We start from the raw sequence: 54,249 nt of genomic DNA, 5'->3' as shown, positions 1-54,249 counted from the left end.
GCGTCCAGGTCCAGTTCATCGGGCCGGATGTCCAGGTCCGGTGCCTTGGGCTCGCGGTAGAAGTAGATCGGGAAGTCGTCCGGCGGGAAGATCTCGCAGAACGTGACCGGAGTCGGAAGCCCGCGGACCTCGGACACGAAGCGGTCGTCCACCCGATAGTCCTGCAGGGCTAGGTGAATGAAACGGCCGAACGGGTCCATCCCGGTACGGGTGATGACCGCGCTGGAGCGCCCATAGCGGGCCGCCGCGACCGCGACATTGGTGGGGCTGCCGCCCAGGTACTTCCCGAACGACGTCACCTCGTCCAGGCCCACGCCGACCTGGTTCGGGTAGATGTCCACGCCGACCCGGCCCATGGTGAGAACCTCGAACGGATCTGATGCCTTTGGCGACACCGGTTGGCTCCTTCTTGGCTAGTGGATCGAGTGGTGCTCCTCCGTGCACGGAACGACGCGGAGGAGCACCGGTCTCGGTTATCGGGTGCCGCGTTCGGCGTACTCGGCGACCGCGTCGACGTTGGTGGTATCCACGAAGGTCGGCCCGGTCAGGACCGCTTCACCGCCACCCAGGACATTGCCGTTGGTGGCGTATAGGACCAGTCCGTTGACCGAGTGGAAGCCCTGTAGGTAGGGCTGCTGGTCGATGGCCCAGAGGAGGCTGCCGTCCTGGATCGCGCCGACCGCTTCGCCGTTGAGGTCGAAGGTGGCGACCTTCGCCTCGGATCCGGCGGCCTCGGCCGACTGGATGGCGGTCATCGCGATCGGCGCGCCGAGCGTCATGACGTGCGTGATCGCGGGGTCCTCACGCAGCTTCGCCTCGATGGTGGACTGGACCGAGGTCATGTCCTCGCCGTCCACGTAGAGCTTCTCCGTCTCGCCCCCGAAGCCTTCGATGACACCGTCGCAGCGGGCTTCAAGCTGGACCTGGCCCTGGGACTGGAGAACGCACAGGACCTTGCCCGCGTCTTCGGCGGCGAGCCGCTCCCCCGCGGCCACGCCCGAGACGGTCTCGTTCTGGCCGAAGAACATGAGCGCGCCCGAGTCCTGCCAGTTGTCGACGCCCGCGTTGAACTCGACGACCGGGATGCCGGCGTCGACCGCCTCCTGGATCGCCGGGTTGAGCGCGTCCGGGTTCGGATTGGAGATAGCGATGCCGTCCACACCGCGGTCGACGGCGTTCTGGACGAGCGTCGCCTGCTCGCTGAGCTCAATGCTGTTGGAGTACTCGAAGTCGACGCCGTAGTTGTCGGCGGCGTCCTCGGCGCCCTTGCGGATGATGTCCCAGAACGTGTCCCCCGAGGGGGCGTGGGTGATCATCGCGATCGTCAAGTCGACGTCGTCGGTGGCCGACTGCTCGTCGGCTTCGCGCCCGCCCTCGCTGGAGCAGGCCGCTGCACCTAGGGCGATCGCCGCGGCCAAGGCCGCGAGTCTCCACTTGAAGGCCATATTTTTGAAGGGAAGCAACTTCATCGGTGATCCTTCTTCCTTGCTTCGTCAGCTTGCTGAATGGGCAGTGATTCCGTTGCGGAATCTAGATTCCGGCCGCGGTGTAGGCGGCCTTCAGGTTTTCGGCGGCGAGGCGCAGGCCCTCGACGCGGTCGAAGTGCTGGTCCTCGTGCTCGATGTTCACGGCCATGTCCGGGTCGACCCGGTGGAGCGCCTGCAGGAAGCGCGTCCAGTAGGCGTTGTCGTGCCCCTGGCCAAGCGCGACGAACTCCCAGGTGGGGTTCGCGGGCCAACGCGTGACGGTGTATCGGCCGCCGACCGGGAGGGGGTCATCCTCCAGCGGGATGCGGGTGAACCGCTCGTCGAGGACGCCGTTGATCTTGACGCTGTCCTCGTAGATCTTGATGTCCTTGGCGGCGGCGTGGAAGATCCACTCGCCGAGGTGGTCCACCACGGCGACCGGGTCCATGCCCTGCCAGAACAGGTGGCTCGGGTCCATCTCCACGCCGACGTGGGTGGAGTCGATGGCCTCGGCGAGCCGCAGGAAGGTGGCCGGGTTGAAGACCGTGTTGTGTGGGTGCAGCTCGATGGCGATCTTCACGTCGGCGTCCGCGGCGCGCGCCTGGATGTCCTTCCAGAACGGGACGAGGACCTCCCACTGGTACTCGATTGATTCGAGCAGGGTGGTGTTCCAGGGGTTGACCACCCAGTTCACGCGCTCACCGCTCGCTTCGCCCGCCGGAAGGCCCGACATGGTGACGATCCGCTTGACGCCCAGGCGACTTGCGACCTCGATGGAGCGGCGCAGGTCTTCGGCTTGCACGGTCCCGACCGCGGGGTCGGGGTGCAGCGGGTTGCCGTTGCAGTTGAGCCCGGTAAGGGCGATACCGGCCTTGTCGTACAGGCCGAGGTAGTCGTCGCGGGCCGAATCCGAGGCGAGGATGCTCTCGATCGGAACGTGAGGGGCGGGCAGGAACCCTCCAGTGTTCACCTCCGCGCTGGTGAGACCCAGCTCGGCGAGCAGATCGAGGGCCTGCTCCAGGGGGCGGTCGTGCAGGCAGGCGGTGTAGGCGCCGAGTTTCATACGAGTACTGCCTTTCCGTTGGCGTTGGCGGCCTCGACGACGGCATCGAGGACCTTGAGGTTGTGGAGCCCGTGTGCGAAGGACGGGCAGGGCGGGAGCCGGTCGAAGCCGGCGATCTGGTCGAGGAAGGCGCGGGCCTGGAAGACGAAGCCCTCGTTCTGGCCGTAACCGACGCTGGGGAAGTCCATGGCCATGCCGCCCTTGAGGTACGGGTGGGAGGGCCCGGCGAGGACCTGCCGGTAGCCGATCGAGTTGGCCGGGGAGGACTGGTCGGCGACGTCGAACTGGGCGGGGCGATCGAGTTCGAACGCGGCCGAACCGTTCTGGCTGAAGACGCGGAGGCCCAGGGCGTTCGCCGAGCCGAAAGCGATGCGGGAGACCTGGATCGTGCCGGTGGCGCCGCCCGCGAAGGTGAGGTTGAAGGTGGCGATGTCCTCGTTCTCGACCGTCTCGCGCTCGTCGGAGAGCTCGACGCCGCCCGCGTGGCCGACGGCCATCCCGAGCGGGACCGGACGGGTGGTGTTCACGGTGGAGAACACGGTGCCGCGCACGTTTTCGACGGGGCCGCAAAGGAACTCGCCGAGGTCGATGACGTGGCTGCCGGTGTCGGCGAGGATGCCCGAACCGGGCCCGCCCTTGTAGCGCCAGCTCATCGGCGCGTTCGGATTGAAGCCGTAATCGCACCAGTAGTGGCCCTCGAAGTGGCGCACGGGCCCGAGTTCGCCGTTCTCGATGCGGTCGCGGATGGCGTTGATCGCGGGGTTGCGGCGGAAGGTGAATCCGAGGGCCGCCACGAGGCCGGTGCCTTCGGCGGCGCGGACCATGGCCTCGGCGTCGGGGACGCTGGGGGCCATCGGCTTCTCGCAGAGGACGTGCTTACCCGCCGCGAGCGCGGCCTCGGCGATCTCGCGGTGGAGCGAGTTGGCGACGACGATACTGACGGCGTCCACGTCGGGGGCGTCGACGACGGCCCGCCAGTCGGTCTCAGATCGCTCGTACCCGTAGCGCTTGGCGGCGTCGACCGCGAAGGGCTCGTGCTTGTCGGCGACGGCGACCATTCGGACCTCGGGCAGATCGGTCTCGTACAGCGTCGAGGCCGTCCGGTAACCGGCGGCGTGCGCCCGGCCCGCCATGCCGGCGCCGATGACCGCGACGCCGATCGAAGGCTTCCCCATCGAAACTCCTCGTTTTGTAAGGCGACTTTTGCCGCTGTGACCTGCAATTCCAGTCTGTCTGTGACAACCGACACTAGACCGGTCTAGAGATAAACCTAGACCGGTCTAGTCATTTGCGTCAAGGCTTGACCCTAGACCGGTCTATACTTTTAAGCAACAGTTCGGTAACGGCATCGAAAACCAGGGCCGCTTCGGACGCACCGCGGACGATCGGCACTACAAGGGATGCGGCAAGCTGTGAAGCGGTCGGTCGGCCCGACTGGGCCGCCAAAAAGTGGAGGGACGATGTGAACGAGAAGCACCACGAGCAGGACCCGCAGCGTCCAGGCGGACGCCCCACGATGCGCGACGTCGCGGAGCGGGCCGGCGTGTCCAAGGCCCTGGTCTCCCTCGTGTTTCGGGGCGCTCCGGGCGCGAGCCCGGAGAACCGGGCCAAGGTTCTGGAGGCCGCCACCGCGATCGGCTACCGGCACAACCGCACGGCGAGCCTGCTCGCCCGGCGGCGCAACCACCTGTTGGGCGTCTCGATGATCCTGCGCAGCAGCTTCCACGCCGAGCTGGTCGACGAGATCCAGGCCGCCGCCGACGAGCGCGGCTACGAGCTGGCGCTCAGCCCACGTTCGCGCACCCACGACGAGGAACGGTCCATCGAGACCCTGTTGGAACTGCGCTGCGAGGGACTCATCCTCCTCGGTCCCGAGGTCATCGACGCCAGGCTGGACGAGTTGGGCAGCCAACTACCGCTGGTCGCCATCGGGCGCCGTCTCAAGTCCGACCGCATCGACCTCGTGCGCACCGCCGACGACAAGGGCATCGAGCAGATCGTCGACCACCTGGTCGAGCTCGGGCACCGGCGCATCGTCCACGTCGACGGGGGCCGAAACAACATCTCCGCCGACCGCCGGCGTGGCTACCGCAACGGCATGCGCCGCAACGGACTAAGCGAGTACGCGCACGTGATCTCGGGCGACTTCACCGAGGAGTCCGGCAGGCTTGCCGTCGCGGCGCTGGTCGAGTTCGAGGAGCTGCCGACGGCCGTCATCGCGGCCAATGACCGGTCGGCCACCGGGCTTCTCGACGGCCTCAACCGGGCCGGGATCGACGTACCCGGCCAGGTCTCCGTCACCGGATATGACAACAGCCTCCTGTCGCAAATGGCCTACATCAACCTGACCACGGTCAGCCAGACCATCCCCCAGCAGGCCGAGCACGCGGTGGCCGCCATCATCGAACGCCTCGAGGGCACTTGCACGGTTCCCCGCGACGTCGTCCTGACTCCCAAGCTGGTCGTCCGAGGCACAACCGGCCGAGCTCCCTCGACTTCGACATCGGCCCGCAGATAAGCGACAAGCCGAGTTGGCGCAGGCGATCAGCGCGAGTTTTAGACCGTGAGTCGCTCGGCCTCCACAGAGAGGTCGGCCCAGGTCCCCAGGTCTTGAGCAGCTCGGCGTAGACGTGGGGAACGAGTTTCTGAGGGAATGTCCGAAGAAGACCCGCAGCGGCGGGTGCTCGGCGTCGACGATCTTGAGCAAGGCCGGGCCGGGTCGCCGAACAAGTCCGCGGCGAGCGCCTGACGGTGGCCGTCATAAGCGGCGATGGATGGGCTCAAGCGCTACTGCAAACAGCTTCACACGGGGAGCTTTGAAGACACGAAAGAGGGCCGCGACTCACGTCACGGCCCCTCTCTTGGTGCCCCATGTTCAAAGGTGGCACCTACTGTCGTCAGTATAGGTAAATATAGGAATATATCTTAGTTTTGGCCCGTCGATTCATCGACGGGCCAAAACTCTTTCGGCGGAGGCGGCATTGAAGGTGCCCCGCGCCCTGCCCTACGCGGGGTGGCTGGCTCTGGTCGAGACAGCAGTTGATCTGGCCCCCGTACGCCGCTTCAAGGGGGGAGGACGGCTGACTACCGCTTCGGGCAAGCTTCGCCTCGAACGCTCCAGGGTGGTGGAGGGGCGTCGCAGGCAGCCTGACGCAAACCGCCCGGACCGCATAGAACGGTGTCAAACGGCTTCGCGACACGGCCGCGTCGATCACTCATGCGACTATCGTAGATAGGTCGAAGAGGAGGGGCGGGCGATGGAGAACTTCAATGCCTCCGTACTCCTATTCGGCTGCGGGAAGGTCGGTATCCGACTCGGCGAAGCGCTCATCGAGGCGGGGCATCGGGTCTTCGCGGTGCGACGCGACATCGAGGTCCTCCCTCGGTCCTTCACGGGCATCGCGCTCGACTACCGCCGGCCCTTCACCGCCGAGCTCCCATCGGTCGACTCGATGGTCGTCACCCTGACACCGGGCGCGTCCGAGCGCGAATCGCCAGACCTCGTGGACCCGCTGCGCCGACTCGCGGCGGCCCTGCCCGCTCGGCCGCGGCGCGTGATCTTGGTGTCCTCGACCCGCGTGTTCGACGGTGACCTGGGACTCCGGACGCTCACGGAGGACGACACTCCCAGCCCGGCGAGTCCGCGCACACAAGCCCTCCTCGACAGCGAGTCCGAGGCCCGCCGCCTGTTCGACGCGGTCGTCATTCGCCCGGCGGGGATCTACGGGCCAGGCCGAGAACATCTGATCCGCCAGGTTGTGCGCGGTATCCCGATAGACCGGCAACGGCGTACCAACCGCATCCACGAGACCGACCTGGTGCGCGCGCTGCGCGAACTGCTGCGCGCACCGAACCCGCCGCCGACATTGCATGCGGTCGACAACCACCCGGCCACACGCGGCGAGGTCGCCGATCACATCGCGCGGCGACTGCAGATCCCGGCACCGCCGGCGCTGCCCACCGGATCGAGCGGACACATCATCTCGGGCGAGCGGCTCGCATCGCTCCTTGGAACGCTGCGATACCCCGACTACCGCTCAGGCTACGACGACATCATTGCGGCTCGAGGCCCCAGGAGCTGGTGAGCGAGCGTTAGCGGTCAGAGCGTGCGGGCCGCCGGGTCCCATTGGTGCGGAAGTGCATCGGGCTGGGTCGCAGTGCTCTGTGGTGTGACGGCGCTCCCGGATGCCGCGGCCTCCGTGATCGCGACCATGACGTCGAGCACGTGGAAGGCGACGACGGCGGAGGCCCGCTCGTCCGCTCCCGATCGGATGGCGCGGGCCAGGTCGAGCACGCCGGCGCCTCTGCCGTATTCAGCTCCGACCGCATCGATCACGTCCGGCTCGCCGCCGTCCCGCCACAGCTGTGAGGGGCCGCCGAAGCCGTTCGGGTCGGGGAGCGCGAGCGTGCCCGAGGCTCCGGTGACCTCGACGAGGCCGGCCCGCGTCAGGTGCGACTCGAAACTGAACACGGCCACCGCGCTCGCGCCGCTGGTGAACTCCAGCAGCGCGCTGTGCGCGGTCGGCACGTTCACCGGGAACTCCGTTCCGGCGCGCGGGCCCGAACCGATGACGCGCGTGGCGCGCGACCGCGACGAGGTCGCGCTGACGCGGCGCACCGGACCGAAGATGTGGACGAGGGCGGTCAGGTAGTACGGTCCGATGTCGAACAGCGGGCCGCCGCCGGTGTCGAAGAGGAACTCCGGGCTCGGGTGCCATGACTCGGGGCCGGGGGACTGCATGATCGCCAGGGCGGTGAGGGGTTCCCCGATCCGGCCGTCCTTGATGGCTCGCAGGCCGGTCTGGATGCCGGAGCCGAGAACGGTGTCCGGCGCGCATGCGACTCTGAGGCCGCGTCGCTTCGCCTCGTCCAGCAGCAGCCGGCTGCTCTCGCGGTCCATCGCGACGGGCTTCTCGCTCCACACGTGCTTGCCGGCGCGCAGGATCTCGAGGCCGACCTCCACGTGCACGGCGGGGATCGTCAGGTTCACCACGATCTCGATGTCCTCGCGTGCGAGGAGTTCGGCCACCGTTCCCGATGCTGGGACGGCGAACGCGTCCGCCTGCGCCTTGGCCCGGTCCGTGTCGAGGTCGGCCACGAATCGCACGGAGAGGTCCGGGAACGTCGTGAGGTTGCGCAGGTACTCGCCGCTGATGACTCCCGCGCCGATGACGCCGACGCCTACCGGCCCGGTGCTCACGACGCCTGCCCGGAGACGAACCGCAGGCTCTGCGCGAGCCCGTCGAAGATGTCGCCGGCGTAGTCGTCGAATTCGATGACCCGCACGGCCCGGGGTGCGGCGGCCAGGATCTCCTTGATCGGCATGGCGCCCGATCCCGCGGGCTGCTGCGCGGACGCATCGGTGCTGCGGGGTCCGTCCTTGACGTGGAGCAGCCGCACGCGGTCGCCGAGGCGGGCCAGGACCGCGGGCGCGCTCGCGCCGCCGACCTCGGCCCAGTACGTGTCGATTTCGAGCACCACCGCGGGGTCGAGCCGTTCCGCGAACACGTCGTAGGCGTTGCGTCCGTTGATTTCGGACTCGAACTCCCAGGTGTGGTTGTGGTATCCGACCTCGATGCCGAGCGGCCCGGCCTGGGCGGCGATCTGCCCCAGTCGTTCCGCGATGGCGGACACGCCGTCCGCGGTCTCCCATCCGTGGCGGATCATCGGTTCGATGAGCGTCCGCATGCCGAGGGCGGCCGCGGCGTCGAGTGCGCGCTCGGCATCGCCCTCGGCGAGCGCGGCGTGGCCCGAGAGCGCGGTGAGGCCCGCGTTCGCGAGCGCGGTGCGGTACTCGTCCACTCGGTCGACGAAGTCGAAGAGTTCGACGTTCGCGAAGCCGAGTCCCGCCAAGCGGTCGAGTGTTCTCGGCAGGTCGGCGGCGAGCGCGTCTCGCACGCTATAGAGCTGCACCGAAAGTGCGGCGGTCATGTCGGTCTCCTTCTGGTCGGGCGGATCGATCACGGTCGGAGTCGGATCGTAATAGGACGATCCGCTGGAGCCTCGCTACGAGCTCGCGGTTTCGGTGCGGCTCGGCCCAGGCGGGGACCGCGTACGGTCCCCAGTGGATGACGAAGTCGAGGCTCGCCTCCCTCACCCGGTCGCGAAGGCTCTCGTGTGCGTTCCGGTGATGATCGTGATTCCTTTCGCGGTGTCACTTCGGTGATGGCCGCCCCGCGTCGCGCGGAAAGGCTTCCTTCGGTCAGTCGGCGATGTCGCCGTAGATGATGCCGCGGCCGTTGGTGGTGAGGTAGACGCGGCCGTAGATGAGCGGGTCGCCGGTGATGGCGGACCCCGCATAGGCCCACTGGTGGTCGTCGTCGTTGATGCGGGTCCAACGGGTGCCGCCGTCGATCGAACGGTAGATGCCGGCCTTGCCCCCGGCCAGCGCCGACGTGTAGATCGCCGGGTATCCGGAGCTCTTGGAGGCCTTGCCGAAGCCGACCGATTCCGCCGTTTCGAACTTGGTGATCTGCTTCCAGGTGGTGCCGCCGTCTTTGGAGCGCCACATACCGCCCTCGACGCCCTCCTTCTCGTCCCCGCGCCCGGCGAGCCAGACGTGGTTCTTTCGCCCGGGGACGGCGCGGAAGTCGTCGACCCCCGCGGAGGGCAGGCCGGTCGCGCCCGTGTCGGTGAACGTCGCGCCCCCGTCGGTGCTCCGGTAGAACGTGCCGCCCGAGAACGAGTACAGGACCGACGCCTTGACGCGGTCGGACCGGATCTTCGCTCCCGCCGGGAGCCCTTCGACCGGGTTCCACGTCTCGCCCAGGTCGTCGCTGTACACCGGAGTGACCTCGGTTTCGCTCGGCGACCAGAAGATCCTGGACCCGTCGGCGCTGACCGCGACGGTGCCGCCGTGGCCGTCGCCGGGGACGCCTTCGACGCGAGCGGCGTTGCGCCAGGTCTTGCCCCGGTCGGTGGAGACGCCGACGTGGCCTTTCTCGTTGCCGTGCACCCTGCCGGTACCGACGACGACGTCCGGGTCGGACTGGGCGAAGTCCACACTGGTGCCCGTGGACCAGCCGGTGTCGATCATCGGCTCGGCCCGGTCGAGGTCGGTGTGGACGAAGCCGCCGACATCGCCGACGGCCGAGACGAGCGTCCCGCCGAGCGCCGCGAGGTCGAGCACCGCGCACTCCTCCAAGCCTTCGACGCGGACCCCCACGGTGAATTTCTCGACCGGCAGGGCGATCCGCCGGCCGGCCTCGTCCTCGCCGATCAGGTCGCCCTGCGAGTCCCACCGCGTCACTTCCTCGGTGCCCCAGATGGTCGCGCCGGTGCCCCACATGATCCGGTCGGAGTCGTGCGGGTCGATCGTGAGGGCGTCGATCATCCACCCGTGCTTGACCGCGTATGCCTGGCCCTGGTCCTCGCCGTTCCACGACAGCCACGGGGAGCCCGAGCTGTCCATGTCGAACCGGTCGGTGCGGTCCTCGCCTTCGGCGTAGTCCCAGCTGAGCTGCCAGGTCTGGCCGGAGTCGGTGGAGCGGTAGATGATTTCGTCGGGCCACCAGTTATTGCGCGTGGCCGTCATGAGCGTGCCGGGGTTCTGGCGGTCGACGGTGATGCCGCCGAAGCCGGGGATCACGCCGCGAGGGTTGTAGGACGGGGTGACGTCGGTCCATTCGCCGGTCTGGGTGGCGAGTCGCATGATCTTGCCGCCGTTGCCCGAAGCGGCCGGACCATTGCCGGGACCCGGGTCGTGGCTGGTGGCGACGTACAGGTGTCCGTTGGTGTCGTTCACTGCGGACTGTTGGGGGATGGTGCGGTTCCCGTCGACTTCGCCGAGTGCTTCGGCGGCGCCGGGGACGGCCTGCCAGGTCGCCCCGCCGTCTTCCGAGACGTAGAGCGGGTCGGCCGGGTCGGCGACGCCCACATAGATCTTGCCGCCGATCTGGTCGAAGTCGATCCAGATCACGCCCTGGTTGTCGGCGAGGATGATGTCGTCGGGGTCGATGACGAAGTTCCCAGGGTTGGGGAAGTTCTCCACCGCGGCCCAGGTGCGACCGTAGTCCTTCGAGCGCCATAGACCGTTCCCGTTGGGGGTGCCGAGGTACAGCTCGGCGTTGTCGGCGGGGTTGACGACCAGCCGCTCGCCCATGCCGCGGCCGGGCATGTTGCCGCCCTGCTTGAACGGGAGTTCGGCGACGCCCCAGGTCTCGCCCCTGTCGTCGGAGTAGAGGACCGCGCCGTTGTTGGGGTCCCAGTCGAGGGTGTAGGTGCCGACGGCGGCGTAGACGCGGTCGGTCTCGACCGGGTCGGTGGCCATGGAGACCACGCCCGCATAGCCCCACTTGTCGCGGCCGACCCAGTCCAGGAGCGGCTTCCAGGTCCGGGAGTCCTCCTGCCACCGGTAGCAGCCGCCGATGTCGGTGCGGGCGTAGATCAGGTTCGGCGCGGTCTCGTTGAACACGATGCCGGAAACGAAGCCGCCGCCGTTGATGACGGCGTTCTTCCAGGTGTAGACGTCGATCTGCTTCGAATCGGAGTTCTCTCCGGCCCAGGCGGAGAGGGTCCCGGCCGCTATCGCGGCGGTCGCCGCGGCGGCGCCCACGGAGGCGGTTGCGGTGAACGTGCGTCGTCGGATGATGTTCTCCTTTGCGTTGGTTACTCGAGGTTGTGGAACTTCGCACAGGTGCGGTCTGGCGCGGGTTCCCCAGACCGGCACGCTCAACTCGTACGCACCGCTGCCCGACGGCAGGTCGGTGATGGCCGGGGCCGGAGTCGGATAGGACGTGAACGCGGACGGGTGTTCGGGGGCTCGCCGACCAGGTCGGGCTCCACCGGCAGCGGCCAGTCCTCGTGGGTGGGCAGGAAGTCGAACCCCTCGGTCGCCTGTGTGGAGCCCGAGCCGGACTGGATGTTGCCGCAGGCCGCGATAACCGGCAGTCCTGCGGCTCCGGCGGAGCCGAGACCGGCGATCTTGAACAGTGAACGGCGTTTGAAGGGCGGGCTCGAGGAGGGAACGGGCATGGGAGGGGTCCTTTCCAGGATGCCGCCGGAAGGGTTGAAGTAGCGGAGGATCACTAAATTTGGATATGCCTACAAACGAACAGTATGTCGAGAGCCCTTCCTCGCACAAGGCTTATCCGTGAAAAAGATCAGATGAAAAACCGCAAACCTTCCCGACTCTCAGCGTCCACCACTGGAATTATCGTAGGCTTTTGGCGTCTTCCGCGCCCTTAGTGTCCTGCTGGAATCGGCTCGTTGGGGTGGATAGAGATCCGATGAATATCCCAAGCAGCGGATATCACTAATATCCTGGTGACGATCCCGGTCGACCGTCTGGTCACGCCCGAGTCGGTGGACCGGACCGCCGCAGCGACCCTGCCGCTGGCCGAAATGACCGCGCAGCAGGCTCCCGGCGGCCCGGCATTGGACCCTGGATCACCGCTGCACCATGAAGATCCTGGCGGCGGGCCCCGCCGGCAGCTCGACGACCGGCGTCTCGCCGTCAGTGCGGATCGTCCACTCCGGCAAGGCGACCGGGTAGGCCTGTTTCAAGTCCCGCCCGCGCAGTCCTGGCAGCGCGACCTCCGCAGCCTCACCGCGCGACCACAGCGCCAGCAGCGACTCGGATCCGGTGTCGAGCTGCAGGGCGATCACGTCGTCCTCCCAGCCGGGGAGGCCCAACGGCCACACCGGATGCGACTCGGCGATACGGTGACGCCAGTCCTTATGCAGCGCAATGGCCTCGCGCACCAGCGCGGACTGCTCCGCGCTCAACTCGTTGAGGAATCCGGAGAGGTACAACCGACCCATGACGCCCGCCGTCATCGCGAACGCCGTCTCCTCCAAACTCATCGCGGCGGCCGGATACGCCCAGTTCCCCGCCTGCTCAGGCAGCACGCTCGCGGGCGCGGCCGCCGCGATCGGCGCGTAGTTCCGGAAGTCCTGCTGGTCTGAGGTCGACTGCAGATGCGCCACCGAAAGGATGTTGTAGTCCATGCGCAGCGCACCCGAACCGCAGTTCTCGAACAGCACTCCCGGATGCCGGGCCTGCACGCCGAGCAGCCAGTCGCGGAAGGCTCGGGTGTGATCGAGCAGTCCGGCCCCTGGCGCATCGGCGTCCACTTCAGTCCCGGCGCCGATGTTCCTGTTGTAGTCGAGCTTGACGAACTCGAGCCCGAACCCGTCCACCAGCCGGTCCACCGTCTCGTCCAAGTGCGCGCGCGCCGCAGGGTGCCGCAGATCGAGCTGGAAGTTCCCCGCCACGATCACCCGCTCGCCGAACCGCCGGAAGAATGCCTCCTCCGGCAGTCGATCCGCCATCGCCGACGCGACCCCGACCGCCTCCGGCTCCAACCACAACCCGGGCCGCATGCCGTTGGCGCGGATGGCGTCGATGACCGACGACAAGCCGCCGGTGAACCGCTCGGGAGCCTCGAGCCACTCGCCCGCGCTGACCCACCAGGCGCTGCCGGGCACGGCGTACCACCCGGCGTCGATGCAGAAGTACTCCGCGCCCGCCTCGGCCGCCGACTCGATGAGCGGCAGTAGCTTCTCCGTCGACGGCTCGCCCATGAGGGTGTTCATGTAGTCGTTGTAGACCACCGGAAGCCGAGCGTCGACCGGGCGCGTCTCACGGATCGCGCGCCGGTAACCGGTGAGCGCCGCGAAGGCCGCGTCCCGGCCGCCATCGGCGACGCAGAGTCCTGCCGGCACCGAGGTGAACTCCTCGCCCGGCGCCAGCCGCGCGGCGAACTGGTGGTGCTTGTCGGTCGCGCCGTGCACGCCCACCGTCACGGTGCTCCCGGTCTGTGCCACCTCCCAGTGCCAGCTCGCGCTGGTCTCGACCTGCCACGCGATCGAAGGGACGGTCTCGGCCGCGAGAACCCCGGTCGGCAGGAACGAACCGGTCGACCAGCTCCCGTGGCTCGTCAGCGAGAAGAGCCCGCGCGGGTGTTGGCCGCCGTGCATCGCCGGGGCGATGTCGGGCAGCAGCTCGCTCAATGGGCGCTGCCGCCAGCGCCCCTCTGCCCGCCATTCGCTCTCGCCCCAGAGGAGGTCGTGCGCGCCGTCGGCGGGCACGGCCACGAGCGCCGAGCTCACCGAGAGCAGCACGAGACTCCGGTCGGCCACGTTGCGCACGGTGTGACGGATCTGGAGGCCCGGTCCTGCGACGCGGAAGATGCTGAGCACCTCGATGCCGAACTCCGGTGCGCGCTGGCGGATCCGCAGCTCGGTCTCGTCCGATTCGTGGCCCGCGTAGCGGAGCCGCTGCCCGGCACTGGAGTAGAGGAGGCCCTGGTCGTTGCCGGCGCAGTGCGCGCCGCCGGCGGTGATGACGTCGACGATCGCCAAGGGCGCGGCCGCTGACGGCGCCTCCGGTCCGGTCGCGAGGCGCACGAGCCGCACGGGCCGGTCGTCGCGGTGGTCGAACTTCAGGTGGAGCCCGGGGCGGGACCACTCGAAGGCCGGATCCTCGTCACGATGCAACGGGGCTTGCGATGTCATTTATTACTCCGCTCTCGATTGGAATACGTCTATGCATCAACGGTGCCGGCGCTCGCGAACGCCCTGCGGCCGTTGATTGGTGAGGAATGCATTGGGGGGGTTCCTTGCCCTGGTCACTCATCATTTCTCGGCGAGGATGCGAATGGCCATGTGTTCGCGGCCGGGGAGGGGGACGCGGATGGTGCCCTCGGCGTGGTCGGCGACGCGTTCGACGGTCATGTTCCAGGTGTCGATCACGTCGACCGTCCAGTGCTTGCCTTCGGGAAGTGCGAGTTCGCGGAAGCGGGGGCGGCTGAACCCGAAGTAGGTGACCTCGTATTCGCCGGCGACCCCGCCGACTCGTGCGTCCCAGTTGGAGGGGAGCGGGTCGAGGGCCCCGGTCGGGGATGCGGCGATGACCTCGCGCAGGAAGCCCATGCGGGCCGGGCTGGTGCCGACGAGTTCGCCGCCTTTCGACCACCAGAGTTCCTCGGCGTCGTTGAGGTAGGTCTCGCCGTGCGCGACGTAGCCGCCCCGTACCGCGCCCTCCCAGCAGCGCCGGGTCAACTCCTCTCCGGAGATGTTCCCCCAGCCCTGGTCGATGTCGCCTTCGTAGGCGCACTCGTCGATCACGACTGGCTTGCCCCAGCGCTCGCGCCATTCGTCGGTGAACTCGGCGGTCCGGTAGATGTCCTGGCGCTGGACGCTGGCGTGGGTGATCCAGGGCTTGGCGTAGTCGTAGAACGGGCCGCAGTTGTGGATCGAGTTGAGGTGCCCGTGCGGGTCCTCTTCGGACACTATGGCGGCCAGTCGCTCCCAGTCGTCCTCGGTCTTGGCCTTGAACAGGTCGTACTCGTTGGCCATGGACCACCACACGTTCGCGTAGGCCGCGAGGCGCCGGACCGTGTAGCGGATCAGCCGGTCGTCGGCTTCGGCGCCGAGGTCGGCGAATCCCCACCGGTCGTAGGAGTGGAGGAGGATGACGTCCGCTTCGATCCCCATGTCCTGCAATGCGGCCACTTCCTGCTCGAAGCGGCGGAAGAACGCCGGGTCGAACCGGGTCGTGTCCCAGCCTTCCTCGGTGGAGCCGGGGAAGGGGTAGAGCTCGGGCTCGTCGTGGTTGTACTGGTACCACTTGGGCAGCAGGCACATCCGCACCTTGTTGAACGGCCCCGCGGCCAAGGTCCGGCGGGTCTGGTCCCGCAGGCGCTCCACCTGGTGAGTCCACGCGTAGGCGGTGGTGCCGACCGGGAGGTAGCGGGTGCCGTCGCTGTGCGCGAAGTGGAAGCCTTCGGCCCGGACCGGACCATGAGCGCCCGGTGCCGGTGCGGTGCAGGTGAACTCGCCAGACACGCCGTCGAGCGCGGGGGCGTTCGAGGCCGTCGTGAAGGTCCACTGTCCCTCGGCGTCGGGCATGAAGCGGACCCGGTACGCCCCGTCCCCGTCGTAGAAACCCCCGACGCGCAACTCCCGCTCACCGTCGTCGAAGACCGCTGCCAGGTCGACGTCAGTGAACGGGTTGCCGTCGGCAGGGCCGTGGAGTTCGACTTCGTACACGCCCCAGCGGGCGCAGCTCTCAGGTGTAGCAGGCTGGTTCATCGGGTCCTCGCACGCTGTAGAGCTGTACCGAAAGTGCGGCGGTCATATGGGTCTCCCTCTGGTCGGGCGGGATCGTTCACGGTCGGAGTCGGGCGGGTTCGGCGGTCGTCGGTTCGGTGGTCAGTGCCCGAGTGCCGCGTCGGAAGCGTTGAAGCGGCGTGGGCACCTGGGTGCCCACGCCGCCTTGCAGTTGCCGCCTAGGCGGAGGTTCCGGTCACGGTCGTGCCGGACTTGGTGATCGTGTAGTCGATCGTGCCGCCGCCCCAGAAGTGGAAGGTGAGGGTGACGGGCTCGTCGTCCCTGACCTCGTTGAAGAAGTCAGGGGTGAGGCTGATCGTGCCCGCATCGTAGTCGGGCCGGTAGGTCCACCAGAACTCCTTGAAGGCGGTCCACGCGTGGGGCCCGGCGTTGGTGCCGTCGGCGTACTTGGCCTCCATCGTGGCGACCTGGTCGCCGTTGAACTCGGTCGGGATCGCGAAGCACGAGGAGTTGCAGGCCCACCACTGGGACCAAGGTGCGCCGTCCATGGTCCCGGACGCGTCCGAGAGCTGCGCCTTGTCGTAGGTGATGATGTGGATCGCCCAAGGCAGGCCGTCCGAGAAGCGGGCTTCGATGGTCGCGTTGGTGCCATAGGCGCGGTCGCCCGCGAGACGGGTGAGCGCGGCGGCGGTCAGGGTGAGCGTGTCACCGGAGACGGTGTAGTCAGCGCCCTCGGTAAGTGCGGTGTCCCCCTGCCACAGGCCCTCGAAGTCAAGGCCGTTGCGGTTGAGGGTGAGCGACTCGTCCGCGATGGTCCCGGCCTTCTCGAGGTAGATCGAGTCGAACGAGGCGGTGCCCGAAAGCGTCGTAAAACCTGAGTCCATGTACGCCTTCAGGAGCGGGTCGCGCCATTCCAGGGTGTGGCGGTTGAGGTACGAGCCGGCGTCCCACAGCATCAAGGTCAGCTGCTCTTCGACGGCCTGGTGCGCGGTGGCCTGGAAGAACTTCAGCAATTCGCCGTACTGCGGCGAGTTGGGCACGGTGCCGCGGGTGTAGTCGTAGCCGAGAACACCCCACTCCCCGACGATGACCGGCACGCCGTTGTCGACGAAGGTGTCATTGGTGCGCTGGAAGGTGTTCTCGAGGTCCTGCTGGGTCGCCTCGTCGTAGGTGGTGACCCCGGCGACGTTGACGCCGAAGGGATAGAACCCGTAGAAGTGGACGGTCGCGGCGATCATGTCGTCGTCGAGCTCGTCGATGGTGGCCTTGAGCGCGTCCAGGTGCGGCTGCTCGGAGTTGGTGACCCACGTCGGCAGCACCAGGAGCCGGTCCGAGTTCTTCCCGCCGGTGGCGCGGACAGCCTCGTAGAAGGCGACGTTGAGCTCGGCGGTGTGGGCGTCCTTGTTGGCCTCGTCAGTGGGGAACTGCGGTTCGTTGATGCTCTCGAACGACAGCTCGGACGGGTGGTCCTTGAACCGCTCGGCGATCTGGGTCCACATCGAGGTGAACTTCGCCAACACGTTCTCGCGGTCGTCCGGCAGCGCCTTGGTCCACATCTGGTCGTGCTGGTTGACCATCACTTGGAGGTCGTTCGCGATCGCCCAGTCGACGACCTGCTCGACGCGGTCGAGCCAGGCCGGGTCAATCGTGTAGTCCGGTGCCGGGCCGGTGTGCTCGTCCCAGGACACCGGGAGGCGGATCGAGTTGTAGCCGTTGGCCTTGATGGTCTGGAGGAGTTCCTCGGTGATCAGCGGGTTGCCCCAGGCGGTCTCACCGCCCAGCGCGTCCAGGGTGTTGCCGACGTTCCAGCCCGGCTGCATGGCCGCGACCTGCTCCATCGCGGTGACCGCATGGTCCGGCGGGGCGGTCGGCTTTTCCGCATGGGCGCTGACGACTCCGAGCAGGCCCGCGGTCAAGGCGGTGACTGCGGCGACGGCGATCGCGCCGAGGCGCATTCGTCTCCTATTGGCAGTGGTTGAGCTCTTCACGACTCTCCTTGAGAGAAGGCGTCTTCCGTGAGGGAGCGGCGCTCGCCGCTGGAGGCCTTGTCCGTCAACAGGCTAAGTTTAACGACCCAACTTTGTCAAGGCCTCGATCCGAGCGCTCGGGACGCGACCGCCTTCGCGACGTGCCTGTCGGCGGTGGCCGGATGCGGGGGCTCATCGCCATCCTCTAACGCCAGGTGTACCAACAAACTTCAGCCGAACCATTGACTAGATATCGAGCCATCCCTATGGTTCTAATCATCCAATGTTTCCGAAGATCTCTCGGGCGTTTCGGCACAAGCCTTGACTTGTGAACGATAACAGAGGGTCCTGCAAGCTCACGGAAAGGGAATTCATGCAACGAATGCTTCGAAACCGAATGCTGGGAGGGCTGGCCGTGCTCGCGGTGGCCACGACCCTGGCCTCGAGTGCGCTCATCGCCAACGCCCAGACCACGGATGGGGGGACCACCGACGGCAGCGCAGACGAGGTCGGGGCGCAGGGCCTGCCGACCTCCTACCAGTGGGAGTCGACCGGTCCGCTGATCGGCCCCAAGCCGGACGCGACGCACAACGTCGTCTCGGCCAAGGACCCCACCGTGGTCCGCCACAACAACGAGTGGCTCGCCTACTACACGGTGGCGAACACGCCCGAGGGGCACTGGAGCCTGGCCTTCTCCAAATTCTCCGACTGGTCCCAGGCCGCTGACGCGCCCGTGACCTACCTGGACACCAACCCGAACATCGGCTCCCGGTACGCCGCCGCTCCGCAGCTGTTCCACTTCGCGCCGGACGACGAGTGGTACCTGGTCTACCAGACCGGGCCGCCCTCGTACTCCACCAGCAAGAATCCCGCCGATCCGATGAGCTGGTCGGCGCCGAAGAACTTCATCGACGAAACGCCTCCCATCGTCGAAGAGAACAGCGGCGGCTGGCTGGACTTCTGGAACATCTGCGACGACAGCATGTGCTACCTGTTCGGCGCCGACGACGACGGGCGCGTGTATCGCGCCGAGACCACGATCGGCGAGTTCCCCAACGGCTTCCGCAACACCCAGATCGTCCTCCAGGACACCCGCGACCTCCTCTTCGAGGGCGGCGCGGTCTACAAGGTCGACAACACCAACCAGTACCTGCTCATCTGGGAGGCGATGGGCTCGAACGGCCGCTACTACCGCTCGTACCTCGCCGACGGCCTCACCGGGCAGTGGCAGCTCCAGGCCGGCGACCAGAGCGCCCCCTTCGCCGGGATCGCGAACGTGACGTTCCCCGACGGCCAATGGACGGCCGACATCAGCCACGGCGAACTCATCCGGCAAGGCAACGACCAGAAGATGAACATCGACACGGGCAACCTCCAGATGCTCTACCAAGGGCGCGATCCGAGCACCGACGGCATGGAGTACTCCCAGCTGCCGTACCGCCTCGCGCTCCTGACCCTCACGGGCGGCGGCTCGTGCTGACCCCTCGGAACCTCTCCTCCTCGACCACTCAATCCACTAGGGAGTCATCGATGCAAGCGGCACCCGACCTCGCGGTCCTCCACCGCTGGTCCCGCGTCGTCACCGCCTTGGCGGTCGCGGCCGTGCTCGCCACGGCGGGCCTGCTCAGCTTCGGCGCGCAGCGCGCCGAAGCCCAGCCGACCGCCAGCGACTGGTACACCGTCCAGTCGCGCCACTCGGGCCTCGCGCTCGACATCCAGGGCGTCTCGACCGAGCCCGGGGCGATCCTCACCCAGTACACCAATTGGGCGAACCCGAATCAGCAGTTCCGCTTCATCGACGTCGGCAACGGCTACCACAAGATCCAGGTCCGCCACTCCGGGCTCGTGCTCGACGTATGGAACCACAGCACCGCCGACGGCGGCACCGTCGCCCAGTACACCGACACCGGCGACACCAACCAGCAGTGGAAGGTCACCGCGAACGGCGAGGGCTACTACTCGATCGTCAGCCGCTTCTCCGGCAAGGCCCTCGACGTCCGGGACTGGTCGACCACCGCGGGCTCGCCGATCGTGCAGCACACCGTGAGCGGCTACGCGAACCAGCAGTGGCAGCTCACCCCGGTCGGCTCCACGTGCGGCGCCGACACCGTCCTCGCCGACATCCGCCAGGGTTCCAACGCCTGATTCCCCATGGGGCGGCCGATGCTTCCGAGCGATACCGAACCGGCCGCCCCACCCTCTTCCCGGCGACCGAACGCGACCGGGCCCTCCCCGGCGGCATGCCCGCCGCCCGGCAGTCGCATCACCGCCGAGATCCCTTCGCCCGCATCGACATAGGCACCCGGCCGTCGCGCCCGAGGCCCTGTCCGTGCACGGCGCCGACCTCGATTGAGGAGCACACCGTGGAACGTATCCACCACGCCCTTGACCTCACCACCAGCCGCCGCGGCCTGTTCATCGCCGGCGCGGGACTGGCCGCCGGAGCGACGGCGGCCGTCTACGCCCCCTACGCTCTCGGCCAGGCCGAGGCCCAGCAGTCGACCTACGCGAACCCCGTCATCTGGCAGGACTTCGCTGACATCGAGATCATCCGCGTCGGCTCGGACTTCTACATGACCGCGTCCACGATGCACTACTCGCCAGGCGCGCCCGTCCTGCACTCCAGGGACCTCGTCAACTGGGAGTTCATCGGCCACTCCGTTCCCAGGCTCGACTTCTCCGACTGGTACGACCTGAACGGCGGCCACCGCTACATCATCGGCATCTGGGCCTCCACGCTCACCCACCGCCCCAGCGAGAACCGCTTCTACTGGCTCGGCCAGATCGACTTCCACCGCTCGTTCATGTACACCGCCACCGACCCCGCCGGACCCTGGACCCGCCACGCCGAGTTCCCCCGCTCCTACTACGACGCAGGGCTGCTCGTCGACACCGACAACACCATGTACGTCGCCTACGGCAACACCGAGCTCTACGTCGCGCAGCTCTCGGCCGACGGCAAGACCGAGGTCCGCAACGAACACGTCTTTTCCAGCCCGCCGGAAATCGGCGGCATGGAAGGCGCCCGGTTCGACAAGATCAACGGCAGCTACTACATGTTCCTCACCAAGCCCCCGAACGGCCAGTACATCCTCAAGTCCTCGTCGCCCTGGGGCCCTTACGAAGTCCGAGAGGTCCTGCTCGACATGCCCGGACCGATCCCCGGCGGCGGCATCCCCCACCAGGGCGGCCTCGTCTCGACGCCGAACGGCGCCTGGTACTACATGGGCTTCGTGGACGCCTACCCCGGCGGCCGCGTGCCCGCCCTCGCCCCGATCACCTGGACTTCGGACGGCTGGCCGCAGGTGCAGACGGTGAACGGCACCTGGGGACAGACGTACCCGTTCCCGAACCTCCCCCCGCATCCCGTGCCCTCCCTGATCGGGACGGACGAGTTCACCGCCGCGACCTTGGCCGCGAAGTGGGAGTGGAACCACAACCCCGATGACTCGAAGTGGACCACCGGGAACGGCCTCAGGCTCCAGACCGCCACGGTCACGGACGACCTCTACCGGGCCCGCAACACCCTCACCCACCGCATCCAAGGCCCGGCCTCAACGGCCACCATCGAACTCGACCCGGCCCAGATGGCCGACGGCGACCGCGCCGGTCTGGCGGTGCTCCGCAACGACTCGGCCTGGATCGGCCTGCGCCGCGACAACGGCGTCACCCGGATCTCCATGACCGACGGCCACACCATGGACTCGGGCTTCAACACCGTCGGCACGGGCACCGAACGCGCGAGCGCCGAACTGTGCGGTTCCACCGTCTGGCTGCGCGTCACCGCCGACATCCGGCCAGGCGCCGAACGCCAGGCGCATTTCTCCTACAGCGAGGACGGATCGGACTTCATCCCGCTCGGGACCGCGCTCACCCTCGGCACCAGTCCGGCGTTCTTCATGGGCCCCCGGTTCGCGGTCTTCAACCACGCCACCCAAGCCCTCGGCGGAGCCGTCACCGTCAAACGCTTCACCGTCACCACCTAAGAAACCGCGATCCGCTAGGAACTTGAACAAGCCCTGTCCTCGACGTCGCCGCCATTACTTGAGCAACCAGCATTCCGAAAGGTGAGCCTACGACCGTACTGCGATTTGTCGTCACCGCTGGGGGCGATGGGCGCGAAATGCTTTGTTTTGCAAGGAAATAGGGACCTTCATCATGAAAGTCCTTAATAGATAAGGGCGCGCACCCGCGCGACCAGAGAGGTTCCCCATGAGGACACCCACCCCACACCGGAAGCGGATGGCAGCGCTCGCGCTGGCATTCGCCTTCGCGGCGGCCGCACTGAGCCCGGTCGCCGACCCGTCGCCCTCCCCGGCACGGGCCGACAACCCGATCATCCAGACCGTCTACACCGCGGACCCCGCGCCGCTGGTCCACAATGACCGCGTCTACCTCTACACGGGCCACGACGAGGACGGCTCGACCACGTTCGACATGAGGGACTGGCGGGTCTGGTCCTCCGGCGACATGGTCAACTGGACCGACCACGGCTCGCCGCTCAGCCTCGAGACGTTCAGCTGGGCGGGCGCGAACGCCTGGGCGGGCCAGGCAATCGAGCGCGACGGCAAGTTCTACTGGTACGTGCCCGTGAGCGAGCGGGCCACCGGCCAGCTCGCGATCGGCGTGGCCGTCGCCGACAGTCCCACCGGGCCGTTCCGGGACGCCCTTGGGCACCCGCTCGTCGTGAACGGCGAGATCGACCCCTCGGTCTTCATCGACGACGACGGGCAGGCCTATCTCTACTGGGGCAACCCGAACCTCTGGTACGTGAAGCTCAACGCCGACATGATCTCCTACTCGGGCGCCGTGACCCAGGTCCCCCTCACCACTGAGGGCTTCGGCGCCCGCCCCGGAAGCACGGAACGGCCGACCCTCTACGAGGAGGGGCCGTGGGTCTACAAGCGGGGTTCGCTGTACTACAACGTGTTCGCCGCGCAGTGCTGCCAGGAGTTCATCGCCTACTCGACGGCCCCGACCGCGACCGGGCCGTGGACCTACCGGGGGACCGTCATGCCGGCACAGGGCAACGCCTTCACCAACCACGCCGGGGTGATCGACTTCAAGGGGAACTCGTACTTCTTCTACCACAATGGAGCGCTTCCGGGCGGCGGCGGCTTCACCAGGTCCGTGGCGGTAGAGCAGTTCACCTACAACGCCGACGGCACGATCCCCCAGATGAACATGACCACGGCCGGGGCGCCGCAAGTGGGGACCCTGAACCCCTATGTGCGCCAGGAGGCCGAGACGATCGCCTGGGCGAACGGCGTTGAGACCGAGTGGACCGCCGCCGGCGGGATGAACGTGAGCTGGATCGAGAACGGGGACTCGATCAAGGTCAAGGGCGCGGCCTTCGGCACCGGCGCGCGCCAGTTCACCGCCCGGGTCGCCTCGGCGACCAGCGGCGGGAACATCGAGCTGCGGGTCGACGGCCCGAACGGCCCGGTCGTGGGCACCTGCACCGTCTCCGGCACCGGCGGCTGGCAGACCTGGGCGGACGTCTCCTGCCCGGTGAGCGGCGCGACCGGCACCCGCGACCTGTACCTGACGTTCACCGGCGGCAGCGGTTACCTGTTCAACGTGGACTGGTGGCGGTTCGACGCCGCCGCGGGCGGGAGCGGCGGCGACCTGCAGGCGGTGGGGGCCGGCAAGTGCCTCAACGTGCCGAACGCCTCGACCCAGCCCGGCGTCCAGGTGCAGATCCTGGACTGCTCGGACGGCCCCGGGCAGCAGTGGACCCACTCGGCCACTGGTGAACTGTCGGTCTACTCCGGCGACTCCCGGCTCTGCCTGGACGCTTGGGACAACGGCACCGCCAACGGCACGCAGGCGGTCACCTGGAGCTGCCACGGCGGGACCAACCAGCAATGGAACGTCAACGCCGACGGCACCATCACCGGAGTGCAATCGGGCCTGTGCCTGGACGTGTCCGGCGCTTCGACCGCCAATGGCGCCCTGGTCCACCTTTGGACCTGCCACGGCGGGACCAACCAGCGATGGTCCCTCCAATGAGCCATGCCGACGCCCCGTCGGCATAGGTACGTATGAGCGGGTGGCCCGGAGGGACCACCCGCTCATACGTTCTTCATGGTGTCACCGGTTCAGGTGCGCGCCCGTCAGCTCAGGGCCCACTTCTGAGCGGCCGAGCCGTTGCAGCTCGCTATGACCACCCCGGTGCCGGTGCCGCCGTTGACGGTTCCGAGGCACAGCCCCGACTGGCCTCGGATGCGAGGCTCGCCCGATGACTTCCACCGAGAAACACGTCCGCGTCATGAGCGAGCGGCGAGCGCAGCTCAACCTCTGTGCACTCGCCGACCTCCTCGTCACCGCCTCCCAAACCGAGCCTCCGACCGTTGAGGAGTCGGGCCGCGCCCGCCTGTCCGCCTCGAACGCCCCGCCGAGTGACGCCGACGAACTGGCGACCCTTCACTGAGGGGTCAGTTGAGAGCCCCGCACCCATAGGGGTTGGTCGGGACTTAGCTTGTCTTTTAATACTCCATCCGTGATTCTTGATGTTCACGGTTCGGGGTGGTTTCGCCGCTTGTAGTGGCTTCGTCTGGCCTGCTTGTTCTTCCGTCCAGCCCCGGCCATTCGTGGGAGGTGCGGGTGTCGCGCCTTTCCGAGGCGCTCGCCGCGCAACGGGCCACCGACGCCACCTTCACCGGCCTGCTCCTTGGTCTGGGCACCGTAGCGCTGCTCGTCGGCGGGGTCGGGGTGGCTAACACGATGATCATCTCGGTGCTGGAGCGGCGTTCGGAGATCGGGCTGTGGCGCTCGCTCGGTGCGACCCGCGACCACATTAGGGCGCAGTTCTTCGCCGAGTCGCTGCTGCTGTCGGCACTCGGCGGAGGCGGTGGTGTGCTTGCTCCTGGGCATCGCGGTCACCACCGCCTACGCCGTGCTGCAGGAGTGGCCGGTGACCGTGCCGGTGCAGGAATCCTCCGGCGGATTCGCCGCCACCCTGGCGATCGGCGCGGTTGCTGGCCTCTACCCGGCGGTCCACGTCGCTCGACTCGCCCCGACGGTGGCCCTGGCCTCGACCTGAGCCACCGCCAGGACACTTCCGAAACCCCTAGGCGGATACGAACTGCCACTGCTGGTTGGTCCCGCCGTTGGCGCTCCATTGCACTACCTGCGCCCCATCGTTGGTCGACGCGCCGGAGACGTCGGCCACCAGTCCGCTGTCACGGGCGACGATCGTGTAGTAGCCGTCACCGGTGGGGCGCAGGTACCACATCTGGTTGGTACCGCCGTTGGCCGACCACTGCTGCAATTGCAGGCCCGCGGTGCTGCTGCCGGCGTTGACGTCGAGCATCTTTCCGGAGGCGGTGTAGCGCAGGGTGTAGGCGCCCTGGGTGGTGCTGATCGTCCACGTGGGAGTGCCGCTCTGCTGGATCGCCTTGGCGCCGTCGGCGGTGGAGTTGCCGGCGATGGTGAGGGGCTTGCCGCTGTTGCGGTTGACGATGCGGTAGGTGCCGGGTGCGGGTCCGGATTCGGTTCCGCCGATGGTGAAGTACTCGACCGCATCGGTGAAGAGGGTGCTGCCGGACTTCGCCGTCGACAGCACCAGGTACACGCGGCTACCGGTGGCGGGCGCGGTGAAGGACACCGACTGGGTGGCCCGCGTGCCGAGCGGGATGATCAGGTTGGTGCTGCCCGACGCGACGACCGTACCGGTCGGGCTGTCGAGCCGGGCGGTCCAGGTGAAGTCCACCGAGGTGCCGGTGAAGCCGTCGTTGAACACGGTGATGGTGCGGGTGATCGTGGCGTTCCGGGCGTAGTTGGGCACGGCCTGCGGCAGCGGGAAGGTGCCGTTCGCGTCCGAGACGCCGGAGGCCGACCAGTACGGGAGGTCGACCGCGGCCACCGGGTTGAACGCCGCCTGCACACGCTGGATCTGCGAGTTGCTCCAGGGGTCCGGGAGGTTGTCCACGCCGTAGACAGGGCGACCGCCCTCCTCCGGGATGAAGTCGGTGGTCCGCACTCCGGGCACGACGCTGGCCCAGGAGGACAGCAGCGTGTACGGACGCAGATCGCTGGCGTTCTTGCCGCGCTTGGCCAGGGTTGCCGTGGCGAACCACTCGAAGCCCTGCTTGGTGTTGCATGCCGGCCAGATGTACTCGCCCTCGCCGTCGGGCCGCCCATTCACGGTCTTCAGGCCCTCCCCGTACCTGCCGAAGCCGTCGACGTAGTGCGGGATAACCGCGAAGTTGGCGTACGTCATCCCGGGATACCCGTTGAGATTCCCGTCGACGCCCACCTCCACAATGACCGGCCGTGTGCCGTCGTTGCCGTTCATCGCCGCGTACAGGTCCTTCTCGAACTGCTCGGAGTCCTGGCCGCTCTGGTTCGGCTCGTTGGACTGGCTCCAGCGGATGACCGCGGGGTGGTTGCGGTCGCGCAGGACCAGCGCACGGGCGTGGTTGACCATGTTGTCGTGCCCGGCGATCCAATCCTGCTTTCCAGAGGAGCCGCGAATCGCGGTCTCGCCGATGATCATCAGGCCCGTCTCGTCGGCGACATCCAACATGTACGGGCTCGCGGGCTCCTGGTGGATGCGCACCACGTTGAAGTTCAGCCGCTGGTAGTTGTCCACCGCTTGCGGCCAGCCGCCGTTGCCGGGCGACGGGGGCAGGAAGCCGGGCAGGGTGTCGTAAGCGTCGCCCTTGCCGCCGTGGTTGATCCGGTCATAGTCGGCACCTTGGAGGTTGTCGCCGCGGAAGTTCACGCGCACGCCGTTGAGGTAGTAGTAGTCACCGTTCTGGGTGGCCTCCCGGAACCCGAACCGGTACGTGGCGTCGCTGGTGTGCCCGTCATCGGCGACGGTATGCACCGCCAGCCGGTGCAGCTGCGCCCGGTACCCCGACCGGTACGGCACGTTGGGCCACCAGTACGAGGTGCTGTCGAGGTTCCACGCGACCGGCCCGACGGTCACGGTCACGGTCGAGCGGGCCGCCACGGTGACCGTACGGCTGGGCAGTCCAGGGTAGCTGAAAGCCGTTCCGTTGCTGGAAGACAGCGACCCGGTCAACGTCACCGACCGGGAACTGCCCGACGTGTTCCGCACCGACACGTCGTAGCTCAACGTCTTGTTCGCCACCGACGTGCGCACGAATGTGTCGCTGACGTACACCGCCGGGTACACCCGCAGGAACGCGGACCGGAAGATCCCCTGCGGAATCGCCTCGCACCAGTCGGCGGCGTCGGGCACCAGGTACCGGCCGTTGGATGCCTTCAACGCGCCGCGGCCCTTCACGTTCACCGTGATCGTGTGGGTGGTGCCGGGCGCCGCGTATGCGCTGATGTCGAAGTTCGAGGGGGTGAACGCCGTTGTCTGGGTGGCGACCACGCGGCCGTCGACCGACAGCGTCGCCTGGTGATTGACGGCGCCGAACTCGATCCAGGTCGACTGCGGCTGCCCCGAGTCCGGCACGGTGATGCTGCGTGCGTACACCGCCTCGTTCACGTCTGTGAATCCTTGTTTGTACCAGCCGCCGCCGGGCACGCTGATCGACGTCGGCGCCCGGCCCGCCGGGGTGAAGCTCCACGTTCCGGCAAGATCGATGGAAGCGAGCGCGGCATTGCCGGCGGAGACGCCATCGGTCGCGGCCGCCTCGACGGCGGCACCGGCTCCATCCGGCGTCAACGCGTGGATCGCGACCGCCGGGAGGATGGCCGCGGACTGGAGGAGGCGGCGACGGGAGAGGTTGGGCTGGTCGGGTTGGTCGGGTCGAGAGGCCATGGGGGCTCCTTCGTTCGGGTCCGGTGGGGGTGGGGCCGGGCTTGCGGGCGGCCGGAGCCTCTGGCACGAGGACTCCGGCGGCCGACTCATTTCTCCTCGTGCCGCCCGTGATCGGCGTGGGCGGGGACCACGGCCACCGAACCGACGCAGACAACGGCCATCGAAGCCAGCAGCCCCAACGGTTTGCGGGCGCCGAAAAAGTTCCAGGCGAAGAACCGAATCGAGCCGAACACAAGCTTCTCCCGTCTGCCCCGAGCGGCCAGCAGCATTACATCAGACGTCATACATTTTACAACTAAATCGAAGATGGTCAATACCGTGGTGACTCTCTTACTTACTGCTCCATCCGTGAAAGTTGATCTTCGTGGACGGTGATGGCTCGGTTCCGTTGAGGTTCTTGGGTTTTGGTTGGAACCTGATGCGGAAGCTAGCCTGCTGCAGGAGGCGTACGGCTCGGGGATCGAGGCGGTGTTCGATGCGATGGCCGACCTGTTCGCGGGGAGGCCGGCTCACCTCAACGCCCGGGACTACGTGCGCGGGCTGCTGGCACCGCTGGAGCGGAAGAACTGCGCCACCATCGCCGAGTGGGCCGGGCACGCCAGCCCGGACCGGCTGCACTACCTGCTCGAACGCGCGGTCTGGGACGAGCGGGCGCTACGGGTGCGCCTGGCGACCCTGGCCGTCGAATGCCTCGGCGACCAGGGCATTTTGATCTTCGATGAGACCGGAGACCTAAAGAAGGGCGTCCGGTCGCTGGGCGTGGCCCGCCAATACACCGGCACCGCCGGGCGGGTGGAGAACGCGCAGGTCACCACCTGGGCGGTGTGGTCGACCAAGCATGGGCACGCCCTGGTCGACTACGAGGTCTTCCTGCCCGGCGAGTGGTTCACCGAGGGCGATGCCAGGCTCGGCGATGCCGGTGCGCCCGGCCCGGTCGCGAAGCGGACCAAGGGCCAGCAGGCCGCCGCGATGACCCGCCGCTTCCTGGCCGGACCGGCTGGGCCGGCCGCGGTGGTCCCGACCGGCGACGAGGTCTACGGCGAATCCCCGCACCTCAGGGACGAACTTTATGCCTACCGAGTGCCGTTCGTGCTCGCGGTCGCCAAGGACACCCGATTGCGGCCCGGCCCCGGCCTCTCGCCCGAGCGGGTTGACGCCCTCGCCGAGCGCATCCCCACCCGCTACTGGATCACCCACTCGGTCGGCAAGGGCGCCAAAGGCGAACGCGAGTACGCCTGGGGCTGGATGGAAGTCTGCGCCGACGAACAACGCGCCGGACCTCACTGGCTCCTGGTCCGCCGCAGCCTGACCACCGGTGAACTCGCGTTCTATCGCTGCTGGGCACCGATGCCGATGAGCCTCCACGCCCTGGTCTCCCTGGCCGGAGCCCGTTGGGCGATCGAGGAATCATTCCAGCCGGTCAAGGGCCGATCCGGGCTCGATGAGCACCAGGTGCGCCCCTGGAACCCGACCCACCGACACCCCGCCCTCGCCATGGCCGCCTACCTCGCGACCGTGCTGACCACCATCGAGGCCCGAGCGCACTTCCCCGAAACCGACCAGCTCGACCGGCTCACCGTCCCGGAGACCGCGCACCTGGTCGCCTGGAGCCGATGGCGCAGACGGAAGAACAAGCAGGCCAGACGAAGCCACTACAAGCGGCGAAACCACCCCCAACCGTGAACATCAAGAATCACGGATGGAGTACTAGGTGCACCAACAAACCTCCGTCGAGCCGTTGACTACACATCGAGATCTCTCTATAGTTCGAATCGCCGGAAAATTCATCAGATGTTTCGGACCTAGGTTCCGATATGTGAGCGATAACAGGCATTCCCCGTACCCAAGTCCGCCAAGGAGCACCCGATGACATCGGCCGCACCCGATTTCTCGATCCCGTCCCGCTGGACCCGAGGCATGGCCGCGCTCGCGGCGGCCTCCGTCGACTGACCGATCCGGGACCGGACCGCGGCGGCGCACCCGCCAGTTCGCGACCGCCCGGGCCGGTCCCACCCGTAGCAATGAACCCGCATCTCCATGACCCGACGCCTCGGCAACGGCTGGGGAAGCGAACCTCGACTAAGGAGACCACCATGGCCTGGATGGAAACCCCCAAGAGCCGCAGGCGGATGCTCATCGGCGGAGCCGGCGTGCTCGCCGGGGCCGTCGCCGCGACCGCACTCAACCCGTTCACCGCAGCCCAAGCCCAGCAGTCGACCGACGCGAACTCCTGGTACGTCCTGCTGAACCGCAGCAGTGGCAAGGCCCTGGACGTCGGCGGTGTGTCCACCGCCGACGGAGCCCAGCTCCACCAGTGGACCCGCACGAACGCCGACAACCAGCAGTTCCAGTTCGTGGACTCCGGCGGCGGCTACTACCGGATCAAGGCGCGGCACTCGGGCAAGGTGCTCGACGTGTCCAGCTGGTCGACCGCCGACGGTGCCGCCATCCACCAGTGGACCGACCACGGCGGCGCCAACCAGCAGTTCCGGCTGGCCGACTCCGACAGCGGCTACGTGCGCCTGATCAACCGCAACAGCAACAAGGGGGTCGAGGTCCAGAACGCGGCGACCAACGACGGCGCAGGCGTCGTGCAGTACAGCGACTGGGGCGGCAGCAACCAGCAGTGGCAGCTCGTTCACGTCGACGGCGGCAGCGGCGCCTGCACGCTTCCGTCGACGTACAACTGGACATCGACCGGCCCGCTGGCGCAACCGAAGGCGGGGTGGGCATCGCTCAAGGACTTCACCGCCGTCGTCCACAACGGCCAGAAGGTCGTCTATGCCACGACGCACGGCGCGTTGCCCTATCCCGACGGCAACTGGGGACTGATGTCCTTCAGCCCCTTCACGAACTGGTCCGACATGGCCACCGCCACCCAGAACACGATGCCCTTCGGCGCCATCGCACCGACGCTGTTCTACTTCGTCCCGAAGAACATCTGGGTGCTCGCCTACAACGGGGGCGGGCAAGGCACCTTCTCCTACCGCACCTCGAGCGACCCCACCAACCTCAACGGCTGGTCCGCGCAGCAGGAGCTGTTCACCGCGTCCCTTCCCCCCACGGACGACGGGAGACCCCGGGGCGGGTACGACGTGAGCCTCATCGGCGACGACACGAACATGTACATGTTCTTCGTCGACGGCGAAGGCAGTGTCTACCGGGCCAGCATGCCCCTCGGGAACTTCCCGGGCAGCTTCGGTTCGTCGTACACGAAGATCATGAGCGACACGCCGCTCAACCTGTTCGAGGCGGTCGAGGTCTACAAGGTCCAGGGGCAGAACCAGTACCTCATGATCGTCGAGGCCCAGAACTACACAGGGTTTGGTCGCTACTTCCGCTCGTTCACGGCCACCAGTCTCGACGGCACGTGGACACCGCAGGCCGGGGCCGAGACCGTGAACAGCCCCTTCGCCGGGAGTGCCAACAGCGGCGCGACCTGGACCCGGGACATCAGCCACGGCGATGTGGTGCGTACCAACCCCGACCAGACCAAGACCATCGACCCCTGCAACCTGCAGTTCCTCTACCAGGGGCGTGACCCCGGCACCGACGGCGGGGAGTACGGCACGCTGCCTTATCGGCCGGGTCTGCTGACCCTGCAGCGCTAGCGGCACGACACAGGTCCGGCTCGGGTGTTCCTGAGGCAGCGGGCGGGCTCGGTGCGAGACCGAGCCCGCCCGGATCCTCACGGCCACCTGGAACAGAAACGATCCTACGAATTCCAGGAGCAAGGAATGCGAACAAGAGCAAGGTGGCTCGGACCGATCGCGGCGCTCGGTCTCGTGGTGGGCATGGTGACGGCGCCGATCGGTACCGCCAGCGCGGAGTCGAACGGCGGGGTTCGGGTCATGCCGCTGGGTGACTCCATCACCGAGGGCACAGCCACGCCGGGCGGATACCGGATCGGCCTGTGGCAGCACCTCGCCAACGGCGGGTACATCACGGACTTCGTCGGGTCGCAGTTCAACGGGCCGGCAAGTCTCGGCGACCACGATCACGAAGGCCACCCCGGCTGGCGTATCGACCAGATCGACGCGAACGTCGTCGGCTGGCTGAACACCTACCAGCCACAGACCGTGCTGCTGCACATCGGCACCAACGACATCCTGCAGAACCACGACGTCTCCGGCGCCCCGAACCGGCTGTCCGCACTGATCGACCGCATCACCACGACGGCGCCGAACGCCGAGGTGTTCGTCGCAGATCATTCCGCTCGGGTGGAGCGAGGGGGACGCGGCGGTGAACAGCTTCAACGCGGCGATCCCCGGCATCGTGCAGAGCAAGGTGAACGCCGGCAAGAACGTGCACCTGGTCGACATGCACAGCGCCCTGACCGCCGCCGACCTGGACGACGGCGTCCACCCGACCGCCGCCGGATACGACAAGATGGCCGCGGTCTGGTACTCCGCATTGCAATCGGTACCCGGCAGCGTCGGCACAGCGGACAGCACCGAGATCGTTGGTGCCCAGTCCGGTCGCTGCCTCGAGGTCACCGGGCTCGGCACCGCCAACGGTGCCGACGTGCAGCTGTGGGACTGCTGGGGCGGCTCCAACCAGCGGTGGACCTACACCGTCGGCAAGCAGCTCATGGTGTACGGCGACAAGTGCCTGGACGCCTACGGTCAGGGCACCAGCAACGGCACCGCGGTGGTGATCTGGGACTGCAACGGACAAGCCAACCAACAGTGGAACGTCAACGCCGACGGCACCATCACCGGGGTGCAGTCCGGCCTGTGCCTGGACGCCTCGGGCTGGGGCACCAGTAACGGCACGAAGGTCACTCTCTGGACCTGCGGCGGCGGACAGGTCAATCAGCAATGGACCAGACGGTAACTACGGCGTGCCGGCTCGCAGATGGTTGAGCACGACAAGGACGGCGACGTTGCAGGGGGTCCCCGTGATCGTGATCGTGATCGTGATCGTGATCGTCGATACGGCCTCGGGCCCGCCGATGGTCGCGGTCAGCAGGGGTGCGCTCAGGAGTGCGAAGCCGAACCAGGAGGGCGAAGCCGAACCCGGACAGCGAACTGGCGACCCTTCACTGAGGGGTCAGTTGAGAGCCCCGCACCCACAGGGGTTGGTCGGGACTTAGACGATGTAACTCAGACCGTATTCGCACGATATCGCCGCCTTCTGGTTCCTCAGTTGGTATCGGGCCTTGCGCGCCGGTCCACATCCACCTCCAAATGCGGTTCGCTAAGGAGCTCTCGTAGCATCTCGGTCGGCTGCACTGAGAATGTGGGCAGGGCATCACGTACCCGACCGGTTGAGACGATATGGCCTTGTCATCCGAGAGCACCGCTACCTTACCGTGCATATACGAAAACACCCGGAACATGAGTCATGTTCCCGGTGTCCGTTTGTCGACCTAACACTCGCTTATTCGAACCTGAATCCCCAGCTAGACGGCCTCCTCAAACGCCTATCCGGCCCGTTGCCCACCCGCGGCCCCGAAACCGGCCCCTCGACCCCCGACTCCCCCGAAAACCAGCCCGCCGTCGCGTATCCACCAGCGCCCCCACGCGCACTCGGCAAGCGACTCTCCCCCACCGATCGAGACGACCTCGTCACCGCCTTCAACGCCGGCACCAGCCAGAAGTACCTCGCCACCAAATACGGCATCAGCGTGCGCTCCATCAAACGCCTCGTCCACGGCAACTCCAACCGACCCCAAGCCACCGCCAACCGCCTCATGCCCAACCAACGAGACACCATCATTCACACATACGCGTCAGCCGGCGTAACTCAAGCAAAACTCGCCCGCGATTACGGCGTCGACATCAGCACCATCAAGCGAATCCTCCGCCAAGCCAGCCATCAAGCTACGGCACAGGACGCTGGCTCGTCGCCGTCAAAATGGTGTCCGAAGGGGTGGACGTCCCCCGTCTAGCGGTCGGTGTATATGCCACCAAGACGCAGACCGACATGTTCTTCCGGCAAGCGGTCGGAAGATTCGTCCGCCGCAAACCCGATGAGGAGCACTCCGCCATCATCTTCGCGCCTGCGGCCGGGGCCCGGCTTGCCAGTTTCGGGATGCTGGTCAGTCAGGTGCGCGAGGTCGATGATCTGACGAGCGGGCACTCTTGGTGTGTTCGAATCGATCTGTTCGCGAGGATTTGTTATTCATGATCGTCTTCCGACCCCCGACCGGGCGCAGCAGTCACGACCTTGCGCAGGACTACCTCCAGGAGTAGTACCCGATCTACTGTGGACCATTGGGCGTCTTCGCTTGCGCGCGTGCGCGAGCGAAGACCCCGGCTACAAGTCCCGGTGGAGTCGCTCGGCGAGCACCGAGGGGACGCCGCACTGCGCGTATCCGGCGGCCGCTTTCCGCAGCTGCTCCCGGGCGGCCGAGAGGTCGCCTCGGACCCGGTGGGCGTCGGTGAGGCCGTGGTGGGCGCAGGCGAGCTCGTAAGCGTCCTGTTGGGACTCGGCGAGGGCCGCCGCCCGCTCGTGGTGTCCGATCGCCTCCTCGGGGCGGCCCGAGGCGGTGAGCACGCGACCGAGGCCGTTTCGGGCGGAGCGCTCAAGCGACTGGTAGGACAGGTCCTCGGCGTGTTCGAGCGCCTGGTTCAGGTGCGCGACGGCTTCGGCGCCGCGCCCGAGCCGCAGCAGATCCTCACCGAGTTCGATGAGCACCGGCGTGAACCCTTCACGGAACCCGTTCTGCCGGCAGCGTTCGAGGCAGGCGGTGTGGATCGCCAGCGCCGCGGCCGGATCGCCCTTCTCGCGGGCGAAGATCCCGCGGAAGTTCTCGATCCGACTGGTGTTGTACTCGTCGCCGGGGTCCAAGAGCCGCTCGGACTCGACCAGGCAGCGTTCGGCGTCCTGGAGGCGTCCGAGGCGCAGCAGCGGGACGACCATGTTCGAGCGGATGTGCAGGATCGCCGTGGTGTCGGCGGCGGTCTCGGCGACTTCAAGCGCGGAGCGGTAGACGTCGAGCGCCTCCGTGAACCGTCCGGATTGCCGGTAGAGGATACCGAGGTTTCTGAGCGCCCATGTCGCGGCGGCGACGTCGCCCAGTTTCCGGCTGAGCGCGGCGGCCCAGCTGAGGTAGTCGATCGCCTCCGCGCTCCTGCCGGCGACGGTGAAGTGCCGTCCCCGGTCGCCGAGCGAGTGGGCCTGCTTCAGTTCGTCGCCGAGCCGGCGGGCGATGTCCAAGGCGGTCCGGTTGATGGCGAGCTGATGCTCGGTGTCGCCGTCGTACCAGCGGAACGCGCTGAAGGCGGACGCCAGGTGCCAGGCCGATTCGAGCCGCTCCGCGCGAACCGCCGCGACGATGGTGGCCGCCAGGTTCTCGCGTTCGGCCCGGAACCACGAGACGGCGCCGTCCTGGTCGGCGAAGCCGGGCAGGCCGAAGTCGTGCGCTTTCAGCTCCTCGGCGAAGATCCGCTGGTACGGCGACACCGCTTGGCTCGCCGCCTGGTACGCGAAGTGCACGTAGACGTCGAGCAGCCGGCCGAACGCCGCGTCGAGTTCGCTTCGGTCCTCTTCGGAGCCTGCGAGCTGCGATGCGAAGAGCCGCACCAGGTCGTGCAGCCGGTAGCGTCCGGACGACCGGGTCTCGGCGAGATGGACGTTCACGAGCGACTCCAGCATCGCCGCGGCCCGGTCGGGTTCGACGTCGCAGAGCGCGGCCGCGGCGTGGGCGTCCACATCGTCGCCGGGAATCAGGCTCAACCGCCGCAGCAGACGCCGGTGGGGCGCATCGAGTTCGCGGTAGGAGGCGCGCAGCGCCGCGGCGACGCTGCGGTGGTCGGTGCCGAGTTCGTCGAGCAGCCGGTCCTCGTCCGCGAGCCGTTCGAGAAGGTCTTGGACGCGCCACAATGGACGACTGCGCAGGCGTGCCGTCGCCAGGCCCATCGCCAGGGGCAGGCGGGCGCAGCGCTCCGCGATCGCGACCGCCTCGGCATCAGTGGCCCGGCCCGCGGTGGCGGCGTTGACCATCGCGACCGCTTCGCGCATCGGCGGCGGCTCCAGCGGCACCGAGACGACGTCCGGCACGGACGCCAGGTCGTGCCTGCTCGTGGCCATGGTGAGCCCGTCCGCCGTCCCGGGCAGCAGTGCCTCCACCTGCTCGGCGCCGGCGGCGTTGTCGAGCACCAGGAGCACGCGGCGGCCGGCGAGGACGCTGCGGTACAGGGCGGCGAGCTCGTCAACGTCGGCGGGGAGGTCCCGCTTGTCCAGGTGCAGGGACCGCAGCACCCGCGCCAGCACCGACTCCAGGCTCGGCTTGGGGCCGTCGGCGTGCGTGAAGCCGTGGAGGTCCACGAACAACTGGCCGCCCGGATACCGCGGGGCGAGGGCATGGGCGGCCTGGACCGCCAGGGTGGTCTTCCCGACGCCGGCCATGCCGTGCACGCCGACCACGGTGGCCCCGTCGTCGACGGCGGCGAGGAGCTCGCCGAGATGCCGTTCCCGGCCGGCGAACGCGACGAGTTCGCGCGGCAGCTCCCGGGCCACCGGCAGTTCGCGGCCCGACGTGTCGGTCAGCAGCGCCCGGTCCTGGTCGCCCAGTCCCAGTGCCTTGACGAGCAGCCGGAGGGTCTTCGGTTGCGGCCGTACCTTTCCCGACTCGATGTCGCGGACGGTGCGCATGCCGACGCCCGCCTTCAATGCGAGTTCCTCCTGCGTCATCATCGCCCGCAGCCGGAGCGGACGGAGACTGCTTCGCGCGTCGAACCCTCGGTCAGACATGGTGCCATCGTAGGGCGGCGAAGCCGACGAACCGGCGTGCGAACCCCGCAAGCCGCGGATCGCCCATACCGGCGTTTCCTGTGGTCAGAACCGCATTCCGGCGGGAGCGCGCGGTGGAGATCCGCCGAATTCCTGCCGGTATCCCGCCGGTATTCCGCCTCGCTGATCCCGGTTCCAGCTGGCAGAATGGCGCACGCTTCGCGCCCCCTCGCCTCTCGTTGCCACGCAAGCGCAGGAAACAGGCGAGCGGGACGGCGCAACGCCCTGTGCGACTCGGTACGCGTTCTTATTAGGTATGCCTAAGCTTGTCTTTTAACCTGCGGCGCTGGTCAAGTGGCCCCGCTTGAGTATGACCGAAGCCCTTGCTTGATGATTCTTGTTGCGACGCAAGAACATCCATATAGCAAGGGCTTCGTTTGTCTATTCTCTCTGAACCAGGCGCCGCTGCGGGCGCCGGGGCACTGAAGGCGTTTCGCGCCGGGTTCTATGAGTGCCTGACCGCGCGAGCGGACACGCTGTTCGAGCTGTCCGATGCGCTGCTGTGCAGTCCCGGGCCGGTGACCTCGCTGCCGGCTCTGTCTCTGGCCGGGGTGTTCCGGCGCGGGCACGGGTCGCTTTATGACGCGCTCGGGGCCGGCCAGGTCGATGCTGACCGCCTCGGGAATCTGCTTGCAGGCCAACCGATCGGGCGCGTCGGCGGCAGGATCGTGCTGGGAGTGGATGTCACCAGTTGGCTGCGCCCCGACGCGAACCGCAGCCCCGACCGCCTGTTCTGCCATGTCTACGGACGCGGCCGCTCAGCCGACCAGCTCATTCCCGGATGGCCATACTCGATGGTGGCGGCGCTGGAATCGGGCGCTTCGTCATGGACGCAGCTCCTGGACGCAACCAGGATCGGCCCGGACAACGATGTGCAAGCGGTGACGGCGGCCCAGGTGCGCGGGGTGGTCGAGCGATTGATCGCCGCCGGACAGCACACCGACGGCGACGCGTCGATCCTGATCGTCGCCGACGCCGGATACGACGCGGCCCGCTTGGCGTGGCGCCTGCGCGATCTGCCGGTCACCGTCACCGCCAGGGTGCGGTCGGATCGGGTGTTCTATGCCCGCCCGGACCGCCAGGCCGCGGCCGGTGGGCGGGGCGGGCGGCCACCGAAGCACGGGCGATACACCGACTGTCCGAACCAGATTCCTGGGAGGCGCCGGTGTATACCACTGCCTGCGACACCGCTCGTTACGGCAGGTTGGAGGCCCGGTCGTGGGATCGGCTGCATCCGCGGCTGACTCAGCGGGCCGCCTGGATCGACGCCGGCGCCCAGTTGCCGGTCCTCGACGGCACCTTGACGCGCATCACCGTCGACCATCTGCCACACGATGGCAGTCCGAAACCGGTGTGGTTGTGGACCTCGGCCGCCGGCCTGTCCGAGGACGAGCTGGATGGGATCTGGGCGGCATGGTTGCGCCGCTTCGACATCGAGCACACGTTCCGGTACCTCAAGCAGACCCTCGGATGGACCACACCCAGGCCACGGACGCCCGCTCAGGCCGATGTCTGGACCTGGCTGGTCATCGCCGTCTTCGCGCAGCTCGGACTCGCCCGCACCCTTGTCGCCGATCTGCGCCTGCCCTGGGAAGCTCCGGCCGAGCCCGGCAAGCTGACGCCGGCGCGCGTGCGCCGCGGGTTTGGAAACCTCCGCCAGGAGCTGGGCAGCCCAGCCCGTGCACCGAAACCGTCCCGACCCGGGTCCGGCCGGCCCAAAGGCCGCCGCAACACCCAACGCGCCCCCGTCTACGACCCCGGCAAGACCACGAAACGCGATAGAAGCCTCAGTCGACGCGAACAAAGAACTTCGCCGAGGTTACGCACCTCATCCGTCAAAGCCAACAAGTTCTGGTCGTTTATCTTCCGCTCCCCAATCCAGAACTTCCCGGAGCTTCCTGGCAAGTTCTGCTCGTTCAATCCTCGATTCGTCAGACTTGCCTATTTCGAATTCGACAAGAATCTCGGATCCAAGAATCCTTGCATCTTCTTCCCTGAACTCCAGGGTGAGGAGTGAATCTCCGATACATACGCTGCTCAGGCAGCCATACAGCGTGAGCCCACGTTCCGTGGAAACACAGTAAGAATCCATTCCATTTTGCACATCTTGCTCATCTGGTTGATATGTAGACCTCTGGATCGAAAACGATCGTTGCGATCCAGATTCTCCTGTCCCCTGCAGCCCGACTTCAAGCACCTCCTCCCCGTCGTAGTCGTCGAAGAATCCCACCTCAGTCTGGGTCAGCCTCATGATCTAACGCCTTCTTCCGATTACCAGATTCCGAGTTGCTTCACATGCATCGCAAGTGATCTCGGAAGAATCATCCGCTAGGACATCGGCCATGCTCATGAGGGGTCATTTGACCAGGGCTCGTTCAAGTTCCGTGATCGTGTCGATTAGCGATCGCTTGTGAACGACCCAGCCGCTAGCCTGGCCCCATGTCTGAAGTGTCTCCAGCCGCTCGCTTTTATGACCAGCTTGCCGCCGACTACCACCTCGTTTATGCGGACTGGGATGCGAGTATGGCGCGGCAGGGAGAAGCCCTGGACGCGGTGATCCGGACCGAGCTGGGCCTGGGACGCGCCACGGTCCTGGACTGCTCGTGCGGCATCGGAACACAGGCCATCGCGCTCGGACTCCGGGGCCACCGTGTCACGGGTACCGATATCAGCGTCTCGGCGGTCACCCGTGCAGTCCGCGAAGCGGCGCTTCGCGGCGTCTCCCTGGCCGCGGCAGCGGCGGACATGCGGCATCTTCCGCTCGCTGACGAGCAGTTCGATGTCGTGATCAGTGCCGACAACTCGCTTCCCCACCTGCTCAGCGCGCAAGACGTGCGCACGGCTCTGTCCGAGATGCGGCGCGTCCTGCGCAGTCAAGGCCTGCTCGTGCTCAGCACCCGTCCCTACGACGAGATCCTGCAGGCGCGGCCCACCTCGACCCCACCGCAGCTGGCCACCTCGCCCCGCGGCAAGACCATCACGTTCCAGCTGTGGGACTGGCATGACGACGGCGAGCACTACGACCTCGAGCACTTCCAGCTCACCGCCGACGGCCCCGACTGGTCCGTCCAGGTGCGACAAGCCACCTACTGGGCCCTCACCCGGCGGCAGCTGACCGATTTCGCTCTTGAGGCAGGGTTCGCCGAGCTGGAATGGAGGACCAGTGAAAGCAGCGGCTTCTTCCAGCCCATCCTCACCGCGCGAGGGAGCTGACCATGCCCTGCCAGAGCCGGTCGAGTTCGGTGGTGGTGCGAAGAGCCTGACCGGAACAGGCTGGGGCGCATAGCAAGGCAGACACGGGCTTCGTGATCATTGTGGTGCTGAAGCCAAACGATCACGAAAGCTGCCCGTGCCTGCCGATGTATCCTCTCCGATCCCTGCCGTGCTCACGAAACTGGGGCCGCTCGACTCGGGCCGGATCGCCGACCTGCGTTCCTACCTCGATGCCGGCCCCGACCCGAGGTCGCGTCGGGGCCGGTGAGACCGGACACGGCCGGACCGAGTCACGCTCGATCAAGACCATGGCGATAGCGGACAACCTCGAAGGCATCGCTTTCTCGTCCGCGATGCTCGCCATCCGGATCCACCGCCGCCGCAAGGAGACCGGGAAGAAGGAGAGCCGCCGCTCCGACTACGCCGTCACCAGCCTCGATGTCCACCAGACCACGCCGGCCGAACTCGCCGCCTTCGTTCGCGGCCAGTGGGGGATCGAGAATTCCTCCCACTACATCCAGGATGTCACGTTCGGCGAGGACGCCTCCACCGTCCACTCCGGGGCTGCGCCCCGCGCGGGCTCGGTGAGCCTGCGATGGAGCCAGAGCCCACACCAAACCACCCCAAGACGGTTTACCCTGCCCCGCAACCAAAACCGATAGACAGGAGAACACTCTCAAACCTCATGGATGAGGGAGGTTAGGGGCAAGTTTTCTTGAGGGGGCTTGTTTTCATACATCATACATCATACAGTTTATAGACTATTGTCGATATCACGCGCTCGGATCATGTTCGGGCAGCCCCCGAGGAGGATTGTGATGCCAGAGCTGTCACGCAGGCAGTTGATGAAGTTCGGAGCCGCCGGGGCCGCAGCGGCCGCCGGAGTCCTGCAAGCCGGCGCCGGCTGGGCTACCGCCGGCCCGTCCAGCTACATCCCGACCTGGGAGTCGGTCGACCAACACCCGGCAGCCCCGGAGTGGTTCCAGGACGCCAAATTCGGCATCTACTGGCACTGGGGGGCGTTCACCACGCCCGAGTACGAGTACGAGTGGTACGGCCGCGAGATGTACAACGACGGCACCGGCATCAACAACCACCACAAGGCGACCTACGGGGACCCCCGCACGCAGTGGGGGTACGAAAAGTTCATCGACGGTGGCGTCGACCAGGCCGGCAACCGCGTGCAGTTCCGACCGGTGCTGAAGTCGCAGGGCGGCAAGTTCGACCCCGACGAGTGGGTCCAGCTGTTCAAGAACGCGGGCGCGCGGATCAGCGGGCCGGTCGCCGAGCACCACGACGGCTACTCGATGTGGGACAGCCAGATCAACGAGTGGAACTCAGTCGACCGTGGCCCGCGACTGAACCTGCTGGGGCTCTTCGCAGACGCCGTGCGCAGGCAGAACATGAAGCTGTTCGTATCCATGCACCACTCGTTCAACCACAATGGGTTCTTCCGGTTCGTGCCGCAGCAGTCCAACCCGAGCCTGAGGAAGCTCTACGGCCAGCTCTCCCGAGCCGAGGAGGACCAGCTCTGGTTCGACAAGCTCAAGGAAGTCATCGACCGGGCCCAGCCGGACATCATCTATCACGACTTCGCCCTCGACAGCCCCGGCTACTGCCACGGCGACTCGGGCCCCTGCTCGATCGACGAGCAGCAGCGTCTGAACTTCCTGGCCTACTACTTCAACAAGGGCGTGGAGTGGAACAAGGACGTGGTGACCACCTACAAGCACTTCGACCGGGGTTTCCACAACGCCAGCGCGGTCGAGGACTACGAGCGCGGCGGCCCAGCGGACCTGGTGTATCCGTACTGGCAGACCGACGAGTCGATCGCCTCCGGCAGTTGGAGCTACACCAGTGGGTTGAGCTACTACTCGTCTCAGCAGATGATCCACCAGCTCATCGACCGGGTCAGTAAGAACGGCAACATGATGCTCAACGTCGCCCCGACCGCCGAAGGGGAGATCCCGCAAGCGCAGCGCAACGTGCTGAACGACTTCGGGACCTACCTGAACCGCAACGGCGAGTCGATCTATGCCACCCGGGCGTGGGCGGCCTACGGTGAGGGCCCGACCAAGATGGGCGGCGGCTCGTTCGTCGAGCCGAAGGCCGGCACCAACACCGACATCAGGTTCACGCGGACCAAGGACAACCGCGTCCTGTACGCCACCGTGCTCGGCTGGCCCAGCGGCACGCTGAACATCACCACCTTGAACTCGAACCGGATCGACCTGGGCACCCTGACCTCGGTGCGACTGCTCGGCTCGGCGGCCGGCACCTACGTCGACCTGCCCAGTCGAACCCAGGACGGCTCCGGTCTGCGTATCACGATGCCGGCTAACGCGCCCTACAGCGCGCTGGCGTACGTGGTGAAGCTGACCTTCTCCGGTGCTATTCCCGCCCTGGCCGGCGGCGGTGGGGGGACCATTCCAACCGGGTGGGCGCGGATCGCGAACATCGCCACCGGTCTGGTGCTCGACAGCGGCGGCAACGTCGCATCCGGGTCGCAGCTCAAGCAGTGGAATGCCGGCGGGAGCACCAACCTGCAGTGGCAGCTGGTCGACGTCGGCGGCGGCTACTACCGCCTGGTCAACCGCACCAACGGCATGGTGGCTGACAGCTGGGGCGATACCGCCAACGGGGCGGCGGCCAAGCAGGCGGCGTGGAACGGCGGCAGCAACCAGCAGTGGCGGCTGAACAGCATGGGCGACGGCCGCTACCAGATCATCAACCGCGGCACCGGCACCTGCCTGGACAGCGGCGGCGACACCACCGTCGGCTCCGGGGTGAAGCTGTGGGCACCGCAGTCCAGCACCAATCTCCAATGGACCATCACCGCAGTCTGAACGAGATCAACGGTTCTAGGTGTGCTGCTCAAGGATGAGAACCCGGCTGCGGGCCGCATCTGGTGGCGTTCTTCGTGATGGCCGCGAGCAGCCCGGTTTCAGCTACGCCAAGGTGTGAGTCGATGCAGTTGTCTGACGTGACTGGATTCGAGGTCCTCGAGGCACGCGACGCCGAGCAGGCGCATGGTGCGTTCCACTTCGCTACGCAGGATGGCGACTGCCCGATCGACCCCGTCGCGACCGCCCGCCATGAGCCCGTACAGGTACGCCCTTCCAACCATGGTGAACCGCGCACCCAGCGCGATCGCAGCCACGATGTCGGCGCCGGAGGTGATGCCCGTGTCGAGGTGAACCTCAACATCTCCCCCGATCTCTCTGACAACCTCAGGCAGTAGGTGGAAGGGAACCGGCGCGCGATCGAGCTGACGGCCGCCATGGTTGGAGAGGGTGATGGCGTCGACGCCAAGGTCTGCGCAGCGTTTGGCGTCGTCGAGGGTCTGGATGCCTTTGACGACGAGTCTGCCGGGCCACTGCTGCTTGATCCAAGCCAGGTCGGTGTAGTCGACCGTGGGGTCGAACATGGTGTCGAGCAGCTCGGCGACGGTGCCCGACCAACGATTGAGGGAGGCGAACGCGAGGGGTTCGGTGGTGAGCATGTCGAACCACCAGTTCGGGTGCTTCGCCATGTCGAAGAAGGTCTTGCCGGTGAGCGCGGGTGGAATGGCGAAGCCGTTGCGCCTGTCGCGCAGGCGGGCTCCGGCGACGGGGACGTCCACGGTGACCAAGAGCGTGTCGAATCCGGCTGCGGCGGCCCGGTCGACCAAAGCCATGGAGCGGTCGCGGTCCTTCCACATGTACAACTGGAACCAGTTGCGGCCGTTCGGGCCGCCGGCGGCGGCGACGTCCTCGATGGTGGTCGTGCCCATGGTCGAGAGCGCGAACGGGATGCCCGCGGCTGCGGCTGCGGTGGCGCCGGCGCGCTCGCCTTCGGTGTGCATGAGGCGGGTGAACCCGGTGGGGGCGATGCCGAACGGCAGGTTCACTCGCTTGCCGAGCACGTCCCAACCGGTGTCGACCTTGGAGACGTCGCGCAGGACCGCGGGGTGGAACTCAATGTCCTCGAAGGCCTGGCGGGCGCGGGCGAGGGAGAGCTCGGCTTCGGCCGCGCCCTCGGTGTAGTCGAAGGCCGCCCGTGGTGTGCGGCGCTGAGCGATCGCGCGGAGGTCGTCGATGGTGTGTGCTGCGGCGAGTCGGCGCCGTTTGGCGTTGAGGTCGGGTTTCTTGAAGCGGACCAGGGGCAGCAGGTCCTTCGGTCGCGGAAGTTGTCGCTCGGTCATTGCGGGGCCTGTCGGAAATTGACTAGTGGATACATCGGGCTGAGCGGGACGGCGAACGCACGCGGTCACCGCGGCGGTAAATCGCGGACCATCACGGCAACTTCCAGATCAGTGGCAGTCCGCCGATGTCTCCGGATTCAGGACCGGGGCTCTCCAGCAGCTCCCCTATCCGGTGCTGCCATGCCACATCGGCCGGGTGGTCGCGCAGGGCGTCCAGCATGGCCTCGAAGTCCTCGACGTCCACGAGGTGGAACAGGTCGCGGCCGCTCCTCCAGATCCGCCAGCCTCGTACGCCGGCTTCACGCAGTGCCGCGTCGAGTTCGGTCGGGATCGTCGCGTGGATCTGCTCGTAGTCGGCCTCGCGCCCCTCTTTGAGCCGGGTGTGCAACGCGACCTGTTCCATCGAATCGCCTCCTGTCATAAGGGTGGTCATGGTCGGGTCAGCCCTTGACGGCGCCGGAAGAGAGGCCGCCGATGATGTGCCGCTGCATGATCGCGAAAATGAGCAGGATCGGAGTGACCGCGAGCAGCAAGGTGGGGAAGACGATCTCGTAGTTCGTCGAGTAGGTCGATACCGCCGCGTACACGCCGGTCGTGATTGTCCTGAACTGCGAACCGGGGCCGAGGATGAGCTGCGGGCTGACGAAGTCGTTCCAGGCGCTGAGGGTGTTGAGGATGAACGCCGTCGCCACGATCGGCCGCATGAGCGGGAAGATGATCGTCCACAGGATCCGCTGCCTGCCGGCGCCGTCGATCGCAGCGGCGTCGTCCAGGGACCGGGGCAGCATCCTGATATAGCCGCTGAAGACGAACAGGGTGAACGGGATCATCGTCGCCGACATGAATAGCACCAGTCCGGGGAACGTCCCCATCAGTCCCAGCGCCTTGAGCACGAAGATCGCCGGCACCAGAATGATCTGCGCGGGAATGAACATCCCGGCGACGAAGAACATCAGCAGGAAGGCGAACAGCGGCGTCGGCGTCCGCGCGATCGCATAAGCGCCGGGCACCGACGCCCCGATCGCCACGGCATTGCACGCGAGGACCAGGAACAGCGAGACGGCGTAGCCTTCGATCACCGGGAAGGCGGTGCTCTGCCAGGCCGCCGCGAGGTGATCGAAGGTCGCCGTCGAAAGGTCCAGGCCGAGGGGCGAGCGAAGGATCTCCTGCTGCGGTTTGAACGCGTTGACCACCATGATGTACATCGGCACCAGCATGGCGGCGCAGAGCACCGCGACGACGGCGACGCGCATCGCTTTGGGGAACATGCGTTTGCCGGTCATCCGATGGCCTCCGCTCCTGCTTCGGCGCGCCTGCGCAGCGCGATGATCGTGAACGACAGGATTCCGGCGACGAGGACGAGCAGGACCGCCTGCGCAGAGGCGAGTCCGATGTCGTTCTTGGCGAACGTGACCGCGAGGATCTCGTACGCCCAGTTCTGGGTGGCGTCTCCGGGGCCGCCGTTGGTCAGGCCGAGGACCACGTCGTAGACCTTCAGCAGCGAGAGCACGGTCGTCACGAGCGTGACAGTCACAGTCGGGGCCAGCGCGGGCCAGGTCACGTGCCGGAACACCTGGACGCCGCTCGCTCCGTCGATGCGGGCCGATTCCTGGAGCTCGGCGGACACCGCTTGGAGGCCGGCCAGGTAGAGGATGAGCTGGACGCCGAACTGGGCCCAGACGATCACGCCGACAAGGGTCACCAGCGCCCATTCGGGGTCGGCCAGGAACGGCAGTGTGGACTGACCTGCCCTTTCCATCAGGTTGTTCACTGCACCTTGGGGTCCCAGGATGGCCTGCCACAGGAACCCGACGATCAGCGCCGAGAGCACGCGCGGGTAGAACATCACCAGCCGCGCGAACGTGTTGAACCGGGTCGTGCGCCGCAGCAGGAGCGCGAGTCCGAGCGCTGCGGCATTGACGATGACGGTTCCGGCTACGGCGATGACGGCGGTCACCCAGAGCGAGGAGTGGAGGTCGCCGGCGGGGTCTTGGAAGATCCGCTCATAGTTGTGGAGCCCGATCCACTGCGGCGGTGAACTCGGGAACCCGTTGTACTCGGTGAATGAGTAGTAGACGGCGAACCCGACCGGGACCACCAGGAGTCCGGCGTACACGACGAGCGCTGGCAGGGTCAGCAGTCCGTTCGCGATGGTCCCGAAGCGGTTGCGCCACGCGGTCGTAATGCGGGGCGCGTCGACCTCGCCGGGCGGCGAGGTCGACGATGCGGTCGCTTTGCGAGGCATGTTAGCTCTGCTTTTCGGCTTCATACCAGGTGGTGAGGTCGGAGGCGACTTCGGTCGGGGTCCTGCCCTGCCAGAGGCCCTGGACGAGTTCGGTGAGCTTCGGGTTGAAGCCGTCCACGGGTAGCGCGTAGTCGCCGACGGTCTGGTTGCCCGGAACGACGAAGGACGGCGCCTGCTCAGTCACTTCCTGCACCTGTGCGGCGTATTCGTTGCCGCTGCTGGTGTCAGGGCCCTCGCGGATGAAGAAGTCCATCTCCGCCTGTGCCGCGATCGCGGCCTCGTCGCTTACCAGGTATTCGACGAGCTGCGCGGCGGCGTCGACGTTCGCGCTGCCCTGCCACACCATGTACGGAAAGGCCAGGGTGGCGCCCATAGGGCCGGGGGCGTCGGCGGCGTTCTCCACCGGCGGGGAGAAGATCCCGACTTCAAAGGTGGGCGGCGAGGCGGCGAGGGTGGTGGAGAACCACGAGCCCATCGGGTAGATCCCGACGTCGCCGGCGATGAAGTTGGCCTCCTGGGTGGTGGAGTCGATCGCTATGTCGTCGGCGGTCGTGTAGCCGGCCTCGATCCATCCCGTGATGCGCTCGAACAACGGCTGGAACTGGTCACCGAGGGTCGACGAACCATCAGCTACAGCCTGCTGCCACCCGGGGGTGGTGATGTTCTGCTGCGGGTGCCAGACCTGCTGGGCTTGGACGCCCGTAGCCCAATCGCCCGCGAATCCTAGCGGCTTGCCGACACCTGCCGCGGCGAGCGCGGCGAGTGCGGCGTCGAATTCGTCCCAGGTGGTCGGGGGCGCGGTGATTCCGGCCTGGGCGAACAGGTCGGCGTTGTAGTACATCAGCGACTGCGATTGCATGCCCACACCGACGACGTTGATCGCACCGCCGGTCGAGTAGAGGTCCGCCATCGGCGTCCCGGACGCCCATGCGTAGTCGGTCAGGTCGAGGAGCTCGGGAGCGGTGTCGGCGGACGGCAGGATCGACTGGATGACGTCGGGTGCCGTCCCGGACGCCAGCAGGGTCGGGAAGGACTCGGCGACCGACTGGCCGGTCGGGCCTTCGATCTTGACCTCGATCCCGGTCTTCTCAGCGAATGGCGCGACCAGTGCGTCCCATCGCTCCTGGGTCAGGTTGTCGGTGATGTTGACGAGCATGCGCACGGACTTGGCGCCCTCAGCGCCGCCGCCTGAGCTGCAGGCCGCGAGCATGGAGGCCGGCGCCAGGCCGATGAGGAAAGCGCCGCAGGTGCGGCGTCGGATCCGAGTTGACATCGTTGTCTCCCAATTCTGGTTCCGCATCCCGTCGAGGGGACGAGAGCGATCACTTGTAATACATAATACATGTTAGAAGTCGAGGAGCAATCGCGTGAAGATCACGATTGCTGCACGTGCCCCCGGTACGGGATCGAACCGAGGACTGAAATGTCGGTCTTGCGGTCGGATTCATCCAACCGGTAGATGCCGTCGTCGGCAGTGAGGAAGACCGGCGCTTCGGCGAATTCGAGCTCCTCCGGCAGCGGCTCCTTGTCCGTCCAGGAGAAGAACGACCGCGCGAAGGTGTCGCGGTCCTTGCGCCCGTAAATGCTGAGGTCGCCGGCGGTGAACGGGCTGAGGATGCACCAGTGGACGCCGTCCTCGACCCAGTAGGCGCGGTCGGACAGCAGGACCGACTGCCGGTCAGACTCGGCGAACACCGAGTCCCAGAACGATTCCGGGGTCTCGGTGTGCCGAATGAGGAACATCAGGTCGTGCGCGTGCCACGCGGTACTGGGCGCGACGTCGGCTTCGTTGTGCCAGCCGGTCGCGGACGCGAAATAGCCCGCGGGCGTCTGGTAGCGGGCGTAGGTGGCGAGGCAGGCGGCTGCGAAGCCCTCGAGCTCCGGGTTCGCCGTCTCCGACAGGACTTCTTCGATCCCGTAGAGGGTCAGCCCCATGCCGGCGATGAGCATCGGCTCGGTGCTGAGCAAGACCGTGTCCCCTCGCACGTACCAGTAGCGGTGGAACCGGGTGCTGCCCGCGTTGTCGGTCCAAGCCGATCGCGAGACGTGGAGACTCAGGCGGACCGCCTCCTCGAGGAAGTCGGGGCGGCTGAACCGCTGCGCGCCGAGCACGAGCGGGACGATCATCAGCCCGTAGTACTCGGCGGGTTCCAGGATGCCGCCGTCGGCGCGGTCAGCGGGCTGGCGGTAGGTCCCGGCGCAGTCGTCGTCGGGGACACCGGGGACGCGGCTCAGCCGGACGAGGTCGTCGAGGTCGGCTTCCAGCTCATCGGCGTAGCGGTCATCGCCGGACAGCTCGGTGTACCTGAGCTTGGCCCACACGCGGGCGTACTCCTGGTTCACCGTTCCCGTCTCGGTCGGCCGCCCTCCGCCATAGACGCGGCAGGCGTCGAGGTTGGCGCGCACCGCTTGGAGCACTTCGTCGACTTCGCCAGGCTCGAGCAGGTGCTGTGCGTGCCGCAGCCCTTCGAGCAGCCCGATGCATCCGGCCATGTTGTGGATGAGTCCCGTCGTCGCCGACTCCCCCACTTGAAAGCCGATGTGGCGGAACTGGCCGTCAGTCTGCACCGTCCGAGCCTGGAACAGCATCATGCGCCGCCACATCGCCAGCGCCCGCTCGTCGGGCCGACGGGCGAGGGCCTCGGCGAACGCGGCGGTCGCGGGGGCCGCGAACGCCTGGTGGCCGCTGGTGAAGTCCATGAAAGTGGCGGGGTTGGTGCCCCAGACGCTGTGGTTGTGGAAGCCCCTGATCTGGCCTTCGCCACCTATCCAGGTGCGCATCCATCGGGCGAGCGCGGCCGTGTCGGGAGAGGGGCGGCTGTCCTGTGTGCTCATGCCGTTGTTCCTTCGGTGTGCGGGTGGTCTTCGATGCGCGGGCTGAGGCCGAGGCGGTCGAGCTCGTCCCAGAGCCCCTCGGGGATCTCGCGGGTCAGTCGTGCGGCGTTGGCCGTTACGTGGTCGGCGGTGCGCATGCCGAGGACGACGGAGGCGACCGCCGGGTGGCGCAGCGCGAACCGGGCGGCGAGCTCGGGAACGGTGACGCCGTAGGGCTCTGCGGCGTCGGCGATCCGGTGGACCTTGCCGACCAGGTCAGGCGGCGCCGTCTGGTAGTCGAACTTGGCGCCGTCGCGGGGGCGCGGGTTCGCCAGGAGTCCGGAGTTGTAGACGCCCGCAGCGACCACCGCGACGCCGCGGGCGAGCGCCGCGGGCAGGAGGTCGTCCTGCGCGCCACGGTCGACGAGCGTGAACCGGCCGGCGCACATGACCACGTCGATATCGGTCTCGCGCACGAACCGGGTCGGCATTTCCGACTGGTTCATGCCGACGCCCACGGCGGCGATGACGCCTTGGTCGCGCAGTTCCACCAGGGTTTCGATGCCACTGGTGGAGGCCTGGTCCCAATGCTCGTCAGGGTCGTGCAGGTAGACGATGTCGATGCGGTCGGTGCCGAGGCGGTCGAGGCTGCCTTCGATGGATCGGAGGATACCGTCGCGGGAGAAGTCCCACTGGCGCCGGTACGTGGCGGGGACGGCGAATCCCTCGTCGTCTTGGAGGTGAGCGCGCTCCGGGGTGGGCTCGAGGAGTCGTCCCACCTTTGTGGACAGGGTGTAATCGTCGCGGGGCCGACTCGCGAGGGCCGCGCCGAGCCGCCGTTCGGAGAGGCCGAGTCCGTAGTGCGGGGCGGTGTCGAAGTATCTGACTCCGGCGTCCCAGGCGGCGGCGACGGCGGCCCTCGCCTCCTCTTCGGTGGTCTCGCGGTAGAGGTTGCCGAGCTGTGCGGCGCCGAAGCCGAGTTCGGTCAGGCGCGTGCCGGTCCGCAGTCGGTGCTCACGCATCATGCGGTCCTTCCTTCTTCGGCCGGTGCGGGTCGAGGTCTTCGGGGTGGGCGAACGGCAGACCGCGCGTGAAGCGTTCGATCTCGGCGGCGACCGAGTCGCCGATCCGGTGCAGCTCATTGCCCATCGAACCGGCGATATGGGGTGTGAGGACGACATTCGGCAGGCGCCACAGTTCACTGTCGGGCGGGGGTGGTTCAGGGTCGGTGACGTCGAGGATCGCTTCAATGCGGCCGGTGCGGAGTTCGGTCATGAGCGCGGCCTCGTCGACGACGGCACCGCGGGCGGTGTTGATCAATGTGGCGCCGTCGGGCAGCAGATCGAGGATGTGCGCGTCGATCTGGCCGACAGTCTCGGGGATCAGCGGTTGGTGGAGCGAGAGCACGTGGCTCTGGGCCGCGACCTCCTCAAGGGTGCCGATGCGGACCCCGAGTGCCGCTGCGCTCTCGCGCGTCAGCTCAGGGCTGTAGACGACCACGTCGAGTTCGAAGGAACGCAGCAGTTCGATGACGCGCCGCCCGACTTGGGAGGCGCCGACGATGCCGACGGTCCGGCCGTAGTTGCCGATGCCTCCGGGACTTGTTCCGGGTTGGCGCCGCAGTTCGCGATATTCGCGTTCGGCGTATCGGGCCTTTTTGTTCGCCAGCAGGATCATCGCGAGCGTGTACTCGGCGACCGGTACGGCGTTGACGACGCGCGCATTCGAGGCGACCACGCCTCGGGCGGCGTGCTCGGCCGGGTCGGTGAGGCAGGTGGCGGCGATGCCGCCCGCGTAGACGACGGCGCGAAGCCGCGGGGCGAGACCGGCGGGGACCGGCGGCGCGCCCCAGCCGGCGAGGAGCACTTCGGCGTCGGCGAGGAGGCGGCGGGACTGTTCCGTCCCGGTCTCGGTGATCATGTGTGCGGGGTCGAAGTCCAGATGCGCTGTCATCCGGTCGAGCGCATCGGAGGTGAAGATCTGGCCGACCAGGCTCGGGGGCTGAAACGACAGGACCGCGCGGGGGCGTCGGGACGAGGTGATGGGTTTCATTGGCACGACGGCTCCTTCGGTCTCGGCGGTTAAGGTCGCGTGGGCGCGACTCGCAGCCCAGCGTCCCTCGGCCGCACGTGCGGACCCGCGATGTCCGTCCACTTTCCCGCTTCCCGGTGCGCGGCGATGAGCGTTTCGTCGACTTCGATACCGAGGCCGGGCTCGTCTCCAAGGCGAATGCCGCCATCGACGATCTCCTGGTCGACGCTCAGTCCCACCGGGTGTGCGAGATCCTGGATCTCGGTGGCGAGGTGGTTCGGGACTGCGGCGGCGGCGTGGACGAGCGGATTGGCGTTGTATGCCACGGGACTCACGGGCAGGTCGCGCCCGAGGGCCAGAACGGAGACGCGCAAGAAGTGGGTGATCCCCCAGACGCTGCCGGTCTGCACGACCCCGACAGCGTCAGCGGCTAGGAGCTGCCGGTACTGCTCGAGGCCGGTCAGGTTCTCACCCGTTGCCACCGCCGAGCGGATGCCCGCGGCGACGGCCCGGAGGCCCTCGGTGTCCCAGCGCCGCACGGGCTCCTCGATCCAGGTGAGGTCGACCTGCTCCTCGACGCGGCGGGCGAACCGGACCGCCTGGTGCCGGCCCCACGACTCGTTGACGTCGTACATCACGGCGGGCTGGTCGCTGTTGACGCGGAGCACGTCGCGGACGGCGTTGAGCCGCTTCACGTCCCGGTCGATGTCGATGCCGCCCTTGACCTTCGCCGCGGTGAAACCGCGCTCGGCCCAGTGCTCGTAGAAGCCGACGAGTTCGTCGTCGCCGAGCGCGTACTCCAGGCCGGATGCGTAGCCGGGAACGAACCGGTCGGCCGCGCCGAGGGTCCGCCACAGCGGCTCACCGGCCATCTTCGCCTTGAGGTCCCACAGCGCCATATCGAAGGCGCCGATGGTCCCGAAGGTAGCGCCGTTGTGGCCGGTCTTGAAGACGAAGGCGAGCATCCGGTCGTAGAGCGCGGTGACGGCCCGCGGGTCCTGGCCATCGAGAGCGGGGAAGACGCGGTGCGCGTCGAGGTGAGGACCGAGGCCAACGCCTGTCAGCCCGCCGTCAGTCTCGAGCAGCACGATCGGCACCTCGGTGACGCCGTCGGCGATGACACCGTTCACGTCGCCTACCGGACGCCCCCATCGGTGGACCGTCGCCAGGGTTCTATAGCCGGTGATCCGCATCGTGCTCCACATCGAGGTAACGAAACCTGCCGGCAGACTCAGCCGGCATGTAACTTATAACTTATCATACAAGTGATGACTTCTCGGCAGACTGACGGGCTCGGCTTGACCGACGTCGAGTCAACCGCGAGGCAAGGCGAGAAAGGGGTTCATTTGCACTCATTCCTACAGCGAGTTCCGGGATCGGCCGTCGATCGCAAAGAGCCGGCATGACCTCCCAACTCGTCATCGACACGCACCACCACCTGTGGACGGCGGACTACCCTTGGCTCGCAAGCGATCCGAAGCTAGCGCCGATCCGGCGCGACTACGACGTGGACGACCTGCGCGCGAACATGGAAGCCGCCGGCATCGACCGGACAGTCCTGGTCGAGGCCGCCCGGTGCCATCCCTCCGAGACCGTCGAGTTCCTGCACCTGGCAGGTTCCGTCCGCGAGATCGCCGGCGTCGTAGGCTTCGTCGACCTGACGAGCCCGTTCCTCGACGCCACCATCGGCGGCTATCTCGACCACCCGCACGCCCGCTATCTCGTGGGCCTGCGCGACCAGGTCCAGGGCCGTACCGACCCGGACTTCCTCGCCCGGCCGGACGTGATCGCGGCCCTCGACCGTGTCTCCCAGTCCGTCCGCGCCTTCGACCTCGTCGTGCGTCCCGACCAACTGCGCGCTGCCGCCCGCGCAGCGGCCGCAGTTCCTGACCTCACGTTCGTGCTCGACCACCTCGGCAAGCCCCAGGTGCGCGACGGCGACGCCGGCCTTAAGGCCTGGCGCGAACTCGTCACGCCGCTCGCCAAGCGGCCCAACGTGACCGCGAAGCTCTCCGGTCTCGTCACCGAGGCCGACTGGGAGCGCTGGGAACCGGCGAACCTGCGCCCGTTCGTGGATGCCGCCCTCGAACTGTTCGGACCCGACCGCCTCATGTTCGGCTCCGACTGGCCCGTCTGCGAACTGGCCGCCACCTACACCCAGGTCAAGGACGCCCTCACCGAAGTCCTCGGCAGCGAGGACCTGGGCATCTTCAGCCGCAACGCCATCAACACCTATCACCTAGGAGCATCATGAAATACTTGCGCATCGGCCACCCTGGCGAGGAAGTCCCGGCAGTCCTGCACGAAAACCGGTACTACGACCTCTCCGACGCGACCCGCGACATCGACGGCGCGTTCCTCGGGCGGGGCGGCATCAGCACTACCGCCGGTTTCCCCGAGATCGACATCGCGGGCCGGCGCATCGCCCCGCCGATCGCCAAGCCCTCCGCGATCGTCTGCATCGGCATGAACTACGCCGCGCACTGCGCCGAGTCCGGCGCCGAACCGCCCGCCGAGCCCGTCGTGTTCTACAAGCACCCCAACACGATCGTCGGCCCGAACGACAATGTGGAGATCCCCCGCGCTTCGACCCGCACCGACTGGGAGGTCGAGCTCGGCGTGGTCTTCAAGCAGCGGGCGTCCTATCTGGAGTCCGAAGAGGCGGCGCTGGAGTGCATCGCCGGGTTCCTCGTCGCGAACGACCTCTCCGAGCGCGAGTTCCAGATCGAGCGCTCCGGCGGACAGTTCTCCAAGGGCAAGGCCTGCCCCACCTTCACCCCGCTCGGCCCGCACCTGATCACCCCCGACGAGATCGAGGACGTGCAGGCACTGCGCATGTGGTCCAAGGTGAACGGCGAGATCCGCCAGGACTCGAACTCGAAGGACATGATCTTCTCCGTGGCGCGCATCATCCACCACATGTCCCAGTTCATGGCCTTCGACGCGGGCGACCTGCTGCTCACCGGCACCCCCGAGGGCGTCGCGCTCTCCGGCCGCTTCCCCTACCTCGAGGCCGGAGACGTCGTGTCCGTCGGCATCGAAGGCCTCGGCAGCACCAGGAACACCGCTTTGGACGCGAAGTAGTGAACCAGGATCAACACGATATCCAGAATCGAGTTTTCATGACGACCAATGATTTTCACGGCCTGACCGCGATCGTGTCCGGAGGCGCGTCCGGCATCGGCGCCGCCGCCGCGGACGCGTTCGCCGCCCGGGGCGCCAACGTCGCGGTGCTCGACCTCAACGAGAGCGGCAAGCACTGGTCCCACAAGTGCGACGTGTCCGACGACAACCAGGTCCGCCTGGCCGTCGCCGCCGTCAAGGAGCACTTCGGGGGCGTCGACATCGTGGTGAACAACGCCGGGATCGGCGCGGTCGGCACCGTCGAGGAGAACTCCGACAAGCAGTGGTTCCGCGTGCTCGACGTCAACCTCCTCGGCATGGTGCGCCTCTCGCGCACCTGCCTGCCGCACCTGCGCGAGTCCGCGGCCCCGGCGATCGTGAACACCACCTCGATCGCCGCCCTGACCGGTCTCGTGAAGCGCGCGCTGTACTCGGCGTCGAAGGGCGCGGTGCACTCGCTCACCCTCGCCATGGCCGCCGACCATGTGGCCGAAGGGATCCGCGTCAACTGCGTCAGCCCCGGCACCGCCGACACGCCGTGGGTGCAGCGCCTCCTCGAGCAGGCGGAGGACCCGGTCGCCGAGCGCGCCCGCCTGGAGGCCCGCCAGCCGACCGGCCGGCTCGTCACCCCCGAAGAGGTCGCGGCCGC

Annotated in this window: 40 protein-coding genes and 5 pseudogenes (1 of these 45 cut by a window edge); 21 read left to right on the top strand and 24 right to left on the bottom strand. The window is 67.4% G+C overall.

All coding sequences use genetic code 11. The features are described from left to right. From FAB82_RS23720 to FAB82_RS23705, 4 genes are all read right to left on the bottom strand, one after another. A partial coding sequence (locus FAB82_RS23720; protein WP_342799485.1) for a PfkB family carbohydrate kinase occupies window positions 1-356 on the bottom strand: 356 nt, incomplete at its 3' end. Window positions 357-473: 117 nt separating this feature from the next. After that, on the bottom strand, window positions 474-1,469 hold the full coding sequence (locus FAB82_RS23715) for a sugar ABC transporter substrate-binding protein (protein ID WP_246039793.1): 996 nt from the start codon (window positions 1,467-1,469) through the stop codon (window positions 474-476). 61 nt (window positions 1,470-1,530) lie between these two features. After that, entirely contained in the window at window positions 1,531-2,529 is a 999-nt protein-coding gene (locus FAB82_RS23710; protein WP_136537034.1) for a sugar phosphate isomerase/epimerase family protein, read from the bottom strand. Beyond that, complete coding sequence (locus FAB82_RS23705) at window positions 2,526-3,704, bottom strand: Gfo/Idh/MocA family protein (RefSeq protein ID WP_136537033.1); 1,179 nt, start codon at window positions 3,702-3,704, stop codon at window positions 2,526-2,528. The genes FAB82_RS23710 and FAB82_RS23705 overlap by 4 nt, the downstream gene beginning before the upstream one ends. Before the next feature lie 287 nt (window positions 3,705-3,991). Here FAB82_RS23705 and FAB82_RS23700 point away from each other — a divergent pair, with 287 nt between their 5' ends. Beyond that, window positions 3,992-5,047 (top strand): LacI family DNA-binding transcriptional regulator, encoded by a 1,056-nt coding sequence (locus FAB82_RS23700; RefSeq protein WP_211116819.1) that lies wholly within the window; start codon window positions 3,992-3,994, stop codon window positions 5,045-5,047. 739 nt (window positions 5,048-5,786) lie between these two features. Beyond that, on the top strand, window positions 5,787-6,614 hold the full coding sequence (locus FAB82_RS23695; protein ID WP_136537032.1) for a sugar nucleotide-binding protein: 828 nt from the start codon (window positions 5,787-5,789) through the stop codon (window positions 6,612-6,614). Window positions 6,615-6,628: 14 nt separating this feature from the next. On the opposite strand, the gene FAB82_RS23690 is transcribed toward FAB82_RS23695, so the two are convergent. The 7 genes from FAB82_RS23690 to FAB82_RS23665 form a co-directional block, all read right to left on the bottom strand. Continuing rightward, the gene (locus FAB82_RS23690) at window positions 6,629-7,729 is read right to left on the bottom strand and encodes a Gfo/Idh/MocA family protein (RefSeq protein ID WP_211116818.1); all 1,101 of its coding nucleotides are present in this window, start codon (window positions 7,727-7,729) and stop codon (window positions 6,629-6,631) included. After that, entirely contained in the window at window positions 7,726-8,460 is a 735-nt protein-coding gene (locus tag FAB82_RS27650; RefSeq protein WP_211116817.1) for a sugar phosphate isomerase/epimerase family protein, read from the bottom strand. The genes FAB82_RS23690 and FAB82_RS27650 overlap by 4 nt, the downstream gene beginning before the upstream one ends. 271 nt (window positions 8,461-8,731) lie before the next feature. After that, a complete protein-coding gene (locus FAB82_RS23685) occupies window positions 8,732-11,083 on the bottom strand; it encodes a sialidase family protein (RefSeq protein WP_136537030.1) in 2,352 nt (783 codons plus the stop codon). A gap of 116 nt (window positions 11,084-11,199) precedes the next feature. After that, entirely contained in the window at window positions 11,200-11,502 is a 303-nt protein-coding gene (locus FAB82_RS23680) for a hypothetical protein (RefSeq protein ID WP_136537029.1), read from the bottom strand. A gap of 414 nt (window positions 11,503-11,916) precedes the next feature. Continuing rightward, the gene (locus FAB82_RS23675) at window positions 11,917-13,986 is read right to left on the bottom strand and encodes a glycoside hydrolase family 36 protein (protein WP_136537028.1); all 2,070 of its coding nucleotides are present in this window, start codon (window positions 13,984-13,986) and stop codon (window positions 11,917-11,919) included. A 120-nt stretch (window positions 13,987-14,106) separates the two neighbouring features. Then, a complete protein-coding gene (locus FAB82_RS23670) occupies window positions 14,107-15,564 on the bottom strand; it encodes a DUF5605 domain-containing protein (RefSeq protein WP_136537027.1) in 1,458 nt (485 codons plus the stop codon). 197 nt (window positions 15,565-15,761) lie between these two features. Continuing rightward, window positions 15,762-17,531, bottom strand: coding sequence for a cellulase family glycosylhydrolase (locus FAB82_RS23665; protein WP_211116816.1), 1,770 nt, complete (start codon window positions 17,529-17,531; stop codon window positions 15,762-15,764). A 352-nt stretch (window positions 17,532-17,883) separates the two neighbouring features. Here FAB82_RS23665 and FAB82_RS23660 point away from each other — a divergent pair, with 352 nt between their 5' ends. From FAB82_RS23660 to FAB82_RS28720, 7 genes and pseudogenes are all read left to right on the top strand, one after another. After that, on the top strand, window positions 17,884-18,990 hold the full coding sequence (locus tag FAB82_RS23660) for a glycoside hydrolase family 62 protein (RefSeq protein ID WP_211116815.1): 1,107 nt from the start codon (window positions 17,884-17,886) through the stop codon (window positions 18,988-18,990). A 50-nt stretch (window positions 18,991-19,040) separates the two neighbouring features. Beyond that, window positions 19,041-19,655, top strand: coding sequence for an RICIN domain-containing protein (locus FAB82_RS23655; protein WP_136537026.1), 615 nt, complete (start codon window positions 19,041-19,043; stop codon window positions 19,653-19,655). A gap of 218 nt (window positions 19,656-19,873) precedes the next feature. Next, complete coding sequence (locus FAB82_RS23650; RefSeq protein WP_211116814.1) at window positions 19,874-21,496, top strand: glycoside hydrolase family 43 protein; 1,623 nt, start codon at window positions 19,874-19,876, stop codon at window positions 21,494-21,496. Window positions 21,497-21,752: 256 nt separating this feature from the next. Then, window positions 21,753-23,117 (top strand): annotated as a pseudogene (locus FAB82_RS23645) (glycoside hydrolase family 43 protein); the annotation flags it as partial. Continuing rightward, window positions 23,091-23,522, top strand: a complete 432-nt coding sequence (locus FAB82_RS28955; protein ID WP_425461599.1) for an RICIN domain-containing protein — start codon at window positions 23,091-23,093, stop codon at window positions 23,520-23,522. The pseudogene FAB82_RS23645 and the gene FAB82_RS28955, both read left to right, overlap by 27 nt. Before the next feature lie 229 nt (window positions 23,523-23,751). After that, a complete protein-coding gene (locus FAB82_RS23640) occupies window positions 23,752-23,943 on the top strand; it encodes a hypothetical protein (protein ID WP_136537023.1) in 192 nt (63 codons plus the stop codon). Between the two features lie 158 nt (window positions 23,944-24,101). Continuing rightward, window positions 24,102-24,555, top strand: a pseudogene (locus FAB82_RS28720) (ABC transporter permease); the annotation flags it as partial. A gap of 27 nt (window positions 24,556-24,582) precedes the next feature. On the opposite strand, the gene FAB82_RS23630 reads toward FAB82_RS28720, so the two are convergent. Both FAB82_RS23630 and FAB82_RS23625 read right to left on the bottom strand, forming a co-directional pair. Next, on the bottom strand, window positions 24,583-27,252 hold the full coding sequence (locus tag FAB82_RS23630) for an RICIN domain-containing protein (RefSeq protein WP_136537022.1): 2,670 nt from the start codon (window positions 27,250-27,252) through the stop codon (window positions 24,583-24,585). 86 nt (window positions 27,253-27,338) lie between these two features. After that, window positions 27,339-27,566 carry a hypothetical protein gene (locus FAB82_RS23625; protein WP_136537021.1) on the bottom strand — a complete coding sequence of 76 codons (228 nt, stop codon included), beginning with the start codon at window positions 27,564-27,566 and terminating at the stop codon, window positions 27,339-27,341. 94 nt (window positions 27,567-27,660) lie between these two features. On the opposite strand from FAB82_RS23625, the gene FAB82_RS23620 reads away from it, so the two are divergent. From FAB82_RS23620 to FAB82_RS28710, 5 genes and pseudogenes are all read left to right on the top strand, one after another. Continuing rightward, window positions 27,661-28,935, top strand: a complete 1,275-nt coding sequence (locus FAB82_RS23620) for an IS701 family transposase (protein WP_136537020.1) — start codon at window positions 27,661-27,663, stop codon at window positions 28,933-28,935. Window positions 28,936-29,354: 419 nt separating this feature from the next. Continuing rightward, window positions 29,355-30,863, top strand: coding sequence for a non-reducing end alpha-L-arabinofuranosidase family hydrolase (locus FAB82_RS23615; protein WP_425461598.1), 1,509 nt, complete (start codon window positions 29,355-29,357; stop codon window positions 30,861-30,863). A gap of 126 nt (window positions 30,864-30,989) precedes the next feature. Next, window positions 30,990-32,088: pseudogene (locus tag FAB82_RS28715) on the top strand (RICIN domain-containing protein). A gap of 601 nt (window positions 32,089-32,689) precedes the next feature. Then, the gene (locus FAB82_RS27285) at window positions 32,690-33,145 is read left to right on the top strand and encodes a hypothetical protein (RefSeq protein WP_168801747.1); all 456 of its coding nucleotides are present in this window, start codon (window positions 32,690-32,692) and stop codon (window positions 33,143-33,145) included. Then, a pseudogene (locus tag FAB82_RS28710) lies at window positions 33,076-33,261 on the top strand (ATP-dependent helicase); the annotation flags it as partial. The gene FAB82_RS27285 and the pseudogene FAB82_RS28710, both read left to right, overlap by 70 nt. Before the next feature lie 252 nt (window positions 33,262-33,513). Here FAB82_RS28710 and FAB82_RS23600 read toward each other — a convergent pair. Next, window positions 33,514-35,952, bottom strand: a complete 2,439-nt coding sequence (locus FAB82_RS23600) for an ATP-binding protein (protein WP_136537018.1) — start codon at window positions 35,950-35,952, stop codon at window positions 33,514-33,516. Between the two features lie 416 nt (window positions 35,953-36,368). Here FAB82_RS23600 and FAB82_RS28705 point away from each other — a divergent pair. Then, window positions 36,369-37,801 (top strand): annotated as a pseudogene (locus FAB82_RS28705) (NF041680 family putative transposase); the annotation flags it as partial. 18 nt (window positions 37,802-37,819) lie between these two features. On the opposite strand, the gene FAB82_RS28700 reads toward FAB82_RS28705, so the two are convergent. After that, the gene (locus FAB82_RS28700) at window positions 37,820-38,242 is read right to left on the bottom strand and encodes an Imm10 family immunity protein (protein ID WP_136537017.1); all 423 of its coding nucleotides are present in this window, start codon (window positions 38,240-38,242) and stop codon (window positions 37,820-37,822) included. A gap of 188 nt (window positions 38,243-38,430) precedes the next feature. Here FAB82_RS28700 and FAB82_RS23585 point away from each other — a divergent pair, with 188 nt between their 5' ends. The 3 genes from FAB82_RS23585 to FAB82_RS23570 all read left to right on the top strand — a co-directional run bounded on the left by FAB82_RS23585 (window position 38,431) and on the right by FAB82_RS23570 (window position 42,050). Then, the gene (locus FAB82_RS23585; protein ID WP_136537016.1) at window positions 38,431-39,204 is read left to right on the top strand and encodes a class I SAM-dependent methyltransferase; all 774 of its coding nucleotides are present in this window, start codon (window positions 38,431-38,433) and stop codon (window positions 39,202-39,204) included. 308 nt (window positions 39,205-39,512) lie between these two features. Then, a complete protein-coding gene (locus tag FAB82_RS23575) occupies window positions 39,513-39,866 on the top strand; it encodes a transposase (protein ID WP_211116807.1) in 354 nt (117 codons plus the stop codon). 156 nt (window positions 39,867-40,022) lie between these two features. Continuing rightward, window positions 40,023-42,050 carry an alpha-L-fucosidase gene (locus FAB82_RS23570; RefSeq protein ID WP_136537015.1) on the top strand — a complete coding sequence of 676 codons (2,028 nt, stop codon included), beginning with the start codon at window positions 40,023-40,025 and terminating at the stop codon, window positions 42,048-42,050. Between the two features lie 98 nt (window positions 42,051-42,148). Here the strand turns inward: FAB82_RS23570 and FAB82_RS23565 are convergent, their stop codons facing one another. The 9 genes from FAB82_RS23565 to FAB82_RS23525 form a co-directional block, all read right to left on the bottom strand. Further along, window positions 42,149-43,387: an alpha-hydroxy acid oxidase gene (locus FAB82_RS23565; protein ID WP_136537014.1), complete on the bottom strand. Its 1,239-nt coding sequence runs from the start codon at window positions 43,385-43,387 to the stop codon at window positions 42,149-42,151. 91 nt (window positions 43,388-43,478) lie between these two features. Further along, on the bottom strand, window positions 43,479-43,790 hold the full coding sequence (locus FAB82_RS23560; RefSeq protein WP_136537013.1) for an L-rhamnose mutarotase: 312 nt from the start codon (window positions 43,788-43,790) through the stop codon (window positions 43,479-43,481). 37 nt (window positions 43,791-43,827) lie between these two features. After that, window positions 43,828-44,670, bottom strand: a complete 843-nt coding sequence (locus tag FAB82_RS23555) for a carbohydrate ABC transporter permease (protein WP_136537012.1) — start codon at window positions 44,668-44,670, stop codon at window positions 43,828-43,830. Continuing rightward, the gene (locus FAB82_RS23550; RefSeq protein WP_136537011.1) at window positions 44,667-45,632 is read right to left on the bottom strand and encodes a carbohydrate ABC transporter permease; all 966 of its coding nucleotides are present in this window, start codon (window positions 45,630-45,632) and stop codon (window positions 44,667-44,669) included. Before FAB82_RS23550 ends, FAB82_RS23555 begins: the two co-directional genes overlap by 4 nt. 1 nt (window position 45,633) lies before the next feature. Further along, complete coding sequence (locus FAB82_RS23545) at window positions 45,634-46,905, bottom strand: ABC transporter substrate-binding protein (protein WP_168801745.1); 1,272 nt, start codon at window positions 46,903-46,905, stop codon at window positions 45,634-45,636. Between the two features lie 101 nt (window positions 46,906-47,006). Beyond that, the gene (locus FAB82_RS23540; protein WP_136537009.1) at window positions 47,007-48,467 is read right to left on the bottom strand and encodes a hypothetical protein; all 1,461 of its coding nucleotides are present in this window, start codon (window positions 48,465-48,467) and stop codon (window positions 47,007-47,009) included. Continuing rightward, window positions 48,464-49,468, bottom strand: coding sequence for an aldo/keto reductase (locus FAB82_RS23535; RefSeq protein ID WP_136537039.1), 1,005 nt, complete (start codon window positions 49,466-49,468; stop codon window positions 48,464-48,466). The genes FAB82_RS23540 and FAB82_RS23535 overlap by 4 nt, the downstream gene beginning before the upstream one ends. After that, the gene (locus FAB82_RS23530) at window positions 49,461-50,498 is read right to left on the bottom strand and encodes a hydroxyacid dehydrogenase (RefSeq protein ID WP_136537038.1); all 1,038 of its coding nucleotides are present in this window, start codon (window positions 50,496-50,498) and stop codon (window positions 49,461-49,463) included. Before FAB82_RS23530 ends, FAB82_RS23535 begins: the two co-directional genes overlap by 8 nt. A gap of 29 nt (window positions 50,499-50,527) precedes the next feature. After that, complete coding sequence (locus FAB82_RS23525; protein WP_136537008.1) at window positions 50,528-51,670, bottom strand: mandelate racemase/muconate lactonizing enzyme family protein; 1,143 nt, start codon at window positions 51,668-51,670, stop codon at window positions 50,528-50,530. Between the two features lie 209 nt (window positions 51,671-51,879). On the opposite strand from FAB82_RS23525, the gene FAB82_RS23520 reads away from it, so the two are divergent. The 3 genes in view from FAB82_RS23520 to FAB82_RS23510 are tightly spaced (at most 38 nt apart) and all read left to right on the top strand, a layout consistent with a single transcriptional unit that may run on beyond the window. Then, window positions 51,880-52,731, top strand: a complete 852-nt coding sequence (locus tag FAB82_RS23520; RefSeq protein ID WP_136537007.1) for an amidohydrolase family protein — start codon at window positions 51,880-51,882, stop codon at window positions 52,729-52,731. After that, complete coding sequence (locus FAB82_RS23515) at window positions 52,728-53,561, top strand: fumarylacetoacetate hydrolase family protein (RefSeq protein WP_136537006.1); 834 nt, start codon at window positions 52,728-52,730, stop codon at window positions 53,559-53,561. Before FAB82_RS23520 ends, FAB82_RS23515 begins: the two co-directional genes overlap by 4 nt. A gap of 38 nt (window positions 53,562-53,599) precedes the next feature. After that, window positions 53,600-54,249: the 5' portion of an SDR family NAD(P)-dependent oxidoreductase gene (locus FAB82_RS23510; RefSeq protein ID WP_136537005.1), read on the top strand. 94 nt of this gene lie beyond the right edge of the window; 650 of the gene's 744 nt are visible here — the first part of the coding sequence; it begins with the start codon at window positions 53,600-53,602; its stop codon lies beyond the right edge, outside the window.

It is taken from the genome of Glycomyces buryatensis (genome assembly GCF_004912275.1).
In the GTDB taxonomy this organism is placed as follows: Bacteria; Actinomycetota; Actinomycetes; order Mycobacteriales; family Micromonosporaceae; genus Glycomyces; species Glycomyces buryatensis.
The sequence above is the reverse complement of the archived record's forward strand: the minus strand, read 5'-3'. Positions and strand labels throughout refer to the sequence as shown.

What these genes read in the sequence shown, in the direction of transcription:
- FAB82_RS23715 (WP_246039793.1), bottom strand. Translation starts at nt 1,469, where the DNA reads ATGAAGTTGCTTCCCTTCAAAAATATGGCCTTCAAGTGGAGACTCGCG.
- FAB82_RS23575 (WP_211116807.1), top strand. Translation starts at nt 39,513, where the DNA reads ATGGCGATAGCGGACAACCTCGAAGGCATCGCTTTCTCGTCCGCGATG.
- FAB82_RS23600 (WP_136537018.1), bottom strand. Translation starts at nt 35,952, where the DNA reads ATGTCTGACCGAGGGTTCGACGCGCGAAGCAGTCTCCGTCCGCTCCGG.
- FAB82_RS23660 (WP_211116815.1), top strand. Translation starts at nt 17,884, where the DNA reads ATGCAACGAATGCTTCGAAACCGAATGCTGGGAGGGCTGGCCGTGCTC.
- FAB82_RS23670 (WP_136537027.1), bottom strand. Translation starts at nt 15,564, where the DNA reads ATGAACCAGCCTGCTACACCTGAGAGCTGCGCCCGCTGGGGCGTGTAC.
- FAB82_RS28700 (WP_136537017.1), bottom strand. Translation starts at nt 38,242, where the DNA reads ATGAGGCTGACCCAGACTGAGGTGGGATTCTTCGACGACTACGACGGG.
- FAB82_RS23530 (WP_136537038.1), bottom strand. Translation starts at nt 50,498, where the DNA reads ATGAAACCCATCACCTCGTCCCGACGCCCCCGCGCGGTCCTGTCGTTT.
- FAB82_RS23630 (WP_136537022.1), bottom strand. Translation starts at nt 27,252, where the DNA reads ATGGCCTCTCGACCCGACCAACCCGACCAGCCCAACCTCTCCCGTCGC.
- FAB82_RS23515 (WP_136537006.1), top strand. Translation starts at nt 52,728, where the DNA reads ATGAAATACTTGCGCATCGGCCACCCTGGCGAGGAAGTCCCGGCAGTC.
- FAB82_RS23615 (WP_425461598.1), top strand. Translation starts at nt 29,355, where the DNA reads ATGGAAACCCCCAAGAGCCGCAGGCGGATGCTCATCGGCGGAGCCGGC.
- FAB82_RS23540 (WP_136537009.1), bottom strand. Translation starts at nt 48,467, where the DNA reads ATGAGCACACAGGACAGCCGCCCCTCTCCCGACACGGCCGCGCTCGCC.
- FAB82_RS23550 (WP_136537011.1), bottom strand. Translation starts at nt 45,632, where the DNA reads ATGCCTCGCAAAGCGACCGCATCGTCGACCTCGCCGCCCGGCGAGGTC.
- FAB82_RS23525 (WP_136537008.1), bottom strand. Translation starts at nt 51,670, where the DNA reads ATGCGGATCACCGGCTATAGAACCCTGGCGACGGTCCACCGATGGGGG.
- FAB82_RS23560 (WP_136537013.1), bottom strand. Translation starts at nt 43,790, where the DNA reads ATGGAACAGGTCGCGTTGCACACCCGGCTCAAAGAGGGGCGCGAGGCC.
- FAB82_RS23640 (WP_136537023.1), top strand. Translation starts at nt 23,752, where the DNA reads ATGACTTCCACCGAGAAACACGTCCGCGTCATGAGCGAGCGGCGAGCG.
- FAB82_RS23565 (WP_136537014.1), bottom strand. Translation starts at nt 43,387, where the DNA reads ATGACCGAGCGACAACTTCCGCGACCGAAGGACCTGCTGCCCCTGGTC.
- FAB82_RS23555 (WP_136537012.1), bottom strand. Translation starts at nt 44,670, where the DNA reads ATGACCGGCAAACGCATGTTCCCCAAAGCGATGCGCGTCGCCGTCGTC.
- FAB82_RS23570 (WP_136537015.1), top strand. Translation starts at nt 40,023, where the DNA reads ATGCCAGAGCTGTCACGCAGGCAGTTGATGAAGTTCGGAGCCGCCGGG.
- FAB82_RS23695 (WP_136537032.1), top strand. Translation starts at nt 5,787, where the DNA reads ATGGAGAACTTCAATGCCTCCGTACTCCTATTCGGCTGCGGGAAGGTC.
- FAB82_RS23655 (WP_136537026.1), top strand. Translation starts at nt 19,041, where the DNA reads ATGCAAGCGGCACCCGACCTCGCGGTCCTCCACCGCTGGTCCCGCGTC.
- FAB82_RS23520 (WP_136537007.1), top strand. Translation starts at nt 51,880, where the DNA reads ATGACCTCCCAACTCGTCATCGACACGCACCACCACCTGTGGACGGCG.
- FAB82_RS23680 (WP_136537029.1), bottom strand. Translation starts at nt 11,502, where the DNA reads ATGCCCGTTCCCTCCTCGAGCCCGCCCTTCAAACGCCGTTCACTGTTC.
- FAB82_RS23705 (WP_136537033.1), bottom strand. Translation starts at nt 3,704, where the DNA reads ATGGGGAAGCCTTCGATCGGCGTCGCGGTCATCGGCGCCGGCATGGCG.
- FAB82_RS23585 (WP_136537016.1), top strand. Translation starts at nt 38,431, where the DNA reads ATGTCTGAAGTGTCTCCAGCCGCTCGCTTTTATGACCAGCTTGCCGCC.
- FAB82_RS27650 (WP_211116817.1), bottom strand. Translation starts at nt 8,460, where the DNA reads ATGACCGCCGCACTTTCGGTGCAGCTCTATAGCGTGCGAGACGCGCTC.
- FAB82_RS23545 (WP_168801745.1), bottom strand. Translation starts at nt 46,905, where the DNA reads ATGTCAACTCGGATCCGACGCCGCACCTGCGGCGCTTTCCTCATCGGC.
- FAB82_RS23675 (WP_136537028.1), bottom strand. Translation starts at nt 13,986, where the DNA reads ATGACATCGCAAGCCCCGTTGCATCGTGACGAGGATCCGGCCTTCGAG.
- FAB82_RS23535 (WP_136537039.1), bottom strand. Translation starts at nt 49,468, where the DNA reads ATGCGTGAGCACCGACTGCGGACCGGCACGCGCCTGACCGAACTCGGC.
- FAB82_RS23710 (WP_136537034.1), bottom strand. Translation starts at nt 2,529, where the DNA reads ATGAAACTCGGCGCCTACACCGCCTGCCTGCACGACCGCCCCCTGGAG.